The sequence below is a fragment of the Klebsiella sp. YJ genome, assembly GCF_002108615.1.
Classification (GTDB): domain Bacteria; phylum Pseudomonadota; class Gammaproteobacteria; order Enterobacterales; family Enterobacteriaceae; genus Klebsiella; species Klebsiella planticola.
Map to the genome: position 1 here is coordinate 56466 of NZ_MTEG01000009.1, position 56411 is coordinate 112876.

The window sequence follows — 56411 nt, forward strand, 5'->3', positions numbered from 1 at the left end:
TGTGATGCGAAAAGCACACCGATGACTGCGGGGGCCGATAGTGAACCCCGCTAATGAAGGAGACGCCAGTGCGTTGGATTCCGTTTATTGCCATTTTTTTATACGTTTATATTGAGATATCGATCTTTATCCAGGTGGCTCACGTGCTTGGCGTTCTGTTGACGCTGATTCTGGTGATCTTTAGCTCGGTGGTCGGTATGTCGCTGGTGCGCAACCAGGGCTTTAAAAACTTTATGCTGATGCAGCAGAAAATGGCGGCTGGTGAAAGCCCGGCGGCAGAAATGATTAAAAGCGTCTCGCTGATTATCGCCGGTCTGCTGCTCTTGCTGCCGGGGTTCTTTACCGATTTCCTCGGCCTGCTGCTTCTGCTGCCGCCGGTACAGAAACACCTGACCCTGAAGCTGATGCCGCACTTACGCTTTAGCCGGATGCCCGGCGGTGGTTTTAGCGCGGGAACCGGAGGCGGTGAGACCTTTGACGGGGAGTTCCAGCGCAAAGATGAAGAGCGCGACCGTCTGGATCATAAAGACGACCGCTAAACCCTCAGGCCCGGCAAGGCCGGGTTGATACGGTGATATAGCTGATGAGCCGGATATGCGTTGCGCTATCCGGCTTTTTTATGGGCTGTTTCATTCTCAATGATGGTGGGGAAGCGCCGCCGGACGGCGCTTTGGCAGCCACAGCCACAGCGCCGCCATCACCAGCAGAGCGTACAGGCTTTTCCAGCCGACCATCGCCAGTAACAGGAGGCAGAGCAGGCTCCCGATGAACGCCAGAACCCGATAGCGCCCCCGCAGTAACCGGCAGCCCGCCAGCATGCACAGCAGATAAATCATAATAAAGATGCCGTTGGCATAGACGATCAGCGCATCGAGGTTGATATCCAGCCAGTAGATGGCGAGCGTGCTGATGACACAGCAGCCCAGCACCACGTTGAGCGCATTGCGTGGGATTTGCTGCGGCGAGAGGCGGGCGAGATAGCTTTCTGGCTTGTACTGCGCCTGCGACCAGACCAGACGGGCAAAACTCTGGATATAGATATTGAGGCTGGCGAAGCAGGCGAGATAGCCAATGACGCAGGCGATCCACAGTGCCTGCACGCCAAACAGGCGCACCACGATATTGGGCAGCGATGCGGCGGCGGCCATATCGCTGCCGAAGGCGTGAAAATGCAGGACCAGCACGGTACAGGCCCAGTAAACGGAGCCCGCCAGCAGCAGGCCGATCATGAGTGCACGGGGGAAATCGCGCTCCGGGCGTTTAAATTCCGATGCCAGATGGGCGAAGGCTTCAAGGCCGACGAAACACCAGAACATCACCGACAGGGCGGCAAAAAGGCGGGAGCGATCGATATCCGCCGGCGCCGGAAAGGGGATTTGCGCCGGGCTAATCCCGCCGCGCCACCAGATAGCGACGATCAGCGCGACGATCAGAACCGCTACCAGCGTTTGTAGATTCGCGCTGGAGCTTGCGCCCCGCGACCCGACCCACCAGATGATGGCCAGCGTCCCCAGCTCCGCGAGCAGCAGCTGGCTGTCGTGCCAGCCAAACAGCGCCTGGCCGAAGCCGGTGGCGATATGCAGCGCCGCCGGTAGCCCAACCGGAATGACCGACAGGAACAGCCAGCCGGTGACGCGTTCCATATGGGAACCAAATGCCATATTGACGAAGTGTGCCACGCCGCCCGCGCTGGGGAAGTGACGGCCAAGGACGGCAAAGACGATAGCGATCGGGAAGACCAGCAAAATGAGCGCGGGCCAGGCCCACAGGCTGTTATCTCCCGCCACCAGTGCGGCAAGAGCGGGAACGGCAAAGACGCCGGTGCCGAGTAGCGACGTAGAAAGCAGCCCCACTCCCTGAGCCAGACCTAACTCCTGTTTTAAACCACTCATGATGCCATCCTGCCCTGACAAAAGATCGATGGTATCACAATCGTTTTTGCTTATGACGATGGCAAACCGGCATCTGTTTCTGTGCGTCAGCGCACGAGGAAAAATTTTTTTTTAACTTTCCCCCTTGAAGCGCGAAAACCCACCCCCATCTCTCAGGCACTAGCCGGAAAACCGTATACGGGCCGGTGTCACCCATAACTGATAATGACTTTCTCAAAGGAGAGCTATCAATGAGTATTCGTCCGTTACATGATCGTGTGATCGTCAAACGTAAAGAAGTTGAAACCAAATCTGCAGGCGGCATCGTTCTGACCGGTTCTGCGGCAGCCAAATCAACTCGTGGCGAAATCATCGCTGTCGGTAAGGGCCGCATCCTGGAAAACGGAACTGTGCAGCCGCTGGACGTTAAAGTTGGCGACATCGTTATTTTCAACGACGGCTACGGTGTGAAATCTGAAAAAATCGACAATGAAGAAGTGCTGATCATGTCTGAAAGCGACATTCTGGCAATTGTTGAAGCGTAATTCGCGCGCGAAACTGAACGAATTTGAGGAATAGAAAAAATGGCAGCTAAAGACGTAAAATTCGGTAACGACGCTCGTGTAAAAATGCTGCGCGGCGTGAACGTACTGGCAGATGCAGTGAAAGTGACCCTGGGCCCGAAAGGCCGTAACGTGGTTCTGGATAAATCTTTCGGTGCACCGACCATCACCAAAGATGGTGTTTCCGTAGCGCGTGAAATCGAGCTGGAAGACAAGTTCGAAAACATGGGCGCGCAGATGGTGAAAGAAGTTGCCTCTAAAGCGAACGACGCTGCAGGTGACGGTACCACCACCGCAACCGTACTGGCTCAGGCTATCATCGCAGAAGGCCTGAAAGCCGTTGCTGCTGGCATGAACCCGATGGATCTGAAACGCGGTATCGACAAAGCTGTCGTGGCTGCCGTTGAAGAACTGAAAACGCTCTCCGTACCGTGCTCCGACTCTAAAGCTATCGCTCAGGTTGGTACCATCTCCGCTAACTCCGATGAAACCGTAGGTAAACTGATCGCGGAAGCGATGGACAAAGTCGGTAAAGAAGGCGTTATCACCGTTGAAGACGGTACCGGTCTGGAAGACGAACTGGACGTTGTTGAAGGTATGCAGTTCGACCGTGGCTACCTCTCCCCGTACTTCATCAACAAGCCGGAAACTGGCGCTGTTGAACTGGAAAGCCCGTTCATCCTGCTGGCTGACAAAAAAGTCTCCAACATCCGCGAAATGCTGCCGGTTCTGGAAGCCGTTGCGAAAGCAGGCAAACCGCTGGTTATCATCGCTGAAGACGTTGAAGGCGAAGCGCTGGCCACTCTGGTGGTCAACACCATGCGCGGTATCGTGAAAGTCGCTGCTGTTAAAGCACCGGGCTTCGGCGACCGTCGTAAAGCTATGCTGCAGGACATCGCTACCCTGACTGGCGGTACCGTCATCTCTGAAGAGATTGGTATGGAGCTGGAAAAAGCGACGCTGGAAGACCTGGGTCAGGCGAAACGCGTTGTGATCAACAAAGACACCACCACCATCATCGATGGCGTGGGTGAAGAAGGCGCAATTCAGGGCCGCGTTGCTCAGATCCGTAAGCAGATCGAAGAAGCGACCTCTGACTACGACCGTGAAAAACTGCAGGAGCGCGTAGCGAAACTGGCTGGCGGCGTTGCGGTAATCAAAGTCGGTGCAGCGACCGAAGTTGAAATGAAAGAGAAAAAAGCGCGCGTTGACGATGCTCTGCACGCAACCCGTGCTGCGGTAGAAGAAGGTGTTGTTGCCGGTGGTGGCGTTGCGCTGGTGCGCGTTGCCGCTAAACTGGCTGGCCTGACCGCTCAGAACGAAGATCAGAACGTCGGTATCAAAGTTGCGCTGCGCGCAATGGAAGCTCCGCTGCGTCAGATCGTGTCCAACGCCGGCGAAGAGCCGTCTGTTGTTGCTAACAACGTGAAAGCGGGTGAAGGCAACTACGGTTATAACGCGGCAACTGAAGAATACGGCAACATGATCGACTTCGGTATCCTGGACCCGACTAAAGTGACGCGTTCTGCTCTGCAGTACGCTGCATCCGTTGCTGGTCTGATGATCACCACCGAGTGCATGGTGACCGACCTGCCGAAAAGCGACGCAGCCGATTTAGGCGCTGCTGGCGGCATGGGTGGCATGGGCGGTATGGGCGGCATGATGTAATCGTGCGCTATACCCCTTAGAAACAAAGAAACCCCCGGGCAGAAATGCTCGAGGGTTTTTCTTTTTCTCATCTTTTTAGTATAAGGTGTACATCCGGGCCAGCGCGTCCAGCTCATTGATCATGGGGAATAACATGCAGGTAAGATATTTAGCAGGGATTGTCGGCGCAGCATTATTGTTAGCGGGTTGCAGTTCCAGCAACGAACTGAGCTCAGGCGGACAGAGCGTACGCTTTGTTGAAGATAAGCCGGGTGCGGATTGCCAGCTGTTGGGGACCGCGACGGGCAAGCAGAGCAACTGGCTGTCCGGGCAGAACGGTGATGAAGGCGGCTCCATGCGTGGCGCAGCTAACGCGCTGCGCAACCAGGCTGCGGCGATGGGCGGCAACGTGATTTATGGCGTGAGCAGCCCGACGCAGAATCTGCTGTCGAGCTTTGTGCCAACCGATAGCGAAATGAACGGCCAGGTCTATAAGTGCCCGAACTGATTTGATTCCGGGCCTCTGCCGTCGATGGTCAGAGGGCCCGGGCGATCTCCACGCGTTCAGTCAGTCTGTGAATCGGCGGTCTGCCAGCTTTTCCCCGGCAGACCTTTTCACGAATGTTGTTTTAAGCCCAAATCCAGCGGTGTCTTACTTGGCTCACCGCCGATTTCCCGCGCCAGTCTTGGCACCATATACCCTGAAACCAGCGTCAGCAGCTCACGCATGATGGCGCGGGCCTCTTCGTCTTCGACCATAAAATGGGCCGCGCCCTGGACTTTATCCAGCACGTGAAGGTAATAAGGCATGACGCCGGCATCGAACAGGGCATTGCTCAGAGCGGCCAGCGTGTGTGCATTGTCGTTGACGCCGCGCAGCAGAACGCTTTGATTCAGCAGCGTGACACCGGCTTGACGCAAGCGCGCCATCGCAGCGCGGAAATCGGCATCAATCTCATTGGCGTGGTTGATATGATTGACCAGCAGCACCTGCAGCGATGAGCTGGCAAAGCGTGCGGCCAGCGCATCGGTAATCCGCGCCGGGATGACGACGGGCAGGCGGCTGTGAATGCGCAGACGCTTAATGTGCGGGATCGCTTCCAGCTGAGTGAGCAGCCAGTCCAGCTCATGATCTTTCGCCATCAGCGGGTCACCGCCGGAAAAAATAATCTCATCGAGCTGCGGGTGCGCGGCAATGTACTCCAGCGCCGCCTGCCAGTTACGCTTATTGCCTTGATTTTCGGCATAAGGGAAGTGTCTGCGGAAACAATAGCGGCAATTTACCGCGCAACCGCCCTTGACCAGCAGCAGCGCCCGGTTGCGGTATTTATGCAGCAGACCGGGTACCACGCTGTGCTGTTCCTCCAGCGGATCGGTGGAAAAACCCGGCGCTGAAATAAACTCATCTTGTGAGGTAAGTACCTGACGAAGCAGGGGATCGTTGGGATTTCCCGGCTCCATACGGGCGATAAATGCCCGCGGCACGCGCAGGGCGAAGAGGCGTTTTGCCTCGCGTCCCGCCAGCAGGTTCGCATCAGCGTCTACATTTAAAAGATGCAGCAGTTCATCGGGACTGGTCACAACATCTGCAAGTTGCGTTAACCAATCTTCTCTGGATGGGGTATTTAGGGTTACAATATGCGCCATTTTGTGGCTTAGCTACCAATTAACAAATTTAGAGGGCCTTATGGCGACTTACTATAGCAACGATTTTCGTGCCGGTCTTAAAATCATGATGGACGGCGAACCTTATGCCGTTGAAGCCAGTGAATTCGTAAAACCAGGCAAAGGCCAGGCTTTTGCCCGCGTTAAGCTGCGCCGTCTGCTGACCGGGACTCGCGTAGAGAAAACCTTCAAATCTACCGATTCCGCCGAAGGCGCAGACGTTGTTGATATGAACCTGACTTACCTGTACAACGACGGTGAGTTCTATCACTTCATGAACAACTCCACTTTCGAGCAGCTGGCTGCCGATGCGAAAGCCGTAGGCGATAACGCAAAATGGCTGCTGGATCAGGCTGAGTGCATCGTGACCCTGTGGAACGGTCAGCCTATCTCCGTCACCCCGCCGAACTTCGTTGAGCTGGAAATCGTGGAAACCGATCCAGGCCTGAAAGGTGATACCGCAGGTACCGGCGGTAAACCGGCGACGCTGTCTACTGGCGCAGTGGTTAAAGTACCGCTGTTCGTTCAGATTGGCGAAGTCATCAAAGTGGATACTCGCTCTGGCGAATACGTATCCCGCGTGAAGTAATTCATGCCATAGAGGGTTGGCGCAGCAGCGTGCTGCGCCTGCTATAGCCCTCAAGGGAATAGCCGTTAAGGAAACAGCAGCTCATTAACCGCAGGCAGGGAAGATGAACAACGTGATAAAACTTCTGCTGGTGCTCTCTCTGAGCGCAATATTGCTTACCGGATGCAATACCGCCCGCGGCGTTGGCGAAGACATCCAGGGGCTGGGGCATGCGATTTCGCGTGCGGTCAGCTAAACGCCTTTTGGCCCGACCTTTTGCTTTGATCACCGCTTCGCTGTACCGTTTCGCTTACACCTTCCGCTAATTCACTCCTTTTCTCTTAAAAAACGCTGAGATTCCGCCATCCTGGGTCAGGTTGTCTATGCTTATAGGGCACGATAACTAAAACTGGTAATAAGGATGATATTATGGTGAAAAAAGCAATTGCAGCGTTCTTTACGGTTTTGGCCCTCTCTTCTGTGCTGACCGCATGTAATACAACACGTGGTGTGGGTCAGGATATTTCAGAAGGCGGCAGTGCCATTTCTGGGGCTGCGACAAAAGCTCAGCAATAGACCCTGACGGTACGGTGACTGGCCGTACCGTTCTTTCCATCGTACGTTCTGCTGGTTATAATCTCTGTGCTTTCATCCACACCTTACGGGACGACCTGTAAGCGTATCGCATTCGGGGACGGCCCCATCAAGGGGGTTCTGTGTCCTGGTTCGTTTTATTTATCGCCGGTCTGCTGGAAGTGGTCTGGGCGGTTGGTCTGAAATACACCCACGGTTTTAGTCGCCTGCTGCCAAGCGTGATCACGATTGTGGCTATGGTGCTCAGCATGGCGCTACTGTCATGGGCGATGAAAACGCTGCCCGTCGGCACCGCCTATGCGGTCTGGACGGGAATTGGCGCAGTAGGCGCGGCGATCACCGGGATCGTCCTGCTGGGCGAGTCCGCCAGCGCCATGCGTATTGCCAGCCTGGCGTGTATCGTTGTCGGTATTATCGGGCTGAAAATCAGCGCGCACTGACTAATAGCGCTGGTTAACCCAGATAAGTTTGCTGACGTCGAAGCCCTGTCGGGTGGCGATGTCCAGCATCTGTTGTTTCACTTCCGGTGAGACCTTTGGCGAGCGGGCCAGTAGCCACAGATAATCGCGGTCTGGCCCGCAGACCAGCGCGTAGCGATAATCTTTATCCAGGGCGATCACGTTGTAGCCGCCGTAGAAAGGGCCGAAAAAGGAGACTTTCAGCGCGGCACGGGTCGGCTGGCCGGTGAAGTAGGCCACGCCATCGGTTTTCTGCCACATGCCCCGATCGGGGTTATAGCCTTTGTTCACCACATCCAGTCCGCCATCATCGCGCAGGCTGTAGGTGGCGGTCACTTTTTCAAGGCCACTTTCAAACTGATGGTCAAAGCGGGCTATTTCATACCAGGTGCCGAGATAGCGCTGGGTATCAAATGGACTGACCACCGTTACGCCTTGTGGCGGCGTTGGCGTGCTACAGGCAACAACCAGAAACGAGGCGGCAACAACCGCAATAATGGGCAGCACACGCATAGCATTTTCCTTGCTGGCTTTTTAGCTAAGTGTAGATTCTATCTGGAGAAAAGCGGGGATATTTTCTGCAAAAGAGAGCCCGATAACAGAATGCTACCGGGCTGCAGGGAGGTTAAATGAATAACACGCCAATCAGCGTCACAACGCTCAGGATCGCGGCCAGGCCGTAGAAGACCCACTTACCATTCGGAACGTGAATTTTCAGGTCGTGCATGGCGTGATGGATACGGTGTAGCCCGCACCACAGCGGCAGGACGATCATCAGGAAGATAAAGGCGCGGCCCACAAAGCTCTGGGCAAAGCCCAGTACGCGCTCGTAGCTGAATGCATCGCCCGGCGCCAGGCCTAACGGCAGCAGAATACCGACCAGCAGCACCATGACCGGCGCGACAATCGCGCCCCACATACCGCCTGCGCCAAACAGCCCCCAGAATACCGGTTCATCGGAACGTTTCGGGTTGGGATTGATCATTTCAGCCTCCTTACCAGAACAGAGCAACAAACAGGATCACCACGGTCACCAGCGCGGTCACCACCCAAAGCCCTTTAATCACCGGCTCTGGCCCCATTTTTTCACCCTTAATAATGATATTGGCGGCTTTCGGCGCCAGCTCAAACCAGGTTTTTGTGTGCAGCAGCGCGGCGCCCAGGGTGATCAGGTTCAGGACCACCACCACCGGATTTTGCAGGAAGCCGACATAGCCAGCCCAGCTTTCTGCGCCATGCTTCAGGGCAAACAGACCGTAAATCAGCACGATACTGAACCATACCGTTGGCACTGCGGTTCCTTCACGCACCATATAGAAGCGATAAAACGGCAGTTTTTTCCACCAGGTGGACGTCATCGGCCGCACGTAGGGTTTGCGTTTAGTCGTCATCATGCACTCCTTAGCGTGGTTTCAGGGTCGCGATAAGAAAGTCTTTCGAGCTTTCTACCTTGCCCTGCTGAATGGCGGCTGCCGGATCGACATGCTTCGGACAGACTTCCGAGCAATAGCCAACGAAGGTACAGGTCCAGACGCCGTTCTGACCGTTAAGCTGCGCCATGCGCTCCTTCTTGCCGTGGTCGCGACTGTCTTCGTTGTAGCGATGGGCGAGGGTGATGGCTGCCGGACCGATAAACTCCGGATTAAGACCAAACTGCGGGCAGGCGGCGTAGCACAGGCCGCAGTTGATACAGCCGGAGAACTGATGGTATTTGGCCATCTGCGCCGGGGTTTGCTTGTTTGGCCCCTGATCCGGTGTGCGCGGATTGCCAATGATATAGGGCTTAATGGCCTCCAGACTCTCGATAAAGTGGGTCATATCGACCACCAGATCGCGTTCAATCGGGAAGTTGGCCAGCGCCTCAACCTTAATGCCCTTGGTGTATTCGCGCAGGAAGGTTTTACAGGCCAGTTTCGGCACTTTGTTGACCATCATCCCACAGGAACCGCAGATCGCCATGCGGCAGGACCAGCGATAGCTGAGGTCTGGCGCAAGGTTATCTTTGATATAACCCAGCGCGTCGAGCAGCGAGGTTTGTTCATCATAAGGCACTTCATAGAACGCGCTGTGCGGGGCGGTGTCCACTTCCGGGTTGTAGCGCACCACTTCAATTTTGAGGTTTTTCATCTCAGCCATTTGCCGTCTCCTTCTTCTCGGCTGCTTCCGCTTCTGCGCCATATACGCGTTTCGCCGGCGGCAGAGAGGTGATTTTCACCTCGCCATACTCCAGGCGCGTGGTGCCATCCGCATCGCGGAAAGCCAGCGTATGTTTGAGGAAATTGACATCATCTCGTTCGGTGCAGCCTTCATCCAGACGCTGGTGCGCGCCGCGTGACTCTTTACGTGCAATAGCGGAGTGCGCCATACATTCGGCAACGTTCAGGCCATGGCCCAGTTCGATGGTGTAGAGCAGGTCGGTGTTGAAGACGCTGGAGTTGTCGGTAATGCGCACGCGCTTAAAGCGCTCCTGCAGCTCCGCCAGCTTATCGATGGTTTTCTGCATCAGCTCCGGCGTGCGATAGATACCGCAGCCTTCTTCCATCGACAGCCCCATTTCATCGCGAATTTTCGCCCAGTTCTCGTTACCTTCCTGATTGACGAGATCTTTCAGACGTTTTTCTACATCGGCAGCCTGCGCGTCCAGCGCCGCAACGTTCATTTCACCGGCTTGTGCAGCGCGCGTCATCGCCTGTTCACCGGCGAGGCGGCCAAATACCACCAGTTCTGCCAGCGAGTTGGAGCCGAGGCGGTTGGCGCCATGCAGACCGACGGAAGAACATTCGCCAACCGCGAACAGGCCTTTAATCCGCGTTTCACACTGCTGGTCGGTTTCAATGCCGCCCATGGTGTAGTGTGCGGTCGGACGCACCGGAATCGGCTCTTTCACCGGGTCAACGCCGACATAGGCTTTGGCCAGCTCGCAGATAAACGGCAGGCGTTCGAGCAGCTTTTTCTCACCGAGATGACGCAGGTCGAGATAGACCACGTCGCCACGCGGCGTCGGGATGGTGTTGCCTTTACGCCATTCATGCCAGAAGGCCTGGGAGACTTTGTCGCGCGGACCGAGCTCCATATATTTGTTTTTAGGCTCACCCAGCGGGGTTTCCGGACCCATGCCGTAATCCTGCAGGTAGCGGTAGCCATTTTTGTTGACCAGAATACCGCCTTCGCCGCGACAGCCTTCGGTCATCAGAATGCCGGAGCCGGGCAGGCCGGTTGGGTGATACTGGACAAACTCCATATCGCGCAGCGGTACGCCATGGCTCAGCGCCATGCCCATACCGTCACCGGTGACGATGCCGCCGTTGGTGTTATAGCGATAGACACGTCCCGCGCCGCCGGTCGCCATAACCACCGCATTTGCGCGGATTTGCACCAGCGAACCTTCCATCATATTCATCGCCACCAGGCCACGGGCCTGACCATCGTCGACCAGAATGTCGAGGACGAAATGTTCATCGAAGCGTTGGATTTGGGGGAACTGGAGGGAGGTCTGGAACAGGGTATGCAACATATGGAAGCCGGTCTTATCGGCGGCAAACCACGTGCGTTCGATTTTCATCCCCCCGAAGCGGCGCACGTTGACGCTACCGTCCGGACGGCGGCTCCACGGACATCCCCACTGCTCAAGCTGGGTCATCTCCTCCGGGCAATGGTGGACAAAGTAATCGACGACATCCTGTTCACAGAGCCAGTCGCCACCGGCGACAGTGTCGTGAAAATGGTACTCAAAGCTGTCATGATCCTGTGCAACGGCAGCAGAACCTCCCTCGGCCGCAACGGTATGGCTGCGCATGGGATAGACTTTTGAAATCAGTGCGATTTTGGCATGTGGATTTGCCTGCGCCGCGGCAATAGCGGCGCGAAGACCAGCTCCGCCAGCGCCAATAACAGCAAGATCGGCTTGAAAAGTTTGCACGACATTCCTCCAGTTTTTGTGTATTTCGCCGCCGGACTGGCGAAAAAGTATCACTGCTCCTTTATAGGTAAAGGAGTATAGCCGTAGGGTTGATGGGGAAAATTGATGTGTTCGATTTTTTTGTCAATATGTGCGCCGGTTTATCAGCTCTGGTGATGAATTCTCTTCGGCAGTACCTTTTCCGTAGGTCACCGGAGGGCCGGTTCGCACAAAATTTGTTTCACCCGACGGTTACGAGTAGACTTCGTGCCCTTGTATGAAATCGGAGAAAGTAACATGAGCGAGACGGCAACCTGGCAGCCGAGCGCGTCCATTCCAAACCTGTTGAAACGCGCGGCGATAATGGCGGAAATTCGCCGTTTCTTTAGCGATCGCGGCGTGCTGGAGGTGGAGACGCCTTGCATGAGTCAGGCAACGGTGACGGATATTCACATGTTTCCGTTCCAGACCCGTTTCGTCGGCCCTGGCTATTCGCAGGGGATGGATCTCTATCTTATGACCAGCCCGGAATACCATATGAAGCGCCTGCTGGCCGCGGGCTGTGGCCCGGTGTTCCAGCTGTGTCGTAGCTTCCGCAATGAAGAGATGGGGCGTCACCACAATCCGGAATTCACCATGCTGGAGTGGTATCGTCCGTGCTATGACATGTATCGGCTGATTAACGAAGTCGATGACTTGCTTCAGCAGGTGCTGGAGTGCCAGCCGGCGGAAAGCCTCTCTTATCAGCAGGCGTTCCTGCGTCATCTTGAGCTTGATCCGCTGTCGGCCGATAAGACGCAGCTGCGTGAAGCGGCGGCGAAGCTCGATCTGAGCAATATTGCCGATACGGAAGAAGACCGGGATACCTTGCTGCAGCTGCTGTTTACCATGGGCGTCGAGCCGCATATTGGTAAAGATCGCCCGACCTTTGTCTATCACTTCCCGGCCAGTCAGGCGTCTCTGGCGCAAATCAGCACCGAAGATCACCGCGTGGCGGAGCGCTTTGAGGTCTATTACAAAGGCATTGAGCTGGCGAATGGTTTCCACGAACTGACCGACGCGCGTGAACAGCAGCAGCGTTTCGAGCAGGATAACCGCAAACGTGCGGCCCGCGGTCTGCCGCAGCAGCCTATCGATCGGAATCTGCTTGATGCGCTGGCCGCCGGACTGCCGGACTGTTCCGGCGTGGCGCTGGGGGTCGATCGCGTGGTGATGCTGGCGCTGGGCGCCGAAAGCATCAGCGAAGTGATTGCCTTTACCGTCGATCGCGCCTGATGCCCAGCCGCTTCCCTTACCGAACGGGCTAAGGGAAGCGCGGGACAGGCTAACGGATATCGCGCCGTCTAGGCGCGATGGGTGTTACAGGCTCCCCGCCGTGCGGCTGGATTTCCCGGCTGACGTCAGCGCCCGGCTGCTTTTTCTGCCATCAATACTTTCCAGACGCATCTGGAACGGCGGGAACGGCATATCGATACCGTGTTCACGATAGCCGGCCAGAATCAGCTGGTGGAGCTCGTGACGCAGCGGCATACGATGCCCCATCTCGGCGGCGTAGATACGCAGCTCGAAAATCTGAATCCCCTGCTGCAGGTCGACGAGGAACGCTTCCGGCGCCGGCGTATCGATCACCAGCGAACAGCGGTGGGCGGCGGCGATCAGGATCTGCGTGACCTCTTCGGTGTTGGCATCCGCTGGCGCCGGGATGGTTAACACCACGCGGGTGACCGAGTCAGAGAGCGACCAGTTGATAAACTGCTCGGTGATGAAGGCCTTGTTAGGCACGATAATCTCTTTACGGTCCCAGTCGCTGATGGTGGTGGCGCGGGTATTGATGCGGGTGACGCTGCCGGTCAGATCGCGGATCGTGACCGTATCGCCAATACGTATCGGTTTTTCAAACAGGATGATCAGGCCGGAGATAAAGTTGGCGAAGATCTCCTGGAGACCAAAGCCCAGCCCTACGCCGAGGGCGGCGACCAGCCACTGCAGCTTGGCCCATTCAATCCCAATCATCGAGAAGCCCATCAGGCCGCCAATCAGCATCAGCAGATATTTGGTGATGGTGGTGATGGCATACCCGGTTCCCGGGGTGAGATCGAGGTGTTGCAGAATCGCCAGCTCCAGCAGCGCCGGTAAGTTTCGCACCAGCTGGGTGGTGATAATCAGCACCAGAATGGCAATCAGCACGGCGCCGAGGGTAATCGGCTCCAGACTTTCAACGCCCTGCACCGTCGAGGTGACATCCCACAACGAGATATTTTCGAGGAAGCCGAAGGCGGAGTGAATTTCTGACCACAGGACGATCACCGAGACCAGCGCGATCAACATCAGCAGCGAACGGACCAGACGCAGGGACTGCGTACTGATCGCATCGAGATCGATTTCACTCACTTCGTTCTCCGCGGAACCCTCAGGGCTGCTGGAATGGGCGACGTCATCTTCCCCGCGAGCACGCTGAGCGAGAATTTCCGCCCGTCGATGTTTCGCGCGATCGAAGGCCAGCCGGCGGCGCTGAATCAGCATCCAGCGGCGAATGATGTGGTAGACCACCAGCAGCAGGAACCAGATAGCAACGGAGGTTTCCAGCCTTGCCAGCAGCGCCTGGGCGGTGGCCAGATAACCGATCGCCGCCGCCAGCATGGCGATTAACGGCGCGCCGAGCAGCAGGTTCCACAGCATGCGGTTAACCATGTTATCGCCGTTCCCGGCTTTATCGAGATAAAGCGGGATCCCGGCATGCTTCAGGCTCAGGGTGACCAGCGCCAGCGCCCCGCAAATCAGCAGGAAGCAGAGGCGGCCGAGCGAAGCGGAAAACTCCCGGTCGTTAAGATTATCAAACATGATCAGCGCGATAATCAGCGGCACGATCAGGCCGATGCTCATCAGGTAGTAGCGCATGGCTTTGCTGACGCGACTGCGCGGCCAGCCGAAGTGCGCGATAAACAGGCCGTTCGGACGCGCAAAGGTGGCGCAAATCATCACCACCCACAGCAGCGGCACCGTGGCGGTGACGCTTTCGCCGATCGCCACCGCCAGCGGATAGGGCCATGCCGATTGCAGGCCGTAGCCCAGTGTCATCCACAGCACGGGGAGGGGAGAGGCCACCAGAATCGACCAGAACACCGTACGCAGAGTGAGCCAGAAATGATCCTGCGTGACTTTGCCGACGCGGGCGCTGGAGCGTTCGAGGAAGCGGGTAAAGTGGCGGCGCGAACTGATGCTGAAGCCGACCAGGATCAGCGCGCCAAACAGCGGCAGCAGCGTCTCCTTGCTGGTTAACATCATGGCGCTGGCTTTGCCAAGCTGGCTGACGGTATCGAGAGAGACCAGGCGGCGCAGGTCGTGGACGATTTCCAGCGGCCACGAAAAACCGATTGGGCTGACGTCCGACGTCCAGAACAGATAGCGGTGCGTTGCTTCGTTGATCTCTTTCAGCGCATCTTCCAGCTGACCGTTGGAGACCTTCAGCTTGGTCAGCTCCAGTATCAGCGTATCGCCGCCCTGGAGCAGCGAATTGAGCAACTCGGTTTGCGTGCGCAGCTGCGCTTCCAGAATGCGGCTTTGTTCACTGGTGAGCGGCTCGCCGTCCGCCTGGCGAATCAGACGCAGCTGCGGCTGGCTGCCGAGCAGATCCTCATAATGCAGACGCTGCACCCGGAGCTGCGCCATCTCGGTATCCAGCTGCTGCGGCTTCGGCGTTTCAGGCAGACGAGCTACCTGGGCGCGCAGGGCTTCGCCCAGCAGGTTGGAGGAGCCCAGCCACTGCGACTGTTCGCGCAGGGTATTCAGCGCCTGGCGCACCTGCAGCGTCTGGTTGGCCGCCTGACGCTGCTGCGAGGCCACCAGATCCATACGCTGGGCCTGCTGGTTCAGCGCCTGTGACAGCTCACGGTTGACTTTAAACTGGGCCACGAGCTCCGGCGGCAGGTTTTCACTGTTCTCTGCCAGCAGCTCGGTGCTTTCCAGCGCTTTTTCCGCTTCACGTTGACGCTGGCTATTGAGCTGATTGCGCAGCGCCTGCAGATAGCCGTCGAGCAGCTTGCCCTGCTTCTGCGCCAGATCGCCGCGCATCCGCGACAGCTCCTGACGATTGTTCGCCGAGAGCTGTGCCAGATCCAGTTCGTTCACCAGCGCTTTCAGGCGCGCAGATTCCGCCTGCAGACCAAGATTCTGCGCCTGTGCCAGCGGCGTATTGCTGGTTTGCGTGCCGACGCGGCGCTCAACTTCATTGAGCTGGCGACGCGCGTCGCTCTGCTGCTGCGGAAGCTGGTTAAGCGAATCGGCGATATCGCGGGCGCGTTCCTGCTCCTGCTGGGCCTGGCGGCTGGCTTCGAGCAGCTGACTGCTGACCTGCAGGATTTCCTGGTTCAGCGCATCCGTGGAGAGGTTGGTTGAGACCTGGCGCGGCTCATCGGGCAGATTGCCGATCTGCGAACGCAGCGTCTGGAAAAGTTTGGGGAAATTATCGATAACCTGCTGGTACTGGCGCGCGCGCTCAAGGGAGGCGCTGCGTTCCTCGAGCGCGTTCAGTGCAGATTGTAAGGCTTCAACGGTACCAGGCTGAGCGGGTTTTGCCGCCTTCGCCTGTTCCAGTTCCTGAGCGATCTGTTTCGCATCGGGGGCTGTCGCTGCGTACGCCCCCAGACTGAGGCTCCAGGCCAGCAGGAAAATATATATCAGGCGCACGGCATAACCCTTTTTTGTCAGGAATTAACCTTCGTCTTGCGTCGCGTCGCTCAGTGGGCTGACGCCATCTGCGGTCGCGGACATGGTCTCTACGGCAGTTGCCAGCGGCTGGCCGAGTTGGGTGGCGGAGAGGCTTTTCAGCTGTTCAACCAGCTTCACTTTGCCCGGGGCAAACAGGTTGATTACCGTCGAACCGAGCTTAAAGCGGCCCATCTCCTGGCCTTTCAGCAGCGCGACGGAACCTTCGCTGTCGCCCGCCGGCCAGGTCCAGCGTTTGATAACGCCTTCACGCGGCGGGGTCACGGTACCGGACCACACGGTTTCAATGCTGCCAACAATCGTCGCCCCCACCAGAATTTGCGCCATCGGGCCAAATTCAGTATCAAACAGGCAGATAACGCGCTCGTTACGGGCAAACAGATTCGGAACGTTCTGTGCGGTCAGGTGGTTAACGGAGAACAGATCCCCCGGGACGTAGATCATTTCACGCAGGATACCGTTGCACGGCATGTGGACGCGGTGATAGTCACGCGGCGACAGGTAGGTGGTGGCGAAGGTACCGTTGCGGAACAGATCGGCCATCTGGTAGTTCCCTGCCAGCAGCGCTTCCAGGGTGTAGTTGTGGCCTTTGGCCTGCAAAATTTTGTCATCTTCGATGGCGCCCAGCTGGCTGATGACGCCATCGGCAGGCATGACCAGCACGTTAGGATCGGTGTTCAGCGGACGGGCGTCTTCGCGCAGCGGGCGCACGAAGAAATCGTTAAAGGTGCGGTAGCTGGCGGTATCAGGCTTTTGCGCCTCTTTCATATCGACCTTGTAGCATTTCACGAACAGATCGATGACCAGCTTTGTCAGCCAACCCGCTCGTTTGCTCGCACCCCAGCCTGCGAGGCGGGTGAGCCACAGTTTAGGCAGAATGTATTGCAGTGAAAGTTTAAGATCGTTTAACAAGGTAGCCTCCAGGCCATGATTTGTCGTTCCTGACCCCGTCAACGTGCGGGGTCCTGAAAAAAGGGGACGATTCTAACGATGCTCAGCTTAAATGTCAGTCATCGGATGATGAAAAGCTTTTACGCGTTTTTACCTGTACCTGAGTCATGCTTTCCAGAATGCGGTGATAGTTTTCAAAACGGCTCCCGGCGATGTGGCCATTTTCTACCGCTTCACGAATGGCGCAGCCCGGATCGGTATCGTGCTTGCAGTCGCGATATTTACAACGGCCTAAATAATCATGGAATTCGACAAAGCCGTGGGTAATTTGTTCCGCCTCCAGGTGCCACAGGCCGAATTCGCGAACGCCGGGGGAGTCAATGACATCGCCGCCGTGCGGGAAGTGATAGAGGCGCGCGGCGGTGGTGGTGTGCTGGCCAAGTCCTGAGTTGTCAGAGACGTCATTGGTCAGGATCTGATCTTCATGCAGACCCAGCAGCGCATTCAGCAGGCTGGATTTGCCTACCCCGGACTGCCCGGCAAAGATACTGATGCGGTCTGTGAGCGCTTCCTCAAGCGGCTTGAGGCCATCCTGAGTACGACTGGAAACCATCAGCACGCGATAGCCGATGCCGCGGTAGATATCCATCTGCTCGTTAACGAAGGCCATGCCGTCGGCATCCAGCAGATCGGTCTTATTGAGCACAATCAGCGGTTCAACGTCCAGCGTCTCACAGGCGACCAGATAGCGGTCGATAATGTTCAGGGACAGCTCGGGCAGGATCGCGGAAACAATGACGATTTGATCGATATTGGCGGCGATGGGTTTGACGCCATCGTAAAAGTCCGGACGGGTCAGGACGGAGGTTCGGTCGTGTACCGCCTCCACAATCCCCTTCACATTGACGCCGTCGGCGGCATCTTTACCTGGTCTCCAGACGACGCGATCGCCGGTCACCAGCGAACGGATTGTGCGGCGAATATTGCAGCGGTGAACGCTACCGTCGGCGGATTCGACATCGGCATGCATGCCAAAGCGGCTGATGACGATCCCTTCGGAGGTTTCACCAAACAGGTTGTCATCGTAATCGGCCTTCTCCGAAGTCGTTTTCAGGCGGCGCTGGTGGTTGGCCTTCACGCGGCGCTGTTGGCCTTTGGAGAGTTTATTTTTACTCAATCGGACTGGCTCCTGGTCGCCCTAAGTGGGCAAAACCTCTATGATACACGCTATCTAAGATGAATATCGACCCGTCATCTTGCAAGATGCTGGTACGTTGCTTTGCCTGCATCCTGAAGTTTTACGGGCCAGAATTGTAAAATTATGGGTGGAAAATAGCATGAGTGCAGATGAAAACAACCTGATTTGGATCGATCTCGAAATGACCGGGCTGGATCCTGAGCGCGATCGCATTATTGAAATCGCCACTCTGGTGACCGATGCGCACCTGAATATTCTGGCGGAAGGGCCGACGATTGCGGTTCACCAGTCCGACGCGCAGCTGGCGCTGATGGATGAGTGGAACGTGCGCACGCATACCGGGAGCGGGCTGGTCGAACGCGTTAAGGCCAGCACCCTGGGCGATCGCGAAGCGGAACTGGCGACCCTCGACTTTCTTAAACAGTGGGTGCCGGCGGGCAAATCGCCTATCTGCGGCAACAGCATTGGTCAGGATCGCCGCTTCCTGTTCAAATATATGCCTGAGCTGGAAGCTTATTTCCACTACCGCTACCTCGACGTTAGCACGCTGAAAGAGCTGGCGCGCCGCTGGAAGCCGGAAATCCTTGATGGTTTTAAAAAGCAGGGCACCCATCAGGCGATGGATGATATCCGCGAGTCGGTAGCGGAACTGGCTTACTATCGCGAGAACTTTATCAAGTTGTAATACCAGCGCCGGGGTCAGATGGCCCCGGCGTTGCTCTCTTATTTAAACCACTTCTGTTCCATCGCCTGGAAGTCAGGCGACGCCTTAACCACCTCCAGCGCAGCATTCATGGCATTGAGCAGCTCCGGATCGTCTTTACGTAGCGCAATGGCATATTGCTTGCCGTAATATTTCGGGTCGGTCGCTCGTTCATCCATCATGGCGTAGTCAGGATTCTCCTGCAGCCACGGGTCGAGGGTGGTCTGGTCACCCATTACCGCATTCACGCTCCCCTCTTTCAGCGCGGCCAGTGCACTGGCCTCATTGTCATACTCGATGACGTTGACCCCTTTTTGTTTATCGTGCAGATAGTGCTGATGGACGGTGCCTTTAACGACGCCGAGCTTCTTGCCCTTCAGATCGGCGAAGCGGTGGGCGGCCCCTTTTTCCGTCACGACCACGCCGGAGAGCGTCTGACGATAGGGCTGGGTAAAGGCGACCTGCTTTTCGCGCATGGGGATGACTTCAATGCCGGCAATGATGGCATCGAATTTTTTAAAGCGCAGCGCGGGAATCAGCGTATTGAAGTCCTGCGGGGTAAATTTGCATTCGGCCTGCATCTGTTTACACAGCGCTTTGGCCAGATCGATATCAAACCCTGAGGGCTGGTTTTTCGCATTCACGGTTTCAAAGGGCGGATTGGCCGTCGTGGTGCCGAAATGCAGCGTCGTCGCAGATGCTGTCCCTGCAGCAAGCAGCGTGGTCAGCAGCAGGACGGAAAGCGCTCTTGTCATCTGAATTTCCCTGTTTGTCATGGTTGTTGACCGTTAGCGGGTATCGCGACCCGGAAATCTGAGCGATTTTGCGCCTTTAGCACGGCTGGAAAAAGTTATTTTGCCTTGCCCGATGCTTATTTGTACAATTTGGCGGTGTGTCTGGCGATAAAATGTCCATTCAGACAAAAAACGCAAAAAAGTGTTCGCAGGGGGGTTGCAGGTAAATCGAATTCTCGTATAATGCGCCTCCCGTGACGAAGCAGAAATGCACATCACGGCGCCGTAGAAATATGGCAAGAAGTATGCGGGAATAGCTCAGTTGGTAGAGCACGACCTTGCCAAGGTCGGGGTCGCGAGTTCGAGTCTCGTTTCCCGCTCCAAAATTTGAAAGCACCATACCCAAGCGGGAATAGCTCAGTTGGTAGAGCACGACCTTGCCAAGGTCGGGGTCGCGAGTTCGAGTCTCGTTTCCCGCTCCAAAATTTGAAAGTCACCATACCCAAGCGGGAATAGCTCAGTTGGTAGAGCACGACCTTGCCAAGGTCGGGGTCGCGAGTTCGAGTCTCGTTTCCCGCTCCAAAATTTCTTCTCATCTCCAGTTTATCCACAGTGCAAAATCGCACCGGGGATGCTTTCCGCTGTCGTAAGAAAAATACTGTAAACAGAGTTATCCACAGGTTAAACTCTTTCCGCCTGACGTTGAAAAACTTCACTTGTTGAATGATATCAATCTATCTATTTGATATTTAACAAATAAATTTCATTTCAAAGTGTTAATTCGATCACTTGACGAACGTCTGCGTGTTGAAACGCAATGTATTTTTGTTTTTATTCACAGCCTGTGAATGAATCAGGCATCCCTCGGCAACCCTTTCTCAATCACCCGGACCAGACGCTGTTTCTTCGGCAACTGCACTTCAACCACGTTGGCATTGCGCTTGTCGATTTGCTGCGCCACCGCCCACTCAATGTGTTCATCGAGTAGTGGGTGCTCACCTCGGCGACTTTCCAGCGCCGTCAGATGCGCTTCATCCCACGGCGCATTGCCCAATGCAACGGCAATATTCCGTAGCCAGCGCAGATGACCGATGCGGCGAATGGCAGAACCCTCCGTCACCTTGAGAAAATGGGCTTCGCTCCACGCAAACAGCTCTACCAGCGGCGGCGCATGCAGCGCTTTACGCGGGCTGAAATCCGCTTCGTCCGTTAACTGCGAGAAGCGGTTCCACGGGCAAATCAACTGACAGTCATCGCAGCCGTAAATGCGGTTGCCGATCAGCGGGCGAAACTCCTCGGGAATGGCGCCTTCCAGCTCAATGGTCAGATAGGAGATACAGCGGCGGGCATCCACGGTATAGGGTTCGACAATCGCGCCGGTGGGGCAGATAGTCATGCAGGCCACGCAACGGCCGCACTCTTCCGTCACCGGACTGTCGATGGGGAGCGGAATATCAACGAGCAGTTCGCCGAGGAAAAAGAACGATCCGGCATCGCGGTTGAGAATCAGCGAGTGCTTGCCGGTCCAGCCAAGTCCGGCTTTTTCCGCCAAAGGGCGCTCCAGAATGGGCGCAGAATCGACAAACGGTCTAAAATTGAGCGAAGCACACTGTTCCTGAATCATCTCTCCGAGTTTTTTCAGGCGGTTACGCAACAGTTTATGATAATCACGCCCAAGGGCATAACGGCTGACGTAACCCAGCGTGGGATCTTTCAGGGTGCGGGCAAAAGCGGCGTTGGCGGGAAGATAGTTCATCCGCACGCTGATCACGCGTAACGTACCGGGCTGAAGCTCATGGGGACGGGCGCGCATCATTCCGTGACGCGCCATCCATTCCATCTCGCCGTGGTATTGTTTATCCAGCCATGCCTGCAGTTTAGGTTCGCTGGCGCTGAGATCGGTATCGGTAATCCCGACCTGCTGGAACCCCAGTTCAGTGCCCCATTGCTTGATTTGCTGCGCTAACTTATTGAGATCGAGGGGCTGAGACATGATGGACCATACGATGACGAAAAACCCTGTGAGTATACCACACTTCATCTGGCCTGCAGATGCGCTGCGGCGCGCGGAAAAAGCGGCGGCGGACAGTCTGGGCCTGACGCTGTTTGAGCTGATGATACGGGCCGGGGAAGCGGCTTTTCAGCGGGCGCGAGCCGACTACCCTGCCAGCAAGCACTGGCTGATCCTCTGCGGTCATGGCAATAACGGTGGTGATGGCTACGTGGTGGCGCGCCTGGCGCAGGCCGACGGCATCGCCGTCACGCTGCTGGCACTCGAGAGCGAGAAAGCGCTGCCGGAAGAAGCCAGCGCCGCGCGTGATGCGTGGTTGAACGCCGGTGGAACCATTCACGCCGCAGATATCCCCTGGCCACAGGATATTTCTCTCATTATCGACGGGCTTCTTGGCACCGGGCTGCATAGCGCTCCGCGGGAGAACATCGCGACCTTAATCCAGCGTGCGAATGCGCATCCTGCGCCGGTTGTGGCGCTGGATATTCCCTCGGGACTCAATGCGCAAACCGGGAGCACCCCTGGGGCGGTGATAGATGCGGCCTGCACGATCACGTTTATTGGCCTCAAGCCCGGGCTGCTGACGGGCAAAGCCCGGGATGTGGTTGGCCGCCTGTACTACCACGCGCTGGGACTCGAAAGTTGGTTGGCTGCGCAGACGGTGCCGCTGCGGCGTTTCGATGCGTCACAGCTGGCCGACTGGCTCCCTCCAAGACGTCCGACATCGCATAAAGGCGATCACGGTAAGCTGGTGATTATTGGTGGCGATCGCGGTACCGCTGGCGCTATCCGCATGGCCGGTGAAGCGGCGTTACGGGCGGGGGCGGGTTTGGTGCGAGTGCTCACTCACAAAGAAAACATTGCCCCTATCGTCGCCGCCAGGCCTGAATTAATGGTCCACGAGCTGACGACGCAGAGTGTTGATGACAGCCTGCAGTGGGCCGATGTGGTGGCGATTGGCCCCGGCCTTGGACAAAACGAATGGGGAGCCCAGGCGCTGCGTCAGGTATGGGATTGCCGCAAGCCGATGGTATGGGATGCGGATGCGTTGAACCTGCTGGCAATCAATCCCGATAAACGTCACAATCGTGTGCTGACGCCGCACCCCGGTGAAGCCGCCCGTCTGCTGAACTGTAACGTGGCAGAAATTGAAAGCGATCGCTTACTTTCTGCGCAACGTCTGGTAAAACGTTACGGAGGCGTGGTCGTGCTGAAAGGCGCGGGCACGGTGGTGGCCAGCGAAGCAGGCGAGATGGGCATTATCGATGCCGGCAATGCCGGGATGGCCAGCGGCGGAATGGGCGATGTGCTGACCGGTATTATCGCCGCACTGTCAGGACAACGGCTGACGCCGTATGATGCTGCCTGCGCCGGCTGCGTGGCGCATGGCGAAGCCGCTGACCGACTGGCTGCCCGCTATGGCAGCCGCGGGATGCTGGCGACCGATCTCTTTTCCACGCTCAGGCGTGTTGTTAACCCGGATGTGATTGACCTGAACCATGATGAACCGAGTGATTCCTTTAGCCGATGAGCAGGCAACTTTAGACCTTGGTGACCGTATTGCGCAGGCCTGTACTGGCGCGACGGTCATCTATCTGTATGGCGATTTAGGGGCGGGGAAAACGACCTTCAGCCGCGGCTTTTTACACGCGCTCGGCCATCGCGGGAATGTCAAAAGCCCGACCTATACGCTGGTGGAGCCCTATACGCTCGATCATCTGATGGTGTACCACTTTGACCTGTATCGTCTGGCGGACCCTGAAGAGCTCGAGTTTATGGGGATCCGTGATTATTTTGCTAATGATGCCATCTGCCTGGTGGAGTGGCCTCAACAAGGTGCGGGTGTATTGCCTGAGCCGGATGTCGAAATCCATCTTGCATATCAGGCACAAGGGCGTGAGGCGCGCGTTACGGCGGTCTCTGCATTGGGTGAGTCTATATTGACGCGTTTAGCCTGAAGGATAACGGGATGATCTATCGCATAACCAGTTGGCTGGCCGCGACGCTGATGCTGTTTAGCATTCAGGCCACTGCGGCAAGTTTATCCGATATCCAGGTTGCAAATGGAGATCAGCAGGCCCGTATTACGATTAGCTTTATCGGCGATCCCGAATATTCGTTCACTCCACAGGGCAAGCGTACCGTGGCGCTGGATATTAAGCAGAGCGGCGCGCTTCAGGGGCTACCGCTGCTGTTCAGCGGCAACAATCTGGTGAAAAGCATTCGGGCGGGAACGCCGCAGGATACCCAGACTCTGCGACTGCTGGTGGATCTGACGGAAGATGGTAAAACGCGCGCGGTGAAGCAGCAAAATGGCTCAAACTACACCGTGGTTTTCACCATTAACGCCGATGCTCCGCCTCCGCCGCCTCCACCACCGCCGCCGGTGGTAGCCAAACGGGTAGAAGCCCCTGTCGTGCAGCCTGTACGCCCGGCTGAGCCCGCACGGAATCCGTTCAAATCGTCCGGTAGCGAACGACAAACGGCGATGACCAGCAGCCAGAGCGTGACGCGCCCGGTAAGCCGTGCGGTGGCGTCGGATGATAAGGTGATTATCGCCATTGATGCCGGTCACGGTGGACAGGATCCTGGCGCGATTGGACCGAACGGCACCAAAGAGAAGAATGTCACGATTGCCATCGCTCGCAAACTGCGCGCGCTGTTAAATGCCGATCCGCTATTCAAGCCAGTGTTGACCCGCGATGGGGATTACTTTATTTCGGTGATGGGGCGTTCGGACGTGGCGCGTAAGCAGAATGCTAACTTCCTGGTGTCCATTCACGCCGATGCGGCACCGAATCGCGATGCCACCGGCGCGTCGGTATGGGTGCTGTCCAACCGTCGTGCGAACAGTGAGATGGCGGGCTGGCTCGAGCAGCATGAGAAGCAGTCTGAACTGCTGGGCGGCGCGGGCGATGTGCTGGCGAACAGCCAGTCGGACCCTTACCTGAGCCAGGCGGTTCTGGATTTACAGTTCGGTCATTCACAGCGCGTTGGCTATGATGTGGCGACAAACGTATTGAGCCAGCTGCAGCGGGTGGGCGATCTGCACAAACGCCGCCCTGAGCATGCCAGCCTTGGCGTATTGCGCTCGCCGGATATTCCGTCGATCCTGGTGGAAACCGGCTTCATCAGCAACACCGGAGAAGAGCGCCTGTTAGGCAGCGACAATTATCAGCAGCAGATTGCCGAAGCCATTTATAACGGCCTGCGTAACTACTTTATGCAACATCCGCTTCAGTCGGCACCGCGCGGAGAGACCGCCCAAACCGCCAGCGCCACTTCGCCTGGCAGGACGTTGATCAATTAAGGAGTCAGTCATGCCGATTCAGGTTCTACCGCCGCAGCTCGCCAACCAGATTGCCGCAGGTGAGGTGGTGGAACGTCCGGCGTCGGTGGTGAAGGAGCTGGTAGAAAACAGTCTCGACGCTGGCGCGACGCGAATTGATATTGATATCGAGCGCGGCGGCGCAAAGCTTATCCGCATTCGCGATAACGGCTGCGGGATCAAAAAGGACGAGCTGGCGCTGGCGCTGGCCCGTCATGCCACCAGTAAAATTGCCACGCTCGACGACCTGGAAGCGATTATCAGCCTCGGTTTTCGCGGCGAGGCGCTGGCCAGTATCAGCTCGGTTGCCCGACTGACGCTGACTTCCCGCACTGCGGAACAGCAGGAGGCCTGGCAGGCCTACGCCGAGGGGCGCGATCAGGAGGTGACCGTCAAACCGGCGGCGCATCCGGTTGGGACCACGCTGGAAGTGCTGGATCTGTTTTACAACACCCCGGCGCGGCGCAAGTTTATGCGTACCGAAAAGACCGAGTTTGGCCACATCGATGAAATCGTCAGACGCATTGCGCTGGCGCGTTTTGACGTCACCATTAACCTCAGCCATAACGGCAAAGCGGTGCGTCAGTATCGTGCGGTGCCTGAGGGCGGTCAGCGCGAACGGCGGCTGGGCGCGATCTGCGGCATGCCGTTTCTCGAACATGCCCTGGCGCTCGAGTGGCAGCATGGCGATCTGACCCTGCGCGGCTGGGTGGCCGACCCTTTACATACCAACCCGACGCTGGCGGAAATTCAGTATTGCTACGTCAATGGTCGCATGATGCGCGATCGTTTAATTAATCATGCGATTCGTCAGGCCTGCGAAGATAAGCTGGGGGCCGACCAGCAGCCGGCATTTGTGCTTTATCTGGAGATCGATCCGCACCAGGTGGATGTCAACGTCCACCCGGCGAAGCATGAAGTCCGTTTCCACCAGTCGCGTCTGGTGCATGACTTTATCTATCAGGGCGTATTGAGCGTGCTCCAGCAGCAGCTTAACGCCCCGCTGGCAGAAGAACACGAAGCTGAGCCGCTGCGCCCGACGGTTCCGGAAAACCGGGTGGCGGCGGGCGGCAACCACTTTGCCCAGCCGGCGGCGGTTCGTGAGCCCGCGGCACCGCGCTATAGTAGCGAGGCGCCGCGCCCGTCTCCGGGAGCTGCTGCGGGCGCGGCCAGCTGGCCGCATGCGCAGCCCGGCTATCAGAAACAGCAGGGGGCGCTCTATCGCCAGCTGCTGGAAACACCGGCGGTGGAACGCAAAAGCAGCGCACCGGCACCTGCAGCGGAGGGGCTATCCGGGCACAGCCAAAGCTTTGGCCGCGTACTGACTATCGTTGCTGGTGATTGCGCGCTGCTGGAGCGAGACGGCAAGCTGGCGCTGCTGTCGTTGCCGGTTGCCGAACGCTGGCTGCGGCAGGCGCAGCTGACGCCGGAGGTGGAGCCGGTGTGCGCTCAGCCGCTGCTGATCCCGCTGCGGCTGAAAGCGTCCGCTGCGGAGAAAGCGGCGCTGGATAAAGCGCAGTCGGCGCTGGCGTTACTGGGTATCGATCTGCAGTCTGACGCGCAACATTTAACGGTTCGCGCCGTGCCTTTACCCTTAAGACAACAAAATTTACAAATCTTGATTCCTGAACTGATAGGCTACCTGGCGCAGCAAAAGGCATTCGACGTCGGCAACATCGCGCAGTGGATCGCGCGTAATCTGGCGAGCGAACATGCGCAGTGGAATATGGCGCAGGCGATTACCGTGCTGGCCGACGTTGAACGTTTGTGCCCGCAGCTGGTAAAAGCCCCGCCGGGTGGTCTGTTACAACCTGTTGATTTACATTCGGCGATGACTGCCCTGAAAGATGAGTGATACCACCACGGCGAGCCTGCCTAAGGCAATATTTTTAATGGGCCCGACGGCCTCCGGTAAAACCGCCCTGGCGATTGCTTTGCGTAAAATTTTACCGGTAGAGTTGATTAGTGTTGATTCCGCCCTTATCTATCGAGGAATGGATATTGGCACTGCCAAGCCAGATGCCGCGGAGCTGAGCGCTGCGCCGCATCGGCTGCTGGACATTCGCGATCCGGCAGAGGCTTATTCCGCGGCGGATTTTCGCCGCGATGCGCTGGCTGAAATGGCGGAGATCGTCGCAGCCGGGCGTATTCCGCTACTGGTTGGCGGAACGATGTTGTATTTCAAAGCGTTGCTGGAAGGATTGTCGCCGTTACCGTCGGCGGATCCACAGGTCAGGGCTAAAATTGAGCAGCAGGCAGCAGAGCAGGGGTGGCACGCATTGCACCGGCAGCTACAGGAGATCGATCCCGTTGCCGCCGCGCGTATTCATCCAAATGATCCGCAAAGACTTTCCCGGGCACTGGAAGTTTTTTTCATTTCGGGTAAAACTTTAACGGAACTGACGCAAACGTCAGGAGACGCTCTGCCGTACCAGGTGCATCAGTTCGCCATCGCCCCGGCGAGCCGTGAACTGCTCCATCAACGCATAGAGCAGCGTTTTCATCAGATGTTGGCTTCGGGTTTTGAAGCAGAAGTACGGGCGCTTTTTGCCCGCGGAGATTTGCATACGGATATGCCTTCCATTCGTTGTGTCGGATACCGCCAGATGTGGTCATATCTTGATGGCGAGATCCCGTATGATGAAATGGTTTATCGAGGTGTTTGCGCCACGAGACAGTTAGCGAAACGTCAGATTACCTGGTTACGCGGCTGGGAAGATATTCACTGGTTAGATAGTGAACATCCTGAACAGGCGCTCAACAAAGTATTACAGGTAGTTGGTGCGAGCCAGGACTGAACGTGTACAATTAAACGGTATCGTGCGTAATTTTTTTTAAGAATCGTAAGGTTCTGAGTACAAAACAAGCATACATATAAGGAAAAGAGAGAATGGCTAAGGGGCAATCTTTACAAGATCCGTTCCTGAACGCTTTGCGTCGGGAACGCGTTCCGGTTTCTATTTATTTGGTGAATGGTATTAAGCTGCAAGGGCAAATTGAGTCTTTCGATCAGTTCGTGATCCTGTTGAAAAACACGGTCAGCCAGATGGTCTACAAGCACGCAATTTCTACTGTTGTCCCGTCTCGCCCGGTGTCTCACCACAGCAATAATGCTGGCGGCGGTACAAGCAACTATCACCACGGTGGTAGCGCGCAGGGTTCATCTGCGCCGCAGCAAGACAGCGAAGACACCGAATAAGGTTGATGCTGTTTTTCCATGCCGGGGAGCCAGGTTTATTCGATGCGTTTCAGGTTGCAGAAAGGCGGCGCGTAGTGACTCCCCAGCCATTTGCGTAAGTAAATGACTGGGGTGAATAACAAATTTGCCAGGGGCAGATTTGAACGACGCGTGTGGCGGCCCGGCCAGAGTCGGGCAAGAAAGCCAACGTCCATGCGGCCTGAAAGACAACGGGTAACTGTGTTCCCCGCTGGTATTTTATAAGGGGTTTACGCTTGTTTGACCGTTATGATGCCGGTGAGCAGGCGGTGCTGGTACACATCTATTTTTCGCAAGACAAAGATATGGAAGACCTTCAGGAGTTTGAATCCCTGGTCTCCTCTGCCGGTGTCGAAGCAATGCAGGTGATTACCGGTAGCCGTAAAGCACCGCACCCAAAATATTTTGTTGGTGAAGGTAAGGCTGTCGAAATTGCGGAAGCCGTAAAAGCGACCGGCGCGTCAGTCGTGCTGTTCGATCATGCCCTGAGCCCGGCTCAGGAACGAAATCTGGAGCGCTTATGCGAATGCCGGGTTATCGATCGCACAGGTCTTATCTTAGATATTTTTGCCCAGCGCGCGCGTACCCATGAAGGGAAACTGCAGGTTGAGCTGGCACAGCTGCGCCATATGGCCACGCGCCTGGTTCGCGGCTGGACCCACCTTGAAAGACAGAAAGGCGGGATTGGTTTGCGCGGCCCGGGTGAAACCCAGCTCGAAACTGACCGTCGACTCCTGCGCAATCGGATCATGCAGATCCTGTCGCGGCTGGAGAAAGTGTCAAAACAGCGTGAGCAAGGACGGCGGTCACGAGCCAAAGCCGATATTCCAACCGTCTCGCTGGTGGGATACACCAACGCCGGAAAATCAACGCTGTTCAACCAGATAACGGAAGCCGAGGTCTACGCTGCGAACCAGCTGTTCGCGACGCTGGATCCGACGCTGCGCCGCATTGATGTTACCGATGTGGGCGAGACCGTGCTGGCGGATACCGTTGGCTTTATTCGTCATCTGCCGCACGATCTGGTCGCGGCGTTTAAAGCCACTTTGCAGGAGACGCGTCAGGCGACGCTGCTGCTGCACGTGATTGATGCAGCCGATGTTCGGGTGCAGGAAAACATTGATGCAGTAAATACGGTCCTGGCGGAAATTGAGGCCGATGAGATCCCGATGCTGCTGGTGATGAACAAAATCGACATGCTGGATGATTTTGAACCGCGTATCGATAGAGATGAAGAGAATAAACCGATTCGGGTCTGGCTCTCCGCCCAGACCGGGGTTGGCGTACCACTGCTTTTTCAGGCTTTGACGGAACGGCTTTCCGGTGAAGTAGCGCAGCACACGTTGCGTCTACCGCCACAGGAAGGGCGACTGAGAAGTCGGTTCTATCAGCTTCAGGCGATAGAAAAAGAGTGGCTGGAGGATGACGGCAGCGTGGGTCTGCAGGTGCGCATGCCGATCGTTGACTGGCGTCGCCTCTGTAAACAAGAGCCAGCGCTGGTTGATTACGTGATTTGACCTTGCAGCTTGCCTGAAGATATTAACCCCTGTGGGGATATCAAAAACAAATATGGAGCATATACATGGCGTGGAATCAGCCCGGTAATAACGGACAGGACCGCGACCCGTGGGGGAGCAGCAATAACCAAGGCGGCAACTCCGGGGGAAATGGCAATAAAGGTGGTCGCGAGCAGGGGCCGCCCGATCTGGATGATATCTTCCGCAAGTTAAGTAAAAAACTTGGCGGTCTCGGTGGCGGTAAAGGGGGCCAGGGGAGCGGTAGCAGCTCTCAGGGACCACGCGGCCCGATGGGCGGACGCATTGTCGGCATCGTGGCGGCGGCTGCGGTTATTATCTGGGCTGCCAGCGGTTTCTATACCATCAAGGAAGCTGAACGTGGTGTGGTCACTCGCTTTGGTAAATTCAGCCATCTGGTTGAGCCAGGTCTTAACTGGAAGCCAACCTTTATCGATAACGTTCAGGCCGTTAACGTTGAGTCGGTACGTGAACTGGCGGCTTCTGGCGTCATGCTGACGTCCGATGAAAACGTCGTGCGCGTTGAGATGAACGTCCAGTATCGTGTGACCGATCCTGAGCGCTACCTGTTTAGCGTGGCCAGCGCGGACGATAGCCTGCGTCAGGCAACCGACAGCGCCCTGCGTGGCGTAATCGGCAAGTACACCATGGACCGCATTTTGACCGAAGGTCGTACCGTTATTCGTAGCGATACCCAGCGTGAGCTGGAAGAGACGATTCGCCCGTACAACATGGGGATCACCCTGCTGGACGTCAACTTCCAGACGGCACGTCCGCCGGAAGAAGTGAAGGCGGCATTTGATGATGCGATTGCGGCGCGTGAGAACGAGCAGCAATACATCCGTGAAGCCGAAGCTTATACCAACGAAGTTCAGCCGCGAGCCAATGGTCAGGCGCAGCGTATCCTTGAAGAGGCGCGTGCGTACAAAACTCAGACCGTTCTCGAAGCACAGGGTGAAGTTGCGCGCTTTGCGAAGATCCTGCCTGAGTATAAAGCTGCGCCGGAAATCACCCGTGAACGTCTGTATATCGAAAGCATGGAAAAAGTGCTGAGCCATACCCGTAAAGTGCTGGTGAACGATAAGGGCGGCAACCTGATGGTTCTGCCTCTGGACCAGATGCTGAAAGGCGCCGGTGCTCCGGCGGCAAAGAGCGGTAGCAGTGGCGCGAGCGATCTGCTGCGTCTGCCGCCTGCATCCAGCTCAAGCAGTGCCAGCACCACGCCGACCACCACGGACGGCAACATTATGGACCAACGCCGCGCTAACGCGCAGCGTAACGACTACCAGCGTCAGGGGGAATAACGATGCGTAAATCTGTTATTGCGATAATTGTCATCGTGCTGGTAGTGCTTTACATGTCGATCTTTGTCGTCAAAGAAGGCGAGCGTGGGATTACGCTGCGCTTTGGTAAAGTTCTCCGCGATAGTGAAAACAAACCGCTGGTCTATTCTCCGGGTCTGCACTTCAAGCTCCCGTTTATTGAATCAGTGAAAATGCTGGATGCGCGCATTCAGACCATGGACAACCAGGCCGATCGCTTTGTTACCAAAGAGAAGAAAGACCTGATCGTTGACTCCTACATCAAATGGCGTATCAGCGACTTCAGCCGCTACTACCTGGCAACCGGCGGCGGCGACGTCTCCCAGGCCGAAGTGCTGCTGAAGCGTAAGTTCTCTGACCGTCTGCGTTCCGAAATTGGTCGCCTGGACGTGAAGGATATCGTCACCGATTCCCGCGGTCGTCTGACGCTGGAAGTGCGTGATGCGTTGAACTCCGGTTCAGCGGGTACAGAAGATGAAGTCAGTACGCCGGCGGCCGACGATGCTATCGCTAAAGCGGCAGAGCGCGTATCGGCAGAAACCAACGGTAAGGTGCCGGTTATTAACCCGAACAGTATGGCGGCGCTGGGTATTGAAGTTGTCGACGTACGTATCAAGCAGATCAACCTGCCGGCTGAAGTGTCCGAAGCGATTTACAACCGTATGCGCGCCGAGCGTGAAGCGGTAGCGCGTCGTCATCGTTCACAGGGCCAGGAAGAGGCTGAGAAGCTGCGCGCAACGGCGGACTATGAAGTCACCAAGACGCTGGCTGAAGCGGAACGTCAGGGCCGTATCATGCGTGGTGAAGGTGATGCGGATGCCGCGAAGCTGTTTGCCGATGCATTTAGCCAGGATCCGGGCTTCTATGCCTTTATCCGTAGCCTGCGCGCCTATGAGAATAGCTTCCAGAGCAATCAGGACGTGATGGTTCTCAGCCCGGACAGCGATTTCTTCCGCTATATGAAATCGCCGGACTCAGTTCGCAAGTAAGTGATATTGTGAGTAAAAAGGCGCCTTGAGAAAGGCGCCTTTTTTATAGGTGCAGTTTTATAAATAACTTTTAACACAATAAGTTATGGGCATTTTTGTGCGATACCAGTTCATAATGAACGTGAAATACCGGACAATGCCGCAAAAGGTCTGTTTCCGCATTGCTCTCCCGTCAATGCCTCTTGTGGGCGGGGACGAGCTTTCTTTCTAAGGGTCAATAATGAACGCAACAATCTGGCTGGCACTGGCGCTGGTTTTAGTACTCGAAGGGCTCGGGCCACTGCTTTATCCGCGCGCCTGGCGTCGGATGGTCGCGACAATGAGCCAGCTGCCGGATAATTTATTACGCCGTTTTGGCGGTGGTCTTGTGGTTGCCGGGTTTGTCATCTACTACATGTTGACGAAATCGCTGGCTTGATCAAAAAGTGGTCAGACTTGCCTGGAATTGCCTGCAAAAAGTGCTGTAACTCTGAAAAAGCGATGGTAGAATCCATTTTTAAGCAAACGGTGATTTTGAAAAATGGGTAACAACGTCGTCGTACTGGGCACCCAATGGGGTGACGAAGGTAAAGGGAAGATCGTCGATCTCCTGACTGAACGGGCTAAATATGTTGTGCGCTACCAGGGTGGCCACAACGCAGGCCATACTCTCGTAATCAACGGTGAAAAAACCGTCCTCCATCTTATTCCATCAGGTATTCTTCGCGAGAATGTCACCAGCATCATCGGTAACGGTGTCGTGCTGTCTCCGGCTGCGCTGATGAAAGAGATGAAAGGTCTGGAAGACCGTGGTATCCCTGTTCGTGAGCGTCTGCTGCTGTCCGAAGCCTGTCCGCTTATCCTCGATTATCATGTCGCGCTGGACGTTGCGCGTGAGAAAGCACGTGGTGCGAAAGCTATCGGTACCACCGGTCGCGGCATCGGCCCGGCTTACGAAGATAAAGTCGCACGCCGCGGTCTGCGCGTTGGTGACCTGTTTGATAAAGCAACCTTCGCTGTCAAACTGAAAGAAGTGATGGAATATCACAACTTCCAGCTGGTGAACTTCTACAAAGCAGAAGCGGTTGACTATCAGAAAGTGCTGGATGATGTCATGGCGATTGCCGACATTCTGACGGCGATGGTTGTCGATGTTTCCGATCTGCTGGACCAGGCGCGTAAGCGCGGCGACTTCGTGATGTTCGAAGGCGCGCAGGGGACTCTGCTGGATATCGACCACGGTACCTATCCGTACGTGACTTCGTCTAACACCACCGCAGGTGGCGTGGCGACCGGTTCCGGCCTGGGTCCGCGTTACGTGGATTACGTTCTGGGAATCATCAAAGCCTACTCGACTCGCGTCGGCGCAGGTCCGTTCCCGACTGAGCTGTTTGATGATATCGGCGAGTTCCTGTGCAAGCAGGGTAACGAGTTCGGCGCCACTACCGGCCGTCGTCGTCGTACCGGCTGGCTGGATATCGTTGCGATCCGTCGCGCGGTGCAGATCAACTCCCTGTCTGGCTTCTGCCTGACCAAGCTGGACGTTCTGGACGGCTTGAAAGAAGTGAAGCTCTGCGTTGCCTATCGTCTGCCGGACGGCCGCGAAGTGACGACCACTCCGCTGGCTGCTGACAACTGGGAAGGCATTGAGCCGATTTATGAAACCATGCCGGGCTGGTCTGAAACCACCTTCGGTGTGAAAACGCGCAGCGGTCTGCCGCAGGCAGCGCTGAACTATATCGCGCGCATTGAAGAGCTGACCGGCGTGCCGGTTGATATCATCTCTACCGGTCCCGACCGTTCTGAGACGATGATTCTGCGCGACCCGTTTGACGCATAATCATCTCCTGGGGCGCCGCTAAGGCGCCCCTTGTTTTTGCTGTTCACCCGCCCCATTTCAAATAAATTAGCGGCCTGAGCGCTGGCTGGTTTATCATCAATACAGTATCAATACGGTCTTACCCGAGGATTAATACACACCAGCTTTCAGGATGCGGCCGATCGCACAACGCAGCAGTGACCTGAATGATGAGTGTATGCCGCTTTCCCCCTTACCCTGAGGTTGATGTGCAGTTAACGAGTTTCACGGATTACGGATTACGGGCGCTGATTTATATGGCCTCGTTGCCGGAAGGAAGAATGACGAGTATCTCCGAAGTGACGGAGGTTTACGGCGTTTCCCGTAATCATATGGTAAAAATAATCAATCAGTTAAGTCGTGCTGGCTATGTAATGGCCGTGCGGGGTAAGAACGGGGGGATTCGCCTGGGTAAGCCGGCGAAAACCATTCGGGTTGGCGATGTCGTCCGCGATCTGGAACCGCTGTCGCTGGTCAACTGCAGCAGCGAATTTTGCCATATTACCCCCGCCTGTCGCCTGAAAAAGGCGCTGGCTGAAGCTGCGCAAAGTTTTCTCAAGGAACTAGATAACTACACGCTGGCTGATTTGGTTGAAGAAAATCAACCGCTTTATAAATTATTACTGGTGGAGTGACATAAACTCTCATCAGAGATGACAACGGAGGAACCGACATGTCACAAGATCCTTTCCAGGAACGCGAAGCTGAAAAGTATGCGAATCCAATCCCAAGCCGGGAATTTATCCTCGATCATTTAGCAAAACGTGAAAAACCGGCCAGTCGCGACGAGCTGGCGACAGAACTGAATATCGAAGGAGAAGAACAACTCGAGGGGCTGCGACGCCGCCTGCGCGCCATGGAGCGTGACGGGCAGCTGGTCTTTACCCGCCGCCAGTGCTACGCATTGCCTGAGCGTCTCGACCTGCTCAAAGGCACCGTTATCGGCCACCGCGACGGCTATGGCTTCCTGCGCGTCGAAGGGCGTAAAGATGACCTTTATCTCTCTTCCGAGCAGATGAAAATGTGCATCCATGGCGATCAGATCCTTGCGCAGCCGCTGGGCGCGGACCGTAAAGGCCGCCGCGAAGCGCGCGTAGTGCGCATTCTGGTGCCAAAAACCAGCCAGATTGTCGGCCGCTATTTCACCGACGCCGGCGTGGGCTTTGTCGTACCGGATGACAGCCGTCTGAGCTTTGACATCCTGATCCCGCCGGAAGAGGTGATGGGCGCGCGCATGGGCTTCGTGGTGGTCGTGGAGCTGACCCAGCGTCCGACCCGACGTACTAAAGCGATCGGTAAAATCGTCGAAGTGCTGGGGGATAATATGGGCACCGGCATGGCGGTTGACATGGCGCTGCGTACCCATGAAATCCCTTACACCTGGCCGCCGGCGGTAGAGAAACAGGTTTCGGTGCTGAAAGAGCAGGTGCCGGAAGAGGCGAAAGCGGGCCGCGTGGATTTACGCGACCTGCCGCTGGTGACTATCGATGGCGAAGATGCCCGCGACTTTGATGACGCCGTTTACTGCGAGAAAAAACGCGGCGGCGGCTGGCGCCTGTGGGTGGCGATTGCCGACGTCAGCTACTATGTGCGTCCCGGGACACCGCTGGACGCTGAAGCACGCAGCCGCGGGACCTCGGTCTACTTCCCGTCCCAGGTCGTACCGATGCTGCCGGAAGTGCTCTCCAACGGCTTATGTTCCCTGAACCCGCAGGTCGATCGCCTGTGCATGGTCTGCGAGATGACCATTTCGTCCAAGGGACGCCTGACCGGCTACAAGTTCTATGAAGCGGTGATGAGCTCACACGCGCGCCTGACCTACACCAAGGTGTGGCATATGCTGCAGGGTGACCAGGAGCTGCGTGAGCACTATGCGCCGCTGGTGAAACATATCGAAGAGCTGCATGCGCTTTATAAAGTGCTGGATAGCGCCCGTGAAGAACGCGGCGGGATCTCCTTCGAGAGCGAAGAAGCGAAGTTTATCTTTAACGCTGAACGCCGCATTGAGCGCATTGAGCAGACGCAGCGTAACGATGCGCACAAACTGATCGAAGAGTGCATGATTCTGGCGAACATCTCCGCCGCACGCTTTGTTGAGAAGGCGCTGGAGCCGGCGCTGTTCCGTATCCACGATAAGCCGAGCACTGAAGCGATTACCGCATTCCGTTCCGTACTGGCGGAGCTGGGGCTGGAGCTGCCTGGCGGCAATAAACCAGAGCCGCGTGATTACGCTGAGCTGCTGACCTCAATTGCCGATCGTCCGGATCATGAAATGCTGCAAACCATGCTGCTGCGTTCGATGAAGCAGGCGATATACGACCCGGAGAACCGCGGCCACTTTGGCCTGGCGCTGCAGTCCTACGCGCACTTCACTTCACCGATTCGTCGTTACCCGGACCTGTCGTTGCACCGTGCTATTAAGTATCTGCTGGCGAAAGAGCAGGGCCATAAAGGCAACAGCACCGAAACCGGCGGCTGGCACTACAGCATGGATGAGATGCTGCAGCTGGGCGCGCACTGTTCGATGACCGAACGGCGTGCCGATGAAGCCACCCGCGAAGTTTCTGACTGGCTGAAGTGTGACTTTATGCTCGATCAGGTGGGTAACGTCTTTAAAGGGGTGATTGCCAGCGTTACCGGTTTTGGTTTCTTCGTGCGTCTGGATGAGCTGTTTATCGATGGTCTGGTGCACGTCTCCTCGCTGGATAACGACTACTATCGTTTCGATCAGGTCGGGCAGCGTCTGATCGGTGAATCCGGCGGCCAGACGTATCGTCTGGGCGATCGCGTGGAAGTCCGCGTCGAAGCGGTCAACATGGACGAACGTAAAATCGACTTCTCGCTGATCTCCAGCGAGCGTGGACCGCGCAACGTCGGCAAGACCGCCCGGGAGAAGACGAAGAAGGCCAATGGTGCCAGCAATAATGCAGGCAAACCGTCCGGCCGTCGCCGTCAGGCGGGCAAGCAGGTGAACTTCGAGCCAGACAGCGCTTTCCGTGGTGATAAGGGCAAACCGAAACCGGCGAAAGCGAAGAAAGAGAAGGGCGCGAAAAAGCCGTCGGCCAAGACGCAAAAAATAGCGGCGGCGACGAAGGCGAAGCGCGCGGCGAAGAAAAAAGTCGCGGAGTAAGCGCCTCCGGCCCCTCAATCATTTGGGTAGCAGGGGAAACGCGCATCGTAGCGTACCGGCAACCCGAAGTATGACGGATAAATAACCCCTTCCAGCCGGAGGGGGTTATTCTTTTTTGCCTTAAGTCATTCCACAACAGAATAGATATTGCTCCCTTCCCCGCGTATTTCCTGCTTAGTCTGTTTTCAGCAATCGTTATTTATTCTTTTTGATTAGCCATATTTTTCCCCTGTGTATAGTGGATTTTACTTTTGATCCCCCCCTTTTATGTGCAAGGAGCATATATGCATCTGGCCCGTTTTCCCCGTGTGTCACTTGGTCATTTTCCGACCCCGCTTGAGCCGCTGGATAATTTGTCGAAATTATTAGGCGGGCCAAAAATATGGATAAAACGCGATGATGCGACCGGCCTGGCGAGCGGGGGGAATAAAACCCGCAAGCTGGAGTTTTTACTGGCGGATGCGCTGGCGAAAAACGCGGACGTGGTGATTACCCAGGGGGCCACGCAGTCTAACCATGTTCGTCAGACCATTGCCGGCGCCGCACGTCTTGGCCTGCAGGCCAAAGCGCTGCTGGAGCAGCGGGTGACGGATTTTGGCGAGGATTATCAACGCTCCGGCAATGTGCTGCTGGATGAACTGCTGGGCGGGGAGATCGTGGCCCATCTGCCGGGCGGCACGGATATGCAGCAGGCGATGGAGGAGTATGCCGCCACGCTGCGTGAACAAGGACACAATCCGTACATCATTCCCGGCGGCGGCTCTAACCCCATCGGCGCGCTGGGCTACGTCGCCTGCGCCGAAGAGCTGTTGTATCAGTCATCTCAGCTACGTCTGCGCATCGACCATGTGGTTCACGCCACGGGCAGCACCGGTACTCAGGCGGGGCTGGTGGCGGGCTTTACGGCGACCAACAGCCACGTTCCGGTGCTGGGCATCAGCGTGCGCGCGCCGAAGGCGAAGCAGGAAGAGAACGTCAGGAACCTGGCGTCGAGAACCCTCAATCTGCTGGGCGTGGCGGGCGAGCTGCCGCGCAGCGCCGTGGTGGCCAATAGCGATTACGTCGGCGAGGGCTACGGTCTGCCCACCGCGGGAACGCTGGAAGCGCTGACGCTGCTGGCGCGCCACGAGGGTATTCTGCTGGATCCGGTCTACTCCGCGAAAGGAATGGCCGGGCTTATCGATCTGATTCGTCAGGGCCACTTCCGTCAGGATGAGAACGTGGTCTTTATCCATACCGGCGGCTCTGCCGGACTGTTCGGCTACCGCCAGCTGCTGGAGGCGCAGACCCGCCATGACTAAGCCGTTTCTGCTCGGCGTGCTGGGAGGGATGGGGCCACTCGCCACGCTGGATTTTCAGCGGCGCCTGCTTGATGCCACGCCGGCGCAGAACGATCAGCAGCAGATCCCTTCGGTGGTGTGGAACGTCCCGCAGATCGCGGACCGACAAAAGGCGCTGGCGGGAAGCGGGCCGTCGCCGCTGCCGCAGCTTATCCACGGTATTGAACAGCTCAATCAGGCGGGGGCCAGCCATATCGCCATCCCCTGTAATACGGCGCATCACTGGTATGACGCCCTCAGTCAGGTGAGCGAAGCCCCGATTCTGCACATCGTTGACGCGACGCTGGCCGCGCTGGCGCAGCAGGCGGAACAACCTCAGCGGGTAGGGATTATCGCCACACAAGGCACGCTGGAGGCGGGCTGGTATCAGCACAAGCTGGCGGCGCAGGGGATGGCGGTTATTGAGCCGACGGCGGAGGAGCTGGCCAGGTGGTTTGTCCCCGGCTGTTACGCGGTCAAACGCGGCGCGCTGGAAGAAGGGGGCGAGCTGCTGGTGCGCCAGGCCAACGCGCTGTTTGCACGCGGCGCGCAAAAGCTGATTCTGGCCTGCACCGAGGTTCCCGTGGCGCTGGCGGCGGTGAAGGCGCCGTTTGCTGATCTGACGTTCGACCCGGCCCAGGCGCTGGCCGAGCGATGTTCGCAATTATGGCAGGCCCGTTAAGAGATCACTGAATACGATTGCGTCCGGTTATTGGTCCGGCGTGAAATTTCCGAATTTTCGAAGGGTAAATATAATGAAAAAGATTCTCTGCTTATTCCTTGCAGCGGGTAGTTTATGGGCCAACGCCAGCTTTGCGGAGACGCCGGCCGAAGTTCGGGTGGCTTATAGCGGCGGCTCCCAGGTATTAATGCTGGCGAAGGCCGACGGCTCTCTGGATAAAGCGTTAAACAGTAAAGTGAAGTGGGTGCAGTTTGCCTCCGGCGCCGACGCGTTAAATTATTTCGCCAGCAATGCGATTGATATTGCTAACTTCGGATCCAGCCCGGCGGCGGCAGGGATCGTCAGAAAACTGCCGGTAGAGATTATTGGCGTCTCCGGCGTTATTGCCAGCTATGAACGACTGATTGGCAAAGAGGGCATCAGCAGCATTAAAGATATCGAAGGCAAGCGCGTGGCCTATCCGCCCAATTCGACGGCGCAATACGCCCTTGAAGCCGCCATCGACGTCAACAAACTGGACCGCAGCAAGATCACCCTCCTGCCGCTGCGCCCGGCAGATATGGTCGCCGCCTGGAAGCGCGGTGATATCGATGCCGGCTACGTCTGGGCGCCGTTTGCCCAGGAGCTGGAGTCCTCCGGCGGACATCAGGTCTTCGCCACCAAAGATCTGCAAAAAGATGGCTACCTGATTTACAACAACTACGTGGTGCGTAAAGCCTTTGCCGAGCAATATCCGCAGGTGGTGACCGCTTTCCTGCGCGTTCACCAGCAAAAGGTTGACGAATTTAAGCAAGACCCGGAGCGCGCGGCGGCTATCGTGGCGAAAGAAGTCGGCGCCCCGGTGACCACCGCGGCGAATACGCTTGGCGGCCTGGAATACCCCACGCTGAGCCAGCAGGGGACGGCGGCATGGCTGGGTAACGGGACGCAAACCTCCGACAGCGGTATCGGCAAAGCGCTGAGCAAAACCTCCGGCTTCCTCGCGGGGATTGGCGAAATCCGCAAACGCGACATTCCGGCTAACTGGGATGCGGCGATTGATTCACGCTATATCCGCGATGCGGCGGTAGCCGCGCAATGAGATTGAGCCAGCATATTGCCATCAGCATCGTCTCGGTGGCGGTTTTCTTTATCGTCTGGCAGGTGGCGGCGACGCGGCAGTGGGTCGACCCGCTGCTGCTGCCTTCGCTAACGGATATCGGCCTCACCACCGAAGAGCTGCTGGCGGATGGCTATCGCCAGGTGCCGCTGTGGGAACATATCGCGGTGAGCCTCGCGCGCGCCCTCAGCGCCTTTGCGGTCGCGATTATCATCGGCATTCCGCTGGGGCTGCTGATGGGGCTGTCGGATGGCCTCGCCGCCGTGTTAAACCCGTTCGTGCAGTTCCTGCGCCCACTGCCCAAAATCGCCCTGATCCCGCTGGCCGTGGTCTGGCTGGGGATCGGCGAAGCGTCCAAATTCTTCCTGATCTTTATCGCCACCTTTTTAAGCGTGGTGGTCGGGGCTTCTGCCGCCGTCGAGCGGATTGGCCGATCGCGCATTCGCGTAGCGCAAACCCTCGGCGCCTCGCGTCAGCAGATCTTCCTGCGGGTGGTGTTGCCGGATGCGCTACCCGATCTCTTCACCACCGTCAGGCTGTCGATCGGTATCGGCTGGACTTCGCTGATTGCGGCGGAGATGGTGGCGGCCAGCTCGGGTCTGGGCTGGATGGTGATTAACGCCAGCTCCTATCTGCGTACTGATATCGTCATGCTCGGCATTCTGCTGCTGGGCGGGATTGGCTATCTGCTGGATTTATTGCTGCTGGGGCTGCAACGGCTGTTTGTGCCCTGGGCGGGGAAAGAATAATGAGTGCTATCACGCTGGAAAACGTCTCGCTCTCCTTTGCGGCTAAGCCGCAGCCGTTCACGGTGCTCGAGGATATCAGCCTGTCGCTGAATAAAGGGGAATTTGTCGTCCTGTTAGGCCCTTCGGGCTGCGGGAAATCCACCATTCTCAACCTGGTGGCCGGGTTTACCCAACCGGACCGGGGACGCGTGGCGGCGGGCGGTAAACCGGTACGCGCGCCGGGGCCGGATCGCGGCATGATTTTCCAGCAGCCGAATCTGTTCCCGTGGCTGTCGGTGCTGGAGAACGTCACCTTTGGCCCGCGGCTGGGCAAATACCGCAAACAAGAGACCAACGCGCGGGCGCTGGACTGGCTGGGGCGCGTGGGCCTGAAAGGGTTTGAGCATCACGCTCCCTGGCAGCTCTCCGGCGGCATGAAACAGCGGGTGGCGCTGGCGCGCGCCTGGCTGCCCGGCCCGGAGGTGCTGCTGCTGGATGAGCCGTTCGGCGCGCTGGATGCGCAAACCCGGCTGATGATGCAAGAGCTGCTGCGCGAGGCCTGGCTTTCGACCGGTACCACGCTGCTGTTCGTGACGCACGATGTCGAAGAAGCGCTGTTCCTCGCCGACCGTATTCTGATTATGTCAGCGAAGCCGGGGAAGATCGTCGAAGAGATTGTCCTGCCCTTCGGCCGTGAACGAGATATCGAAACCCTGGCGGAACACCCGCGCTACAGCGAGATTAAGCATCACGTTTTGCACCGCGTGCGCCAGGAGGCAAAACGGCATTTAGGTTAAACGCGATTCCCGGCGGCGGGAATGGATCAACTGTGATGACTGAGGTGGAAGCAATGAGCACAAGCGAATTACGAGACCGTCTGGCAACAAGTATTCACCAGCACAGGGATGAGTATGTGGCGATAGCCAAAGATATTCACGCTCATCCTGAAACCGGCAATAACGAGTATTACGCCAGCGGTCTGCTGACGCAGCTGCTGGAAAAACACGGTTTTATCGTTACCACTAACGTCGCCGGGCACGAAACGGCGTTTTTCGCGGTTAAAGAGAGTGGTAAACCGGGCCCGACTATTGCCTATCTGGCGGAATACGATGCGCTGATCGATATCGGTCACGCCTGCGGACACAATATTATCGGCGTTACCAGCGTGGCCGCGGCCGTGGCGCTCGGCGAAACGCTGGAGCGTACCGGCGGCAAGGTGGTGGTGCTGGGCACCCCGGCGGAAGAGGGCGGGCTACGCGGTAAAGGCGGGCCGAACGGCAACGTGAAAGCCCGCTTTGTGGAGCACGGTTTCCTCGAGGATGTGGATGTCGCGCTGATGGTTCATCCGGCGGGTAAAACCCGGCTCTCCGGCCCATCGCTGGCCAATAACCACCTCTACTTTCACTTCTACGGCAAGCCGTCCCATGCGGGCAGCTCGCCGCATAAGGGGGTGAATGCCCTTGATGCGCTGGTGCTGTTGTACAACGGTATCAGCGTACTGCGTCAGCAGCTGCCGGACGGCATCCGCGTGCACGGTATTATCACCAACGGCGGGCAGGCGCCGAACGTCATTCCGGAGTACGCCTCCGCCCACTACTACATCCGCGCCCACACGCGTGAAGAGGTGGTCGCGCTGGAGCCGCGTATACGGGCAATTGCCGAAGGCGTTGCGCTGGCGACGGGCACCACGGTGAAAATTGAACATCAGGTGGGACCGCGCGATTTCAATATCAATCACACCCTCAACGGCGTGCTGCTGGAAGAGTTCACCGTCGCGGGCGAAAGCGTCGAGCTGAAAGAGAAAGAGGGGTTGGGTTCCACCGACGCCGGCGATATCAGCCACGCCGTCCCCACCGCGCATCCGTATATCAAGATCGGCCCGGACGATCTGAACGGTCATACCGTGGCCTTTCGCGAAGCCGCTAACTCGTCTCAGGGATACGATGCCCTGGTCACCGGGGCGCTGGTGCTGGCGCGGACCGGACTGCGTTTACTGACGGACGCCGCGCTGCTGGCGGATACCAAAAATGAGTTTGCCGGGCGCACAGCCGCCACGCGGGCCGCCTGATCTCATCGGAGTACTATCATAATGAAAATGCTGTTTTCTGCCGCCGCGCTGATGCTGGCGGCGGTTTTACCCCTGGGAAGCGCGCAGGCGGCAAGCGTCGATCGCAATGCCACCCTGAATATCGCCTATGGCAATCGTCCGGGAACGCTGGATCCCTACCTGACGACCAATAACGCCACGTCGGATGTCGACCGCCATATCTTCGAAACGCTGTTCACGATTAACGCAAAGTTCGAGCCGGTGCCCGAGCTGGTGCAGAGCTACACCCTCAGCGACGACCGTAAAACCTACACGCTTGTGCTGCGTGAGGGGATTCATTTCCATGACGGGCAGCTGCTGACGGCGGACGACGTGGTGGCCTCCATGAACCGCTGGCTGGCGGTATCCACCCAGGGCAAAGCCAATCTGCCCGGCGTTCAGTTCACCAGGGTTGATGATAAAATCGTGCGGTTCACGCTACCCGCCCCATCGCTGATTACCCTCAATGTGCTGGCGGATGTGAAAAATATCGCCGCGATCATGCCCGCGCGCATTATCAATGAAGCGAACGGCAGCAAGAAGCCGGTGACTGAACTGATCGGCACCGGCCCCTACAAGCTGGCGGAGTTTAAGCCTGGCGACTATCTGCATTTAACGCGCTATGACCAGTATCAGTCGCGGTCAGAACCAGCAAGCGGGTTGTCCGGGCAGAAAAAGGCCGACGTGAAGGATATCTGGTTCCGCTATATTACCGATGAATCTACCCGTCTGGCGGGGGCGATGACCGGAGAATACGACCTTGTCTTCCAGCTGCCGAAAGACAATATCGAAACCCTGAGCCGCGCGCCGGATCTGTCGCTGTTCCAGCCGCAAAGCGGCGGATCGCTGATCACCTATCTGTTTAATAAACATCAAGGGCCGTTTGCCAACCTGAAGTTGCGTCAGGCCTTCAACCTTGTGCTCGACGTACATCAAACGCTGCTGGCGGGCTACAGCGACCCGCGTTTCTTTAAAGAGGATCCTTCTCTGGGCTTTCCGGAACAGGTGGACTGGTACAGCGAGGCCGGAAAACCTTACTGGAATCAGCGCAAACTGGATGAGGCGCGCGAGCTGGTGAAAGCTTCCGGCTATAAGGGCGAGGAGGTGGTGATTATCGCCACCAAAGAGTATGCCGAGCTGTATAACCTGGCGATTGTCGCCCAGCAGGTTCTTAAGCAGATTGGCGTGAAGTCCCGCTTGGATGTATACGACTGGCCAACGGTGCTTCAGCGTCGTCAGGATCCGAAAAACTTCGATCTCTGTGCGCTGGAGTTCTCCATGCGTCAGGTGCTGCACCAGTATCCGTTCCTCGATTCCCGTGCGAAGTTCCCGGGGTTGAGCAACAGCCCGGAGATTGACGCCGTTCTCGATGAGATCAAACAGGCCGCGTCATTGCAGGCGGCGAAACCGCTGGTGGATAAACTCAACGAGCTGAGCTGGCAATATCTGCCGGTGATTGTGCTGGGACGCACCACGCCGGATGCCGTGGCAATCAAAAACAATGTTAAAGGCTACCAGGATTTGATTGGACCGATCCTGTGGAACGTTAGCGTCACCGCACCCTGACGGGAGAGGGCGATGAAAAGATACCTGTTTCACCGTCTGCTGGCGCTCCTGCCGGTACTGGCGGTGGTGGCGGTGGTGGTGTTTTGTCTTATTCACCTGGCGCCGGGCGATCCGGCGCTGGTTATTCTGGGAAATGATGCCAGTCCGCAGGATATTGCCGCGCTGCGCCAGCAGATGGGGCTGGACAGGCCACTGCTGGTCCAGTTCGCCAGCTGGGCTGGTGAGGTGCTTACCGGCGATTTGGGGCAGTCGCTGTTTTTAAATACCAGCGTGATGAGCCTGTTTTTACAGCACCTGACGCCAACGCTGGCGCTGGCACTGTATGCCCAGGCGCTGGCGCTGGCACTGGGGCTGGCGGGCGGCGTCATCAGCGCCTGGCAGCACGGAAGCGCGACGGACCGCGTTATTCGTATGCTGGCGACCTTTGGCATGTCGGTACCGGGTTTTTTGCTTGGCCTGTTTCTGATTTTCTTTTTCGCCGTGCAGCTGCGCTGGTTCCCGGTGGTGGGCTATCGCTCCACCAATACATCCTTCTGGTTAAACATCTGGTATCTGACGTTGCCCGCTGTGGCGCTTGGCCTGCGCATTGCGGCGCTGATCGCGCGGATGACCCGTGCGGTCATGCTGGATGTAATGCAGGAGGCATTTATCAGCACCGCACGGGCGAAGGGGGTGCCGGAGCGACTGGTACTGCTGCGCCACACGCTGAAAAATAGCCTGATCCCGATCCTGACGATTTGCGGCGAATCGTTCGCCTCGTTGGTCACCGGTACGATTGTGATTGAAAGCGTATTTGGCATTCCCGGCGTGGGCTCGCTGATCGTGGATTCCATCGAACGCCGGGACGTGACGGTGATCCAGGGCGTCGTGCTGCTGATCACCGTCTGCTATGTGCTGATCAATCTGGCGGTGGATCTGTTGAGCTATCTGGCCGATCCGCGTCTTTCCGTCGACGAAGGGGAAAAATGATGGTGATAAAGCATCCCGCGCGGCTAATCTGGCCCGGCCTGCTGCTGGCTATCGTGCTGCTCTCCTTTTTCTCCAGCGTCCTCAGCCCCTGGGATCCCTACAGCATCGATCCGCTAAGCCGCCTGAAACCCCCTTCCGCCACCCACTGGTTCGGTACCGATAACTTCGGCCGGGATCTGTTCGTCCGGGTGGCGCTGGCGGTTCAGGTATCACTTTCGGTGGGGGCCGCCGTGGCGGCTATTGCCGGGGTGACGGGGATGATCATCGGGCTGCTGTGCGCCTGGTATCGCCCGCTGGACCGGGTGTTGATGCGCGTTTGCGACGGCCTGTTCGCCTTTCCTTCTCTGCTGCTGGCGATTGCGATCGTCGGCGTACTGGGACCTAATATTGCCAACGTCGTGCTGGCGCTTTCGCTGGTGTATGTCCCGTCGATTGCCCGTGTGATTCGCGGAGCGGCGATGGTGATTAAAGAGAAAAATTTTATCGAAGCGCTGCGGGCGCAGGGAGCCACCTCGTCGCGCATTATCTGGCTGCACCTGCTGCCCAACGTTATTTCACCGTTTATCGTTCAGGTCAGTTGGGTGTTTTCGGTCGCCATCCTCACCGAGGCGGCGCTGAGCTTTCTCGGCTCCGGCGTACCAGCACCGATGCCCAGTCTCGGCAACCTGCTGTTGGAGGGAAAGACGGTGATTTTTAGCGCCTGGTGGATGACCTTTTTCCCTGGGTTAGCCATCGTACTGCTGATTCTGGGGCTGAATATCATTGGCGACGATCTGCGTGACAGCGCCGATCCGGGGCTTAAGCCCTTGCCGAGTCGGGTACTGCGGTTGTTGAAACAAGGGAGGCGTTATGGCTGAGACTTTGCTGCGTGTTAACAGGCTGGACGTCAGCTTCGCGACCCATCAGGGGGTGGTTTCCCCCGTGCGGGAGGTGTCGTTTCAGGTCAATGCTCATGAAACGCTCGGTATTATTGGCGAATCCGGCTGTGGCAAAAGCGTCACCGTCCAGGCGTTGATGGGGCTGTTATCCCCCCGTACCAGCCGCGTCGAGGGTGAGGTTGTGCTGGCGGGTAAAGCGCTGCATTCGCTCCCGGCAAAGGCTCGTCGACAGATAAGCGGTCGGGAGATGGCGATGATCTTTCAGGACCCGCTGGCCAGCCTGAACCCGGTGATGACCATTGGGCTGCAGATTGATGAAAGCCTGCGGCTGCATACGCCGCTTTCTCGTGCGCAGCGGTGGGAGAAAATCCTCAGTCTGCTGGCGCAGGTCGGCATATCAGAGCCGGTGCGCTGTGCCAGCGCCTGGCCGCATGAGCTTTCCGGCGGGATGCGGCAGCGCGTGATGATCGCGATGGCGATCGCCACTTCTCCCTCGCTGCTGATTGCCGATGAACCGACCACGGCGCTGGACGCCACGATTCAGGCGCAGATTCTCGATCTGCTCGATGAGATAAAACAGCAGACCGGGATGGGCATCATCTTTATCACCCACGATCTCAGCGTGGTGGCGCGACTGTGCCAGCGCGTGGTGGTGCTCTATGCCGGGCAGGTGGTGGAAGAAGCGGATGTGTACACGCTCTTCGAGCGACCGCGCCATCCGTATACCCGCGCGCTGCTGGCGGCGCGGCCTTCGGCAAATCATCCGCCGAAAACGCCGCTGGCGGAAATTAGCGGGCAGGTGCCTTCTCTGCACGCGTTGCCCGCCGGGTGCGCCTATGCCGATCGCTGTCCGCTGGCGCAGCCCCGATGCCGGATGCAGGCGGAAGCCCTGCGCCCCGTTGGCCGAGAGGGACATAAGGTTCGCTGCTGGCGAGCGGAAGAAGGAGGTATTTGGCGATGACGACACCGTTGCTGACAGTCAACCAGCTATCAAAGACGTTCCTGCGCCGCGGGGAGGCGGTGCGCGCGGTAGATAATGTAAGCTTCAATCTCCACGCGGGCGAGACTTGGGCGCTGGTGGGGGAATCCGGCAGCGGTAAAAGCACCACCGGGCGGCTGGTTCTGGGGTTAACGCCGGCGACCGCCGGCGACGTGGTGTTTGAGGGGCGCTCGCTGATGGGGCTCAATGCCGCAGGCTGGCGCAGCGTGCGCCGGGATATGCAGATGATTTTCCAGGATCCGCTCTCATCGCTCGATCCCCGGCGTCGTATTGGCTACAGCCTGGAAGAGCCGCTCATTATTCACGGCATCGACAAGCGTAAAATACGGGTCGCCGAAATGCTGGAGCAGGTTGGCCTACGCCCGCAGGATGCCGCCCGCTACCCGCACGAGTTTTCCGGCGGCCAGCGCCAGCGTATCGGCATTGCCAGAGCGTTGATCCTCAAACCGAAACTGATCGTCTGTGATGAACCGGTCTCGGCCTTAGATGTGTCGATCCAGTCGCAGATACTCAATTTACTGATGGCGCTGCAGCGCGAATATGGGTTGGCATACCTGTTTATCTCTCATGACTTAAACGTGGTCAGACACATTGCCGATCGCGTGGGGGTGATGTACCGGGGTAAGATCGTCGAGCAGGGTGAGACGGAGCGTATTTTCACCCATGCCGGGCATGACTATACGCGCTATTTACTTAACGCCATTTTACCTGCCTATCCGGCGGCAGCGGGCGGGAGACGAGCGTTGGCCAACGGTTAACGCGGACAAGAGTCGATTTGAACGCTATGTCGGTTATAATAGGCGCAAGTGAAGTGGTTCACGGCCCAATTAACCCGGCGCATACCGCCCCAGATGAGTACCTTTAATGAGTGAAATGATTTACGGCATCCACGCGGTGCAGGCCCTGCTCGAGCGCGCTCCAGAGCGTTTTCAGGAAGTTTATATTCTGAAAGGCCGCGAGGATAAACGCCTGCTGCCGCTGATCCATGCGCTGGAAGCGCAGGGCGTGGTGATTCAGGTGGCTAACCGTCAGTTTCTTGACGAGAAAAGCGAAGGTGCCGTGCATCAGGGGATTATTGCCCGGGTGAAGCCGGGACGTCAGTATCAGGAGAACGATCTCCCGGACCTGCTGGCCTCGCTTGAGCAGCCGTTCCTGCTGATCCTCGATGGCGTCACCGATCCGCACAACCTCGGCGCCTGCCTGCGTAGCGCCGACGCGGCCGGAGTACACGCGGTGATTGTACCGCGCGACCGTTCCGCTCAGTTGAACGCGACGGCGAAAAAAGTGGCCTGCGGCGCGGCGGAAAATGTTCCGCTGATCCGCGTCACCAACCTCGCGCGCACCATGCGCCTGCTGCAGGAAGAGAATGTCTGGATCGTCGGTACCGCGGGTGAAGCGGACCACACCCTGTTCCAGAGCAAAATGACCGGCCCGATGGCGCTGGTCATGGGGGCGGAAGGTGAAGGGATGCGTCGTCTGACCCGTGAACACTGCGATGAGTTAATCAGTATCCCGATGGCTGGCAGCGTCTCTTCATTGAACGTCTCTGTCGCTACCGGGATTTGCCTGTTTGAAGCGGTGCGCCAGCGTAGCTGATATGTTTGCCGGGTGGCGGCAGCGCCTTACCCGGCCTACCGAACCGTAGGCCCGGCTGTGCTTTTCCCGTTCTACCGAACCGTAGGCCCGGCTGTGCTTTTCCCGGTCTACCGAAGCGTAGGCCCGGCTGCACCTTACCCGTTCTACCGAACCGTAGGCCCGGCTGCGCCTTGCCCGGTCTGTCGAACCGTAGGCCCGTCTGCGCCTTACCCGGCCTACCGAACCGTAGGCCCGTCTGCGCCTTACCCGGCCTACCGAACCGTAGGCCCGGCTGCGCCTTGCCCGGCCTACCGAACCGTAGGCCCGGCTGTGCCTTGCCCGTTCTACCGAAGCGTAGGCCCGGCTGTGTCTTGCCCGTTCTACCGAACCGTAGGCCCGGCAAGCTTGCGCCGCCGGGCAATTTTGTCACTCATCCAGCGACCGCAGATGGTCGTTTTTCTTCAGCGTCATCAGCGCGAAAATACTCACCACCGCCGTTGCCATCACGTAATAAGCCGGAATATCGAGGTTCCCCGTCTGCTTAATCAGACCGGTGATAATCAGCCCTGCACATCCCGAGAAAATCGCGTTCGACAGTGAATACGCCAGCCCAAGCCCGGTATAACGTACTTTGGTCGGGAACATCTCTGACAGCATCGCGGGTCCTGGGCCCGCCAGCATGCCGACTAATCCCCCGGCTACCAACACGACCAGTGCTTTTACCAGCAGCGTGCTGGATTCCGCCTGCAGAATTTTCAGCAGCGGGAGCGCCAGAATGAGCAGCAGCACGGCGGCAATCACCATCACGTTGCGGCGTCCCCATTTATCGCTGAGTATCCCGGCGGGCAGAATGGTGATGGCGAAGCCGATATTGGAGATTACCGCAATCAACAGCGCCTGATTAAACCCGGTATGCAGCGAGGATTGCAGATAGGCGGGCATGATAACCAGGTAGGTATACCCGGCGGCGGACCAGACCATCAGGCGGCCAATGCCGGTCATAATGGCTTTTAGCGTATGGCTGAGGTTTGCGCTGGCCTGCGGTTGTTGCTGCTTCTGCTGGCGCAGGAACCCCGGCGTCTCTTCCATCTTCACCCGTAGCCAGAGCGCCACGCCCCCCATCGGTATGGCGAGGAAGAAGGGGAGGCGCCAGCCCCAGGCGTACAGCTCCTCCGGGCTCAGAACGGCTGAAATCAGAGCCACAATGCCCGCTCCTGCCAGCAGCCCTAATGCCACGGTAAAGGATTGCCAGGCGCCATACAGCCCGCGTTTTCCGCGTGGGGCGAACTCGGTCATCAGCGATACCGCACCGCCATATTCACCGCCGGCAAACAGGCCCTGAAGAATGCGCAGTCCCGTCAGAATCAGCGGCGCGGCAATGCCGATACTGGCATAAACCGGCACCAGACCAATGGCCGTCGTCGCCAGAGTCATCATCACCAGCACGATAATCAGCGTGGGTTTACGGCCAATACGATCGCCGATCCGACCAAAAATAATGGCGCCTAACGGGCGGAAGAAGAAAGCGATAGCGAACGAAGCGTAGGTCAGGATCAGGCCGGTCAGCGGCGCTTCCCCTGCAAGCTGAAAGAAGTTGCGGGCGATAACCGTCGCCAGAAAGCCATATACCGCGAATTCGTACCATTCAATAAAGTTGCCGATAGAGCCGGCGATCAGCGCGCGCTTATGCGCGCCCATTGTCGTTGTTACGGTCTGCATAAATCATCCTGACATGAGCAAAAAAGTCACAATTGAATAAACTATTCCATACATTTTCTATTATGAAATTTAAAATTCCTGTGGCTGTGATGGGCTTCACGAAGGGGCAGATGGTTTATTTGTGACCGGACTCGCGGGCGATGTCCGGCGAGGGTAGCCATACTGAATAATCATGCCAATGACGCAAGGAGACAGTATGGCCTGGCAAACGCATACCGTGTTCAATCAGCCTGCGCCGCTGATGAACAGCAATTTATTTCTGTCGGATAGTGCGCTGCGTGAAGCCGTAACGCGCGAAGGGGCTGGATGGGACAGTGATTTACTGGCCAGTATCGGCCAGCAGCTGGGGGCGGCGGAGTCGCTGGAGCTCGGGAGACTGGCGAACAGTAATCCGCCGGAGCTGCTGCGCTACGATGCGACCGGTACCCGGCTTGATGATGTCCGGTTTCACCCTGCCTGGCACTTGTTGATGCAGGGGCTGTGTGCAAACCGGGTGCATAACCTTGCCTGGCAGGAGGATGCCCGCGCAGGCGCCTTTGTCGCGCGCGCCGCCCGCTTTATGCTGCATGCGCAGGTGGAAGCGGGGACGCTGTGTCCGATAACCATGACTTTTGCGGCTACGCCACTGTTACAGCAGGCGCTACCCAAACCTTTTAGCGACTGGCTGTCCCCTTTACTGAGCGACCGCTACGATCCGCATCTGGCGCCGGGCGCTCAGAAACGTGGTGTCTTAATTGGTATGGGGATGACGGAAAAGCAGGGGGGATCTGATGTGCTGATCAATACCACCCGGGCGGAAAAAACCGCCGAAGGCTTTTATCATCTGGTCGGTCATAAATGGTTTTTCTCGGTTCCGCAAAGCGATGCGCATCTGGTTCTCGCTCAGGCGCCGGAGGGGCTCTCCTGCTTTTTCGTACCCCGTTTGCTTCCCGACGGTCAGCGCAATGCGCTGCATCTGGAGCGGCTGAAAGATAAGCTCGGCAACCGCTCGAATGCCAGCAGCGAAGTCGAGTTCTTTGAAGCCTGCGGCTGGCTGGTGGGCGAAGAGGGCGATGGCGTTCGGCAAATCCTCAAAATGGGCGGGCTCACCCGTTTCGACTGTGCGCTCGGCAGCCACGCATTAATGCGTCGGGCCTATTCGGTGGCGCTCTATCATGCGCTGCAGCGCCAGGCATTCGGTAAGAATCTGGTCGATCAGCCGATGATGCGGCAGGTGCTGGGCCAGATGGCGCTGCGCCTTGAGGGGCAGACCGCCTTTCTATTCCGTCTGGCGCGGGCGTGGGATAGCCGTGATGATGCCAGAGAGGTCCTCTGGGCCCGCTTATTTACGCCGGCGGCGAAGTTTGCGATCTGCAAATCCGGGATCCCATTTGTCGCTGAGGCGATGGAGGTGCTGGGCGGGATTGGCTACTGTGAAGAGAGCGAGCTGCCGCGCCTGTATCGTGAGATGCCGGTCAATAGCATCTGGGAAGGCTCAGGCAATATCATGTGCCTGGACGTGATGCGAGTACTGGGTAAACATCCGGCGGCGCTGGAGCTGCTGGCCGCGGAGTGCGCAGAGGTGAAAGGGCAAAACCGCCATTTCGACCGTACGTGGCGGCAGTTGCAACAGCTGCTACGGCGGCCTGCGGAAGAGCAGGGCAGAGAGATAGCCCGCCGGGTTTATATGCTCGGCGTCGGTGCGCAGATGCTACGCTACGCCTCGCCGCCGCTGGCGGAGGCCTGGTGTCGCATGATGCTCGACACGCGCGGCGGTATGCGGCTGGATGAGCCGACGCTGGAGGATTTACTGCTACGTGCGATGGGGCGTGGACGTCAGGCGCCTCAGGCGTAAAGAATGGCCTGGACTCGCCAGTTATCCGGCTGCTGATCCTCGTACATCTGGACGATGCGATACCACGATGCGCCTTGTTCATCGGCCTTTACGGCGATGGCATGCTCAACGTCCTGCTGGCTACCGGCAATATTATTGACCGAGATCAGGCCAATTTCATTGAGGCCGGTGACGCAGTCCGCGCTGGCGAATTCCGCTGACTGTGCGGAGGTGTTTGCTGTTGCTGTGGTCAGCAGCAGCGCAGGTAGGGTAAAAGATCGTTTCATCGTCAGCTCCATTTCACGTAGTCCCGAGGGCAGTCCGTTGCTAACGTCCTGCCAGGTTGGCTGGCCGAACGTTATTATGCACAGGAAAACGTGAATGGACGCAAAGCAGTGTAAAACTGGCTAAAAGACGGTGTACCGCTATTTACGGTACAGAATCGCTTGCGAATACCACTGGCCGGGAACCATGGTGTCATCAATCATGATGATGACGTAGTAATCCGCTTTAGCCGTTTCTGCTTTCGTTTTCAACGCCGCTTCGACATCCATCGGCGAACCGTACATCAACACGCTCACCGTCCCCATTTTCTGTAGCCCTGTCGTCTGGTTACGGTGAATCTCTTGCGGATGGTCGGTTGCGGGTGGCGGGGCTTCTGGCGTCCCCTGCAGGGCACTACAACCGCTCAGTGCGATAGCCAGAAACCACGGTGTTAACCTGCGCATAACCATATCTCGTTTCCTGATAGTCATAGTGTAGTGGTAGCCTGAATGTCATTTCCGGGGAATGTTCCCGAAGTGTTATCTCTGACGCGATTTTCGAATGAAAATATCGTGAAAGCGTAACCGAGTTCTCAACATTATGAATCATGGCGAACCTGGTTTCTTGCTGAATATATCAGCCCATGACACACCGCGACCTGAGTGAAAGGAGATGGTCAATGATTGCTCTCGAAATACGTCGTCTGGCGGGAGGCGAAGTGCTACATGCCTGCCCGCAATATGCGCTGGATAAGCCGTTGCCCTGTATCATCTTTTATCACGGTTTTACCTCGTCGAAGCTGGTGTACAGCTACTTCGCCGTGGCGCTGGCGGAAGCCGGGTTTCGGGTCATTATGCCCGATGCACCGGAACATGGTGCACGTTACGAGGGCGATGAACGCGGGCGGATGCAGCGCTTCTGGCCGATTTTACTGCAAAATTTTGCCGAATTTCCGGCTTTGCGCGAGGCGGTTATCGGGCAGGGGTGGGTTGAAGGGGAGAGGCTGGCGGTCGCCGGGGCATCGATGGGCGGTATGACGGCATTGGGGATAATGACCCATCATCCGGATATAAAAAGCGTCGCCTGCCTGATGGGCTCCGGTTATTTTACGCAGCTGTCACAGAGTCTGTTTCCTTCGCACGCCGTCAGTGCCGAACAGCTGGCGGAATGGGACGTCTCCCGTCAGCTCGACACCCTGGCTAACCGACCGCTATTGCTCTGGCACGGTGATGAAGACGATGTGGTTCCGCCCGATGGCACGTTCCGGCTTCAGCAGGCGCTGCAGCAAAACAATCTGGACGCTCACCTGACGTGCGTCTGGCAAAAAGGGGTTCGCCACCGGATAACGCCGGAGGCGTTAGCGGCGACGGTGGCGTTCTTCCAGCAGAATCTTTAAGCGCGAGGTTGACGCCGGCCCTAAGGCAGGGGGAGCGCCTCCGCTCGGGAGGCGCAGGGAAACCTGGGATTAGCGATAAATGGCTGCGCTGGCATGAATCACGCCGTTGCTTTCCGGTTCGTGAATCAGGATCGGCTGAAAATATTTTGCGCCTTGCGCATCGCTCAGCTGATTAAGTGCCCGATCGGCCTCTTGCTCAGTCGCCATATTATGGTTGATATAGATAACGCCCAGGCTCTGCACATCGTCCATGTTGCGTGCCTGGCGCCCATCGATCTTGATGGCTGCGAGCGCGTTGGCGCTCAGTAAAAGCGCAGCCATAGCGGCAATGATGATGTATTTCATACTCTACGCTCCTGACGTTCTGTCGACCATGATGGCGTTAAATCCGGGATCCTCCTGGGTTAGCGATAGCTCTGATATAAGTGTAATCTCTGGCTACCGCGGGTATCGCGACCATTTCTGATGTAGTTGTTCAAAAAAGTGTCGCTGGTGCCGTTGATTAATTTTAAATCACTGACTTAGCGCGGCTTAGCGGTTAGTGCGAATTATTTGCGCAATTCGCTTGTCTTCCCAGGGCTGCGAAAGTAGAATGACGCGTCAATTTTTCGGCCGCCCTTTAACACGTTCCTTGCCTCCATGGGCCGCGGCTGACCCAGACAGGAGGCTGAATAATCCGTAAGGAGCAATTCGATGCGTCATTACGAAATCGTTTTTATGGTCCATCCTGACCAGAGCGAACAGGTTCCGGGTATGATCGAACGTTACACTGGTGCAATCACTGCAGCAGAAGGTACGATCCACCGTCTGGAAGACTGGGGCCGCCGTCAGCTGGCTTACCCGATCAACAAACTGCACAAAGCTCACTACGTTCTGCTGAACGTTGAAGCTCCGCAGGAAGCGATCGATGAGCTGGAAACTAACTTCCGCTTCAACGACGCCGTTATCCGCAGCATGGTAATGCGTACTAAGCACGCTGTTACCGAAGCATCTCCGATGGTTAAAGCGAAAGACGAGCGCCGTGAGCGTCGCGAAGATTTCGCAAACGAAACCGCAGATGATTCTGAAGCTGGGGATTCTGAAGAGTAATCCTGATGACCAATCGTCTGGAGTTGTCCGGCATTGTTTGCAGGACGCCACTTCGTAAGGTCAGCCCGTCAGGAATTCCACACTGCCAGTTCGTGCTTGAGCATCGTTCAGTGCAGGAGGAAGCCGGTTTTCACCGGCAGGCATGGTGTCAAATGCCCGTGATTATTAGCGGACACGAGAACCAGGCCATTACTCACAGTATAACGGTCGGTAGCGCAGTGACCGTTCAGGGGTTCATCTCTTGCCACAAGGCAAAGAACGGCCTGAGCAAAATGGTTCTGCATGCCGAGCAGATTGAATTGATAGATTCTGGAGACTAGCCAAATGGCACGTTATTTCCGTCGTCGCAAGTTCTGCCGTTTCACCGCGGAAGGCGTTCAAGAGATCGACTATAAAGATATCGCAACGCTGAAAAACTACATCACCGAAAGCGGTAAGATTGTCCCAAGCCGTATCACCGGTACCCGTGCAAAATATCAGCGTCAGCTGGCTCGCGCTATCAAACGCGCACGCTACCTGTCCCTGCTGCCGTACACTGATCGTCATCAGTAATCGGTCACGGTCCATTAATACGACTTTGAGAGGATAAGGTAATGCAAGTTATTCTGCTTGATAAAGTAGCAAACCTCGGTAGCCTGGGTGATCAGGTTAACGTTAAAGCGGGCTATGCTCGTAACTTCCTGGTACCACAGGGCAAAGCTGTTCCTGCTACCAAGAAAAACGTTGAATTCTTCGAAGCGCGCCGCGCTGAACTGGAAGCCAAACTGGCTGACGTTCTGGCCGCTGCTAACGCACGTGCTGAAGCAATCAACGCACTGGGCACCGTTACCATCGCGTCTAAATCTGGCGACGAAGGTAAACTGTTCGGTTCCATCGGTACCCGCGACATCGCTGACGCTGTAACTGCAGCTGGCGTTGCCGTTGCTAAGAGCGAAGTTCGTCTGCCGAACGGCGTTCTGCGCACCACCGGTGAGCACGAAGTGGACTTCCAGGTTCACAGCGAAGTCTTCGCGAAACTGGTTGTTAACGTTGTAGCTGAGTAATTTTTTACTCAGTTCGCGTCGAGACGCCGGCCTTGTGCCGGCGTTTTGCTTTTCTGCATTCCCCTTCTGTTGTTCTCTTCTGACACAATTGCAATATCAGGCCGTCAATGACCCATCCTTTGATCGGGAGGCGTTGATATGAGCGGACGCGACGCGGTACCAAATGAAGCGGGAAGAAGGAGACGGGAGTGAGAGGGCGCTTTTGCGCAGGCCGGGCATGATACCCGGCATGACCAGTGGATTCCTGGCGGCGATTAGCGCGCGCGAATAAAACTGCCGTTCGCCTGACGGGTGAACAGCA

58 protein-coding genes and 3 tRNA genes (1 of these 61 only partly in view) are annotated in these 56411 nt (G+C 57.2%); 44 read left to right on the forward strand and 17 right to left on the reverse strand.

All coding sequences use genetic code 11. From position 1 onward, the window contains the following. Window positions 1–68 precede the first annotated feature (68 nt). Window positions 69–539 carry an FxsA family protein gene (locus tag BV390_RS11655; RefSeq protein WP_032689856.1) on the forward strand — a complete coding sequence of 157 codons (471 nt, stop codon included), beginning with the start codon at window positions 69–71 and terminating at the stop codon, window positions 537–539. Between the two features lie 96 nt (window positions 540–635). On the opposite strand, the gene yjeH is transcribed toward BV390_RS11655, so the two are convergent. After that, a complete protein-coding gene (yjeH, locus tag BV390_RS11660) occupies window positions 636–1892 on the reverse strand; it encodes an L-methionine/branched-chain amino acid transporter (RefSeq protein WP_032697139.1) in 1257 nt (418 codons plus the stop codon). Between the two features lie 230 nt (window positions 1893–2122). Here yjeH and BV390_RS11665 point away from each other — a divergent pair, with 230 nt between their 5' ends. The 3 genes from BV390_RS11665 to BV390_RS11675 all read left to right on the forward strand — a co-directional run bounded on the left by BV390_RS11665 (window position 2123) and on the right by BV390_RS11675 (window position 4589). Further along, entirely contained in the window at window positions 2123–2416 is a 294-nt protein-coding gene (locus tag BV390_RS11665; RefSeq protein ID WP_003855929.1) for a co-chaperone GroES, read from the forward strand. Window positions 2417–2455: 39 nt separating this feature from the next. After that, window positions 2456–4102, forward strand: a complete 1647-nt coding sequence (groL, locus tag BV390_RS11670) for a chaperonin GroEL (RefSeq protein WP_004856960.1) — start codon at window positions 2456–2458, stop codon at window positions 4100–4102. Window positions 4103–4235: 133 nt separating this feature from the next. Then, complete coding sequence (locus BV390_RS11675) at window positions 4236–4589, forward strand: DUF4156 domain-containing protein (RefSeq protein ID WP_004856962.1); 354 nt, start codon at window positions 4236–4238, stop codon at window positions 4587–4589. 107 nt (window positions 4590–4696) lie between these two features. Here BV390_RS11675 and epmB read toward each other — a convergent pair whose 3' ends face one another. Further along, window positions 4697–5728: an EF-P beta-lysylation protein EpmB gene (gene epmB / locus BV390_RS11680; protein WP_004856965.1), complete on the reverse strand. Its 1032-nt coding sequence runs from the start codon at window positions 5726–5728 to the stop codon at window positions 4697–4699. A gap of 40 nt (window positions 5729–5768) precedes the next feature. Between epmB and efp the strand changes: the two genes are divergently transcribed. The 4 genes from efp to sugE all read left to right on the forward strand — a co-directional run bounded on the left by efp (window position 5769) and on the right by sugE (window position 7348). Beyond that, complete coding sequence (efp, locus tag BV390_RS11685; RefSeq protein ID WP_004856970.1) at window positions 5769–6335, forward strand: elongation factor P; 567 nt, start codon at window positions 5769–5771, stop codon at window positions 6333–6335. A gap of 103 nt (window positions 6336–6438) precedes the next feature. Next, window positions 6439–6570, forward strand: coding sequence for an entericidin A/B family lipoprotein (locus tag BV390_RS11690; protein ID WP_085396954.1), 132 nt, complete (start codon window positions 6439–6441; stop codon window positions 6568–6570). Window positions 6571–6743: 173 nt separating this feature from the next. Beyond that, window positions 6744–6890, forward strand: coding sequence for a lipoprotein toxin entericidin B (gene ecnB, locus BV390_RS11695; RefSeq protein WP_004097935.1), 147 nt, complete (start codon window positions 6744–6746; stop codon window positions 6888–6890). Between the two features lie 140 nt (window positions 6891–7030). Further along, window positions 7031–7348, forward strand: coding sequence for a quaternary ammonium compound efflux SMR transporter SugE (gene sugE, locus BV390_RS11700; RefSeq protein WP_032689854.1), 318 nt, complete (start codon window positions 7031–7033; stop codon window positions 7346–7348). On the opposite strand, the gene BV390_RS11705 is transcribed toward sugE, so the two are convergent. The 5 genes from BV390_RS11705 to frdA all read right to left on the reverse strand — a co-directional run bounded on the left by BV390_RS11705 (window position 7349) and on the right by frdA (window position 11285). Continuing rightward, window positions 7349–7879, reverse strand: coding sequence for a lipocalin family protein (locus tag BV390_RS11705; RefSeq protein ID WP_032689853.1), 531 nt, complete (start codon window positions 7877–7879; stop codon window positions 7349–7351). 112 nt (window positions 7880–7991) lie between these two features. Beyond that, a complete protein-coding gene (gene frdD / locus BV390_RS11710) occupies window positions 7992–8351 on the reverse strand; it encodes a fumarate reductase subunit FrdD (protein ID WP_032689851.1) in 360 nt (119 codons plus the stop codon). A 10-nt stretch (window positions 8352–8361) separates the two neighbouring features. Further along, window positions 8362–8757, reverse strand: coding sequence for a fumarate reductase subunit FrdC (gene frdC / locus BV390_RS11715; RefSeq protein ID WP_032689850.1), 396 nt, complete (start codon window positions 8755–8757; stop codon window positions 8362–8364). 10 nt (window positions 8758–8767) lie between these two features. Beyond that, window positions 8768–9502 (reverse strand): fumarate reductase iron-sulfur protein, encoded by a 735-nt coding sequence (gene frdB / locus BV390_RS11720; protein ID WP_032689849.1) that lies wholly within the window; start codon window positions 9500–9502, stop codon window positions 8768–8770. Continuing rightward, complete coding sequence (gene frdA / locus BV390_RS11725) at window positions 9495–11285, reverse strand: fumarate reductase (quinol) flavoprotein subunit (RefSeq protein ID WP_032689848.1); 1791 nt, start codon at window positions 11283–11285, stop codon at window positions 9495–9497. The genes frdB and frdA overlap by 8 nt, the downstream gene beginning before the upstream one ends. Window positions 11286–11561: 276 nt before the next feature. Between frdA and epmA the strand changes: the two genes are divergently transcribed. Next, window positions 11562–12539 (forward strand): elongation factor P--(R)-beta-lysine ligase, encoded by a 978-nt coding sequence (gene epmA, locus BV390_RS11730; RefSeq protein ID WP_032689847.1) that lies wholly within the window; start codon window positions 11562–11564, stop codon window positions 12537–12539. A gap of 84 nt (window positions 12540–12623) precedes the next feature. On the opposite strand, the gene mscM is transcribed toward epmA, so the two are convergent. The 3 genes from mscM to rsgA form a co-directional block, all read right to left on the reverse strand. Beyond that, the gene (gene mscM, locus BV390_RS11735; RefSeq protein WP_032689845.1) at window positions 12624–15950 is read right to left on the reverse strand and encodes a miniconductance mechanosensitive channel MscM; all 3327 of its coding nucleotides are present in this window, start codon (window positions 15948–15950) and stop codon (window positions 12624–12626) included. 24 nt (window positions 15951–15974) lie between these two features. Further along, entirely contained in the window at window positions 15975–16901 is a 927-nt protein-coding gene (gene asd, locus BV390_RS11740; protein ID WP_032689844.1) for an archaetidylserine decarboxylase, read from the reverse strand. Between the two features lie 94 nt (window positions 16902–16995). After that, window positions 16996–18057: a small ribosomal subunit biogenesis GTPase RsgA gene (gene rsgA, locus BV390_RS11745; RefSeq protein WP_032697143.1), complete on the reverse strand. Its 1062-nt coding sequence runs from the start codon at window positions 18055–18057 to the stop codon at window positions 16996–16998. 160 nt (window positions 18058–18217) lie between these two features. On the opposite strand from rsgA, the gene orn reads away from it, so the two are divergent. Further along, window positions 18218–18763 (forward strand): oligoribonuclease, encoded by a 546-nt coding sequence (gene orn / locus BV390_RS11750; RefSeq protein ID WP_032697144.1) that lies wholly within the window; start codon window positions 18218–18220, stop codon window positions 18761–18763. Between the two features lie 38 nt (window positions 18764–18801). On the opposite strand, the gene BV390_RS11755 is transcribed toward orn, so the two are convergent. Then, window positions 18802–19536, reverse strand: coding sequence for an arginine ABC transporter substrate-binding protein (locus tag BV390_RS11755; protein WP_032697145.1), 735 nt, complete (start codon window positions 19534–19536; stop codon window positions 18802–18804). A 286-nt stretch (window positions 19537–19822) separates the two neighbouring features. Between BV390_RS11755 and BV390_RS11760 the strand changes: the two genes are divergently transcribed. The 3 genes from BV390_RS11760 (at window position 19823) to BV390_RS11770 (ending at window position 20097) form a co-directional block, all read left to right on the forward strand. Continuing rightward, window positions 19823–19898: transfer RNA gene (locus BV390_RS11760), tRNA-Gly, on the forward strand. A gap of 23 nt (window positions 19899–19921) precedes the next feature. Continuing rightward, window positions 19922–19997 (forward strand) — tRNA-Gly (locus BV390_RS11765). Between the two features lie 24 nt (window positions 19998–20021). Then, window positions 20022–20097 (forward strand) — tRNA-Gly (locus BV390_RS11770). Between the two features lie 271 nt (window positions 20098–20368). Here the strand turns inward: BV390_RS11770 and queG are convergent. Further along, entirely contained in the window at window positions 20369–21508 is a 1140-nt protein-coding gene (queG, locus tag BV390_RS11775; RefSeq protein ID WP_032697146.1) for a tRNA epoxyqueuosine(34) reductase QueG, read from the reverse strand. A 13-nt stretch (window positions 21509–21521) separates the two neighbouring features. On the opposite strand from queG, the gene nnr reads away from it, so the two are divergent. The 25 genes from nnr (at window position 21522) to rlmB (ending at window position 48807) form a co-directional block, all read left to right on the forward strand. Then, on the forward strand, window positions 21522–23057 hold the full coding sequence (gene nnr / locus BV390_RS11780; RefSeq protein WP_162180054.1) for a bifunctional ADP-dependent NAD(P)H-hydrate dehydratase/NAD(P)H-hydrate epimerase: 1536 nt from the start codon (window positions 21522–21524) through the stop codon (window positions 23055–23057). Continuing rightward, the gene (gene tsaE, locus BV390_RS11785) at window positions 23026–23484 is read left to right on the forward strand and encodes a tRNA (adenosine(37)-N6)-threonylcarbamoyltransferase complex ATPase subunit type 1 TsaE (RefSeq protein ID WP_032689837.1); all 459 of its coding nucleotides are present in this window, start codon (window positions 23026–23028) and stop codon (window positions 23482–23484) included. The genes nnr and tsaE overlap by 32 nt, the downstream gene beginning before the upstream one ends. Window positions 23485–23495: 11 nt before the next feature. Continuing rightward, complete coding sequence (gene amiB / locus BV390_RS11790; RefSeq protein WP_032698337.1) at window positions 23496–24836, forward strand: N-acetylmuramoyl-L-alanine amidase AmiB; 1341 nt, start codon at window positions 23496–23498, stop codon at window positions 24834–24836. A gap of 10 nt (window positions 24837–24846) precedes the next feature. Continuing rightward, window positions 24847–26709: a DNA mismatch repair endonuclease MutL gene (gene mutL / locus BV390_RS11795; RefSeq protein ID WP_085396955.1), complete on the forward strand. Its 1863-nt coding sequence runs from the start codon at window positions 24847–24849 to the stop codon at window positions 26707–26709. Further along, window positions 26702–27652: a tRNA (adenosine(37)-N6)-dimethylallyltransferase MiaA gene (gene miaA, locus BV390_RS11800; protein ID WP_032689833.1), complete on the forward strand. Its 951-nt coding sequence runs from the start codon at window positions 26702–26704 to the stop codon at window positions 27650–27652. The genes mutL and miaA overlap by 8 nt, the downstream gene beginning before the upstream one ends. A 92-nt stretch (window positions 27653–27744) precedes the next feature. Continuing rightward, window positions 27745–28053: an RNA chaperone Hfq gene (gene hfq, locus BV390_RS11805; RefSeq protein ID WP_004857035.1), complete on the forward strand. Its 309-nt coding sequence runs from the start codon at window positions 27745–27747 to the stop codon at window positions 28051–28053. 254 nt (window positions 28054–28307) lie between these two features. Beyond that, a complete protein-coding gene (gene hflX / locus BV390_RS11810) occupies window positions 28308–29588 on the forward strand; it encodes a ribosome rescue GTPase HflX (RefSeq protein WP_004857038.1) in 1281 nt (426 codons plus the stop codon). Window positions 29589–29653: 65 nt separating this feature from the next. Further along, window positions 29654–30910 carry an FtsH protease activity modulator HflK gene (gene hflK, locus BV390_RS11815; protein ID WP_004857040.1) on the forward strand — a complete coding sequence of 419 codons (1257 nt, stop codon included), beginning with the start codon at window positions 29654–29656 and terminating at the stop codon, window positions 30908–30910. Between the two features lie 2 nt (window positions 30911–30912). After that, complete coding sequence (gene hflC, locus BV390_RS11820) at window positions 30913–31917, forward strand: protease modulator HflC (protein WP_032689832.1); 1005 nt, start codon at window positions 30913–30915, stop codon at window positions 31915–31917. 220 nt (window positions 31918–32137) lie between these two features. Beyond that, the gene (locus BV390_RS11825) at window positions 32138–32335 is read left to right on the forward strand and encodes a DUF2065 domain-containing protein (protein WP_032689831.1); all 198 of its coding nucleotides are present in this window, start codon (window positions 32138–32140) and stop codon (window positions 32333–32335) included. 102 nt (window positions 32336–32437) lie between these two features. Next, a complete protein-coding gene (locus tag BV390_RS11830) occupies window positions 32438–33736 on the forward strand; it encodes an adenylosuccinate synthase (RefSeq protein WP_004857049.1) in 1299 nt (432 codons plus the stop codon). Window positions 33737–33963: 227 nt separating this feature from the next. Further along, window positions 33964–34389 (forward strand): nitric oxide-sensing transcriptional repressor NsrR, encoded by a 426-nt coding sequence (nsrR, locus tag BV390_RS11835; RefSeq protein WP_032689830.1) that lies wholly within the window; start codon window positions 33964–33966, stop codon window positions 34387–34389. Window positions 34390–34427: 38 nt separating this feature from the next. Next, on the forward strand, window positions 34428–36884 hold the full coding sequence (gene rnr, locus BV390_RS11840; protein ID WP_032689829.1) for a ribonuclease R: 2457 nt from the start codon (window positions 34428–34430) through the stop codon (window positions 36882–36884). A gap of 284 nt (window positions 36885–37168) precedes the next feature. After that, on the forward strand, window positions 37169–38185 hold the full coding sequence (cuyA, locus tag BV390_RS11845; protein WP_085396956.1) for a D-cysteate sulfo-lyase: 1017 nt from the start codon (window positions 37169–37171) through the stop codon (window positions 38183–38185). Then, window positions 38178–38885, forward strand: a complete 708-nt coding sequence (gene cuyB, locus BV390_RS11850; RefSeq protein WP_047663820.1) for a cysteate racemase — start codon at window positions 38178–38180, stop codon at window positions 38883–38885. Before cuyA ends, cuyB begins: the two co-directional genes overlap by 8 nt. A gap of 73 nt (window positions 38886–38958) precedes the next feature. Beyond that, window positions 38959–39966: a taurine ABC transporter substrate-binding protein gene (locus BV390_RS11855; RefSeq protein ID WP_032689826.1), complete on the forward strand. Its 1008-nt coding sequence runs from the start codon at window positions 38959–38961 to the stop codon at window positions 39964–39966. Next, window positions 39963–40733: an ABC transporter permease gene (locus BV390_RS11860; protein ID WP_032689824.1), complete on the forward strand. Its 771-nt coding sequence runs from the start codon at window positions 39963–39965 to the stop codon at window positions 40731–40733. The genes BV390_RS11855 and BV390_RS11860 overlap by 4 nt, the downstream gene beginning before the upstream one ends. Further along, window positions 40733–41509, forward strand: a complete 777-nt coding sequence (locus BV390_RS11865; protein WP_032697153.1) for an ABC transporter ATP-binding protein — start codon at window positions 40733–40735, stop codon at window positions 41507–41509. Before BV390_RS11860 ends, BV390_RS11865 begins: the two co-directional genes overlap by 1 nt. Before the next feature lie 53 nt (window positions 41510–41562). Then, window positions 41563–42780, forward strand: coding sequence for a M20 family metallopeptidase (locus BV390_RS11870; protein WP_085396965.1), 1218 nt, complete (start codon window positions 41563–41565; stop codon window positions 42778–42780). 21 nt (window positions 42781–42801) lie between these two features. Then, window positions 42802–44364 (forward strand): ABC transporter substrate-binding protein, encoded by a 1563-nt coding sequence (locus tag BV390_RS11875; RefSeq protein ID WP_085396957.1) that lies wholly within the window; start codon window positions 42802–42804, stop codon window positions 44362–44364. Window positions 44365–44376: 12 nt separating this feature from the next. Further along, on the forward strand, window positions 44377–45333 hold the full coding sequence (locus BV390_RS11880; RefSeq protein ID WP_085396958.1) for an ABC transporter permease: 957 nt from the start codon (window positions 44377–44379) through the stop codon (window positions 45331–45333). After that, a complete protein-coding gene (locus BV390_RS11885) occupies window positions 45330–46190 on the forward strand; it encodes an ABC transporter permease (RefSeq protein ID WP_085396959.1) in 861 nt (286 codons plus the stop codon). The genes BV390_RS11880 and BV390_RS11885 overlap by 4 nt, the downstream gene beginning before the upstream one ends. Next, on the forward strand, window positions 46183–47172 hold the full coding sequence (locus tag BV390_RS11890; RefSeq protein ID WP_085396960.1) for an ABC transporter ATP-binding protein: 990 nt from the start codon (window positions 46183–46185) through the stop codon (window positions 47170–47172). The genes BV390_RS11885 and BV390_RS11890 overlap by 8 nt, the downstream gene beginning before the upstream one ends. Beyond that, the gene (locus BV390_RS11895) at window positions 47169–47969 is read left to right on the forward strand and encodes an ABC transporter ATP-binding protein (RefSeq protein WP_085396961.1); all 801 of its coding nucleotides are present in this window, start codon (window positions 47169–47171) and stop codon (window positions 47967–47969) included. The genes BV390_RS11890 and BV390_RS11895 overlap by 4 nt, the downstream gene beginning before the upstream one ends. Before the next feature lie 106 nt (window positions 47970–48075). Then, the gene (rlmB, locus tag BV390_RS11900; RefSeq protein WP_004857074.1) at window positions 48076–48807 is read left to right on the forward strand and encodes a 23S rRNA (guanosine(2251)-2'-O)-methyltransferase RlmB; all 732 of its coding nucleotides are present in this window, start codon (window positions 48076–48078) and stop codon (window positions 48805–48807) included. A 405-nt stretch (window positions 48808–49212) separates the two neighbouring features. On the opposite strand, the gene BV390_RS11905 is transcribed toward rlmB, so the two are convergent. After that, complete coding sequence (locus BV390_RS11905; protein ID WP_032689822.1) at window positions 49213–50505, reverse strand: MFS transporter; 1293 nt, start codon at window positions 50503–50505, stop codon at window positions 49213–49215. Window positions 50506–50701: 196 nt separating this feature from the next. Between BV390_RS11905 and BV390_RS11910 the strand changes: the two genes are divergently transcribed. Next, window positions 50702–52339: an isovaleryl-CoA dehydrogenase gene (locus BV390_RS11910; RefSeq protein ID WP_032689821.1), complete on the forward strand. Its 1638-nt coding sequence runs from the start codon at window positions 50702–50704 to the stop codon at window positions 52337–52339. Here the strand turns inward: BV390_RS11910 and yjfN are convergent. Beyond that, window positions 52330–52605: a DUF1471 family protease activator YjfN gene (gene yjfN, locus BV390_RS11915; RefSeq protein WP_047663823.1), complete on the reverse strand. Its 276-nt coding sequence runs from the start codon at window positions 52603–52605 to the stop codon at window positions 52330–52332. The genes BV390_RS11910 and yjfN overlap by 10 nt on opposite strands. A 138-nt stretch (window positions 52606–52743) precedes the next feature. After that, window positions 52744–53052: a biofilm peroxide resistance protein BsmA gene (bsmA, locus tag BV390_RS11920; protein WP_032689819.1), complete on the reverse strand. Its 309-nt coding sequence runs from the start codon at window positions 53050–53052 to the stop codon at window positions 52744–52746. Between the two features lie 209 nt (window positions 53053–53261). On the opposite strand from bsmA, the gene yjfP reads away from it, so the two are divergent. Continuing rightward, window positions 53262–53978, forward strand: coding sequence for an esterase (yjfP, locus tag BV390_RS11925; protein ID WP_085396962.1), 717 nt, complete (start codon window positions 53262–53264; stop codon window positions 53976–53978). A gap of 69 nt (window positions 53979–54047) precedes the next feature. Here the strand turns inward: yjfP and BV390_RS11930 are convergent, their stop codons facing one another. After that, window positions 54048–54323 carry a YdgH/BhsA/McbA family protein gene (locus tag BV390_RS11930; protein WP_004857116.1) on the reverse strand — a complete coding sequence of 92 codons (276 nt, stop codon included), beginning with the start codon at window positions 54321–54323 and terminating at the stop codon, window positions 54048–54050. Between the two features lie 348 nt (window positions 54324–54671). Here BV390_RS11930 and rpsF point away from each other — a divergent pair, with 348 nt between their 5' ends. The 4 genes from rpsF to rplI are packed head-to-tail and all read left to right on the forward strand — an operon-like array spanning window position 54672 to window position 56110. Next, entirely contained in the window at window positions 54672–55067 is a 396-nt protein-coding gene (gene rpsF, locus BV390_RS11935; RefSeq protein ID WP_004098001.1) for a 30S ribosomal protein S6, read from the forward strand. Between the two features lie 5 nt (window positions 55068–55072). After that, on the forward strand, window positions 55073–55387 hold the full coding sequence (priB, locus tag BV390_RS11940; protein WP_004857121.1) for a primosomal replication protein N: 315 nt from the start codon (window positions 55073–55075) through the stop codon (window positions 55385–55387). Between the two features lie 4 nt (window positions 55388–55391). Continuing rightward, entirely contained in the window at window positions 55392–55619 is a 228-nt protein-coding gene (gene rpsR, locus BV390_RS11945; protein ID WP_000135199.1) for a 30S ribosomal protein S18, read from the forward strand. Window positions 55620–55660: 41 nt separating this feature from the next. Beyond that, complete coding sequence (rplI, locus tag BV390_RS11950) at window positions 55661–56110, forward strand: 50S ribosomal protein L9 (protein WP_004857125.1); 450 nt, start codon at window positions 55661–55663, stop codon at window positions 56108–56110. Window positions 56111–56364: 254 nt separating this feature from the next. Here the strand turns inward: rplI and BV390_RS11955 are convergent, their stop codons facing one another. After that, on the reverse strand, window positions 56365–56411 hold the 3' portion of the coding sequence (locus tag BV390_RS11955; RefSeq protein WP_004857130.1) for a LysM-like peptidoglycan-binding domain-containing protein. It continues 616 nt past the right edge of the window; the window shows 47 of its 663 coding nt (coding positions 617–663); its start codon lies beyond the right edge, outside the window — the gene reads right to left on this strand; the stop codon is at window positions 56365–56367.

Coding starts and splice junctions, on each gene's coding strand:
- yjeH (WP_032697139.1), bottom strand. CDS start 1,892: ATGAGTGGTTTAAAACAGGAGTTAGGTCTGGCTCAGGGAGTGGGGCTG.
- BV390_RS11665 (WP_003855929.1), top strand. CDS start 2,123: ATGAGTATTCGTCCGTTACATGATCGTGTGATCGTCAAACGTAAAGAA.
- groL (WP_004856960.1), top strand. CDS start 2,456: ATGGCAGCTAAAGACGTAAAATTCGGTAACGACGCTCGTGTAAAAATG.
- BV390_RS11675 (WP_004856962.1), top strand. CDS start 4,236: ATGCAGGTAAGATATTTAGCAGGGATTGTCGGCGCAGCATTATTGTTA.
- epmB (WP_004856965.1), bottom strand. CDS start 5,728: ATGGCGCATATTGTAACCCTAAATACCCCATCCAGAGAAGATTGGTTA.
- efp (WP_004856970.1), top strand. CDS start 5,769: ATGGCGACTTACTATAGCAACGATTTTCGTGCCGGTCTTAAAATCATG.
- BV390_RS11690 (WP_085396954.1), top strand. CDS start 6,439: ATGAACAACGTGATAAAACTTCTGCTGGTGCTCTCTCTGAGCGCAATA.
- ecnB (WP_004097935.1), top strand. CDS start 6,744: ATGGTGAAAAAAGCAATTGCAGCGTTCTTTACGGTTTTGGCCCTCTCT.
- BV390_RS11705 (WP_032689853.1), bottom strand. CDS start 7,879: ATGCGTGTGCTGCCCATTATTGCGGTTGTTGCCGCCTCGTTTCTGGTT.
- frdD (WP_032689851.1), bottom strand. CDS start 8,351: ATGATCAATCCCAACCCGAAACGTTCCGATGAACCGGTATTCTGGGGG.
- frdC (WP_032689850.1), bottom strand. CDS start 8,757: ATGACGACTAAACGCAAACCCTACGTGCGGCCGATGACGTCCACCTGG.
- frdB (WP_032689849.1), bottom strand. CDS start 9,502: ATGGCTGAGATGAAAAACCTCAAAATTGAAGTGGTGCGCTACAACCCG.
- epmA (WP_032689847.1), top strand. CDS start 11,562: ATGAGCGAGACGGCAACCTGGCAGCCGAGCGCGTCCATTCCAAACCTG.
- orn (WP_032697144.1), top strand. CDS start 18,218: ATGAGTGCAGATGAAAACAACCTGATTTGGATCGATCTCGAAATGACC.
- BV390_RS11755 (WP_032697145.1), bottom strand. CDS start 19,536: ATGACAAGAGCGCTTTCCGTCCTGCTGCTGACCACGCTGCTTGCTGCA.
- queG (WP_032697146.1), bottom strand. CDS start 21,508: ATGTCTCAGCCCCTCGATCTCAATAAGTTAGCGCAGCAAATCAAGCAA.
- nnr (WP_162180054.1), top strand. CDS start 21,522: ATGACGAAAAACCCTGTGAGTATACCACACTTCATCTGGCCTGCAGAT.
- tsaE (WP_032689837.1), top strand. CDS start 23,026: ATGATGAACCGAGTGATTCCTTTAGCCGATGAGCAGGCAACTTTAGAC.
- amiB (WP_032698337.1), top strand. CDS start 23,496: ATGATCTATCGCATAACCAGTTGGCTGGCCGCGACGCTGATGCTGTTT.
- mutL (WP_085396955.1), top strand. CDS start 24,847: ATGCCGATTCAGGTTCTACCGCCGCAGCTCGCCAACCAGATTGCCGCA.
- miaA (WP_032689833.1), top strand. CDS start 26,702: ATGAGTGATACCACCACGGCGAGCCTGCCTAAGGCAATATTTTTAATG.
- hfq (WP_004857035.1), top strand. CDS start 27,745: ATGGCTAAGGGGCAATCTTTACAAGATCCGTTCCTGAACGCTTTGCGT.
- hflK (WP_004857040.1), top strand. CDS start 29,654: ATGGCGTGGAATCAGCCCGGTAATAACGGACAGGACCGCGACCCGTGG.
- hflC (WP_032689832.1), top strand. CDS start 30,913: ATGCGTAAATCTGTTATTGCGATAATTGTCATCGTGCTGGTAGTGCTT.
- BV390_RS11825 (WP_032689831.1), top strand. CDS start 32,138: ATGAACGCAACAATCTGGCTGGCACTGGCGCTGGTTTTAGTACTCGAA.
- BV390_RS11830 (WP_004857049.1), top strand. CDS start 32,438: ATGGGTAACAACGTCGTCGTACTGGGCACCCAATGGGGTGACGAAGGT.
- rnr (WP_032689829.1), top strand. CDS start 34,428: ATGTCACAAGATCCTTTCCAGGAACGCGAAGCTGAAAAGTATGCGAAT.
- cuyA (WP_085396956.1), top strand. CDS start 37,169: ATGCATCTGGCCCGTTTTCCCCGTGTGTCACTTGGTCATTTTCCGACC.
- cuyB (WP_047663820.1), top strand. CDS start 38,178: ATGACTAAGCCGTTTCTGCTCGGCGTGCTGGGAGGGATGGGGCCACTC.
- BV390_RS11855 (WP_032689826.1), top strand. CDS start 38,959: ATGAAAAAGATTCTCTGCTTATTCCTTGCAGCGGGTAGTTTATGGGCC.
- BV390_RS11860 (WP_032689824.1), top strand. CDS start 39,963: ATGAGATTGAGCCAGCATATTGCCATCAGCATCGTCTCGGTGGCGGTT.
- BV390_RS11865 (WP_032697153.1), top strand. CDS start 40,733: ATGAGTGCTATCACGCTGGAAAACGTCTCGCTCTCCTTTGCGGCTAAG.
- BV390_RS11870 (WP_085396965.1), top strand. CDS start 41,563: ATGAGCACAAGCGAATTACGAGACCGTCTGGCAACAAGTATTCACCAG.
- BV390_RS11875 (WP_085396957.1), top strand. CDS start 42,802: ATGAAAATGCTGTTTTCTGCCGCCGCGCTGATGCTGGCGGCGGTTTTA.
- BV390_RS11880 (WP_085396958.1), top strand. CDS start 44,377: ATGAAAAGATACCTGTTTCACCGTCTGCTGGCGCTCCTGCCGGTACTG.
- BV390_RS11885 (WP_085396959.1), top strand. CDS start 45,330: ATGATGGTGATAAAGCATCCCGCGCGGCTAATCTGGCCCGGCCTGCTG.
- BV390_RS11890 (WP_085396960.1), top strand. CDS start 46,183: ATGGCTGAGACTTTGCTGCGTGTTAACAGGCTGGACGTCAGCTTCGCG.
- BV390_RS11895 (WP_085396961.1), top strand. CDS start 47,169: ATGACGACACCGTTGCTGACAGTCAACCAGCTATCAAAGACGTTCCTG.
- rlmB (WP_004857074.1), top strand. CDS start 48,076: ATGAGTGAAATGATTTACGGCATCCACGCGGTGCAGGCCCTGCTCGAG.
- BV390_RS11905 (WP_032689822.1), bottom strand. CDS start 50,505: ATGCAGACCGTAACAACGACAATGGGCGCGCATAAGCGCGCGCTGATC.
- BV390_RS11910 (WP_032689821.1), top strand. CDS start 50,702: ATGGCCTGGCAAACGCATACCGTGTTCAATCAGCCTGCGCCGCTGATG.
- yjfN (WP_047663823.1), bottom strand. CDS start 52,605: ATGAAACGATCTTTTACCCTACCTGCGCTGCTGCTGACCACAGCAACA.
- bsmA (WP_032689819.1), bottom strand. CDS start 53,052: ATGGTTATGCGCAGGTTAACACCGTGGTTTCTGGCTATCGCACTGAGC.
- yjfP (WP_085396962.1), top strand. CDS start 53,262: ATGATTGCTCTCGAAATACGTCGTCTGGCGGGAGGCGAAGTGCTACAT.
- BV390_RS11930 (WP_004857116.1), bottom strand. CDS start 54,323: ATGAAATACATCATCATTGCCGCTATGGCTGCGCTTTTACTGAGCGCC.
- rpsF (WP_004098001.1), top strand. CDS start 54,672: ATGCGTCATTACGAAATCGTTTTTATGGTCCATCCTGACCAGAGCGAA.
- priB (WP_004857121.1), top strand. CDS start 55,073: ATGACCAATCGTCTGGAGTTGTCCGGCATTGTTTGCAGGACGCCACTT.
- rpsR (WP_000135199.1), top strand. CDS start 55,392: ATGGCACGTTATTTCCGTCGTCGCAAGTTCTGCCGTTTCACCGCGGAA.
- rplI (WP_004857125.1), top strand. CDS start 55,661: ATGCAAGTTATTCTGCTTGATAAAGTAGCAAACCTCGGTAGCCTGGGT.